This is a genomic window from Arthrobacter crusticola, from assembly GCF_004357995.1.
GTDB lineage: Bacteria > Actinomycetota > Actinomycetes > Actinomycetales > Micrococcaceae > Arthrobacter_D > Arthrobacter_D crusticola.
The window spans coordinates 1-55,793 of record NZ_SMTK01000005.1 but is presented as its reverse complement, the minus strand read 5'-3'; the positions used below and the strand labels follow the sequence as shown (position 1 = coordinate 55,793).

Annotated in this window: 57 protein-coding genes and 1 pseudogene; 24 read left to right on the top strand and 34 right to left on the bottom strand. The window is 63.5% G+C overall.

The features are described from left to right. Window positions 1-783: 783 nt before the first annotated feature. From E2F48_RS14240 to E2F48_RS14230, 3 genes are all read left to right on the top strand, one after another. A complete protein-coding gene (locus E2F48_RS14240; RefSeq protein WP_221411693.1) occupies window positions 784-1,230 on the top strand; it encodes a hypothetical protein in 447 nt (148 codons plus the stop codon). Between the two features lie 126 nt (window positions 1,231-1,356). Next, the gene (locus E2F48_RS14235) at window positions 1,357-3,171 is read left to right on the top strand and encodes a glycoside hydrolase family 15 protein (protein WP_133404634.1); all 1,815 of its coding nucleotides are present in this window, start codon (window positions 1,357-1,359) and stop codon (window positions 3,169-3,171) included. Between the two features lie 44 nt (window positions 3,172-3,215). After that, entirely contained in the window at window positions 3,216-3,992 is a 777-nt protein-coding gene (locus E2F48_RS14230) for an SDR family NAD(P)-dependent oxidoreductase (RefSeq protein ID WP_133404633.1), read from the top strand. Window positions 3,993-4,423: 431 nt separating this feature from the next. Here E2F48_RS14230 and E2F48_RS14225 read toward each other — a convergent pair whose 3' ends face one another. The 8 genes from E2F48_RS14225 to E2F48_RS14190 form a co-directional block, all read right to left on the bottom strand. Further along, entirely contained in the window at window positions 4,424-5,032 is a 609-nt protein-coding gene (locus E2F48_RS14225) for a flavodoxin family protein (protein WP_133404632.1), read from the bottom strand. Window positions 5,033-5,186: 154 nt separating this feature from the next. Continuing rightward, on the bottom strand, window positions 5,187-5,957 hold the full coding sequence (locus E2F48_RS14220) for a hypothetical protein (protein ID WP_133404631.1): 771 nt from the start codon (window positions 5,955-5,957) through the stop codon (window positions 5,187-5,189). 652 nt (window positions 5,958-6,609) lie between these two features. Continuing rightward, window positions 6,610-6,786 carry a hypothetical protein gene (locus E2F48_RS17390; RefSeq protein WP_165968784.1) on the bottom strand — a complete coding sequence of 59 codons (177 nt, stop codon included), beginning with the start codon at window positions 6,784-6,786 and terminating at the stop codon, window positions 6,610-6,612. A 33-nt stretch (window positions 6,787-6,819) separates the two neighbouring features. Then, on the bottom strand, window positions 6,820-7,185 hold the full coding sequence (locus tag E2F48_RS14210) for a hypothetical protein (RefSeq protein ID WP_133404630.1): 366 nt from the start codon (window positions 7,183-7,185) through the stop codon (window positions 6,820-6,822). Between the two features lie 249 nt (window positions 7,186-7,434). Beyond that, complete coding sequence (locus E2F48_RS14205; protein ID WP_165968783.1) at window positions 7,435-8,310, bottom strand: GAF domain-containing protein; 876 nt, start codon at window positions 8,308-8,310, stop codon at window positions 7,435-7,437. Window positions 8,311-9,728: 1,418 nt separating this feature from the next. Continuing rightward, window positions 9,729-10,028 carry a hypothetical protein gene (locus tag E2F48_RS14200; RefSeq protein ID WP_133404628.1) on the bottom strand — a complete coding sequence of 100 codons (300 nt, stop codon included), beginning with the start codon at window positions 10,026-10,028 and terminating at the stop codon, window positions 9,729-9,731. Window positions 10,029-10,245: 217 nt separating this feature from the next. After that, window positions 10,246-10,980 (bottom strand): hypothetical protein, encoded by a 735-nt coding sequence (locus E2F48_RS14195; protein WP_425455786.1) that lies wholly within the window; start codon window positions 10,978-10,980, stop codon window positions 10,246-10,248. 354 nt (window positions 10,981-11,334) lie between these two features. Beyond that, window positions 11,335-12,663: a hypothetical protein gene (locus E2F48_RS14190; protein WP_133404626.1), complete on the bottom strand. Its 1,329-nt coding sequence runs from the start codon at window positions 12,661-12,663 to the stop codon at window positions 11,335-11,337. 253 nt (window positions 12,664-12,916) lie between these two features. Between E2F48_RS14190 and E2F48_RS14185 the strand changes: the two genes are divergently transcribed. Then, window positions 12,917-13,264, top strand: a complete 348-nt coding sequence (locus tag E2F48_RS14185; RefSeq protein WP_133404625.1) for a YciI family protein — start codon at window positions 12,917-12,919, stop codon at window positions 13,262-13,264. Between the two features lie 16 nt (window positions 13,265-13,280). Continuing rightward, window positions 13,281-14,549 carry an RNA polymerase sigma factor gene (locus E2F48_RS14180; protein ID WP_133404624.1) on the top strand — a complete coding sequence of 423 codons (1,269 nt, stop codon included), beginning with the start codon at window positions 13,281-13,283 and terminating at the stop codon, window positions 14,547-14,549. A gap of 326 nt (window positions 14,550-14,875) precedes the next feature. Here E2F48_RS14180 and E2F48_RS14175 read toward each other — a convergent pair whose 3' ends face one another. The 7 genes from E2F48_RS14175 to E2F48_RS14155 all read right to left on the bottom strand — a co-directional run bounded on the left by E2F48_RS14175 (window position 14,876) and on the right by E2F48_RS14155 (window position 18,746). Next, the gene (locus tag E2F48_RS14175; RefSeq protein WP_133404623.1) at window positions 14,876-15,847 is read right to left on the bottom strand and encodes an NAD(P)-dependent alcohol dehydrogenase; all 972 of its coding nucleotides are present in this window, start codon (window positions 15,845-15,847) and stop codon (window positions 14,876-14,878) included. Continuing rightward, window positions 15,844-16,080: a helix-turn-helix transcriptional regulator gene (locus tag E2F48_RS14170; protein ID WP_133404622.1), complete on the bottom strand. Its 237-nt coding sequence runs from the start codon at window positions 16,078-16,080 to the stop codon at window positions 15,844-15,846. The genes E2F48_RS14175 and E2F48_RS14170 overlap by 4 nt, the downstream gene beginning before the upstream one ends. Next, the gene (locus E2F48_RS14165; protein ID WP_165968782.1) at window positions 16,074-16,538 is read right to left on the bottom strand and encodes a hypothetical protein; all 465 of its coding nucleotides are present in this window, start codon (window positions 16,536-16,538) and stop codon (window positions 16,074-16,076) included. Before E2F48_RS14165 ends, E2F48_RS14170 begins: the two co-directional genes overlap by 7 nt. Window positions 16,539-16,650: 112 nt before the next feature. Continuing rightward, a complete protein-coding gene (locus E2F48_RS17385; RefSeq protein WP_165968781.1) occupies window positions 16,651-16,788 on the bottom strand; it encodes a hypothetical protein in 138 nt (45 codons plus the stop codon). 245 nt (window positions 16,789-17,033) lie between these two features. Continuing rightward, complete coding sequence (locus tag E2F48_RS17380; RefSeq protein WP_165968780.1) at window positions 17,034-17,201, bottom strand: hypothetical protein; 168 nt, start codon at window positions 17,199-17,201, stop codon at window positions 17,034-17,036. Window positions 17,202-17,737: 536 nt separating this feature from the next. Then, on the bottom strand, window positions 17,738-18,052 hold the full coding sequence (locus tag E2F48_RS14160) for a DMT family transporter (protein WP_133404621.1): 315 nt from the start codon (window positions 18,050-18,052) through the stop codon (window positions 17,738-17,740). A 55-nt stretch (window positions 18,053-18,107) separates the two neighbouring features. Further along, window positions 18,108-18,746: an HD domain-containing protein gene (locus E2F48_RS14155; protein ID WP_133404620.1), complete on the bottom strand. Its 639-nt coding sequence runs from the start codon at window positions 18,744-18,746 to the stop codon at window positions 18,108-18,110. A gap of 312 nt (window positions 18,747-19,058) precedes the next feature. On the opposite strand from E2F48_RS14155, the gene E2F48_RS14150 reads away from it, so the two are divergent. From E2F48_RS14150 to E2F48_RS14110, 9 genes are all read left to right on the top strand, one after another. Continuing rightward, window positions 19,059-19,985, top strand: a complete 927-nt coding sequence (locus E2F48_RS14150; protein WP_133404619.1) for an ABC transporter ATP-binding protein — start codon at window positions 19,059-19,061, stop codon at window positions 19,983-19,985. A gap of 2 nt (window positions 19,986-19,987) precedes the next feature. Beyond that, window positions 19,988-20,809 (top strand): hypothetical protein, encoded by an 822-nt coding sequence (locus tag E2F48_RS14145; RefSeq protein WP_133404618.1) that lies wholly within the window; start codon window positions 19,988-19,990, stop codon window positions 20,807-20,809. Between the two features lie 814 nt (window positions 20,810-21,623). After that, the gene (locus E2F48_RS14140) at window positions 21,624-22,832 is read left to right on the top strand and encodes a YbfB/YjiJ family MFS transporter (RefSeq protein ID WP_165968779.1); all 1,209 of its coding nucleotides are present in this window, start codon (window positions 21,624-21,626) and stop codon (window positions 22,830-22,832) included. Continuing rightward, window positions 22,813-23,892 carry a GlxA family transcriptional regulator gene (locus E2F48_RS14135; protein ID WP_133404616.1) on the top strand — a complete coding sequence of 360 codons (1,080 nt, stop codon included), beginning with the start codon at window positions 22,813-22,815 and terminating at the stop codon, window positions 23,890-23,892. Before E2F48_RS14140 ends, E2F48_RS14135 begins: the two co-directional genes overlap by 20 nt. Before the next feature lie 363 nt (window positions 23,893-24,255). Further along, the gene (locus E2F48_RS14130; protein WP_133404615.1) at window positions 24,256-25,422 is read left to right on the top strand and encodes a serine hydrolase domain-containing protein; all 1,167 of its coding nucleotides are present in this window, start codon (window positions 24,256-24,258) and stop codon (window positions 25,420-25,422) included. A 165-nt stretch (window positions 25,423-25,587) separates the two neighbouring features. After that, window positions 25,588-25,971, top strand: a complete 384-nt coding sequence (locus E2F48_RS14125) for a hypothetical protein (RefSeq protein ID WP_133404614.1) — start codon at window positions 25,588-25,590, stop codon at window positions 25,969-25,971. A 314-nt stretch (window positions 25,972-26,285) separates the two neighbouring features. Continuing rightward, window positions 26,286-27,878, top strand: coding sequence for a serine hydrolase domain-containing protein (locus tag E2F48_RS14120; RefSeq protein WP_133404613.1), 1,593 nt, complete (start codon window positions 26,286-26,288; stop codon window positions 27,876-27,878). Window positions 27,879-28,812: 934 nt separating this feature from the next. Next, window positions 28,813-29,274: a Fur family transcriptional regulator gene (locus E2F48_RS14115; protein ID WP_281274810.1), complete on the top strand. Its 462-nt coding sequence runs from the start codon at window positions 28,813-28,815 to the stop codon at window positions 29,272-29,274. Between the two features lie 130 nt (window positions 29,275-29,404). Beyond that, on the top strand, window positions 29,405-29,644 hold the full coding sequence (locus E2F48_RS14110) for a hypothetical protein (protein ID WP_133404612.1): 240 nt from the start codon (window positions 29,405-29,407) through the stop codon (window positions 29,642-29,644). Window positions 29,645-30,916: 1,272 nt separating this feature from the next. Here the strand turns inward: E2F48_RS14110 and E2F48_RS17740 are convergent. Then, entirely contained in the window at window positions 30,917-31,045 is a 129-nt protein-coding gene (locus tag E2F48_RS17740) for a hypothetical protein (protein WP_281274809.1), read from the bottom strand. Between the two features lie 825 nt (window positions 31,046-31,870). Next, window positions 31,871-32,584, bottom strand: coding sequence for a hypothetical protein (locus E2F48_RS14105; protein WP_165968778.1), 714 nt, complete (start codon window positions 32,582-32,584; stop codon window positions 31,871-31,873). 270 nt (window positions 32,585-32,854) lie between these two features. Between E2F48_RS14105 and E2F48_RS14100 the strand changes: the two genes are divergently transcribed. Further along, window positions 32,855-33,445 carry an NADPH-dependent FMN reductase gene (locus E2F48_RS14100; RefSeq protein WP_133404610.1) on the top strand — a complete coding sequence of 197 codons (591 nt, stop codon included), beginning with the start codon at window positions 32,855-32,857 and terminating at the stop codon, window positions 33,443-33,445. A 257-nt stretch (window positions 33,446-33,702) separates the two neighbouring features. On the opposite strand, the gene E2F48_RS14095 is transcribed toward E2F48_RS14100, so the two are convergent. Next, window positions 33,703-34,185, bottom strand: a complete 483-nt coding sequence (locus tag E2F48_RS14095) for a DUF2975 domain-containing protein (RefSeq protein WP_133404609.1) — start codon at window positions 34,183-34,185, stop codon at window positions 33,703-33,705. Window positions 34,186-34,413: 228 nt separating this feature from the next. After that, complete coding sequence (locus E2F48_RS14090; protein ID WP_246019138.1) at window positions 34,414-35,250, bottom strand: serine hydrolase domain-containing protein; 837 nt, start codon at window positions 35,248-35,250, stop codon at window positions 34,414-34,416. Between the two features lie 65 nt (window positions 35,251-35,315). Here E2F48_RS14090 and E2F48_RS14085 point away from each other — a divergent pair, with 65 nt between their 5' ends. The 4 genes from E2F48_RS14085 (at window position 35,316) to E2F48_RS14070 (ending at window position 40,422) form a co-directional block, all read left to right on the top strand. After that, on the top strand, window positions 35,316-36,689 hold the full coding sequence (locus E2F48_RS14085) for a hypothetical protein (protein ID WP_185149826.1): 1,374 nt from the start codon (window positions 35,316-35,318) through the stop codon (window positions 36,687-36,689). Between the two features lie 79 nt (window positions 36,690-36,768). Next, window positions 36,769-38,424, top strand: a complete 1,656-nt coding sequence (locus E2F48_RS14080) for an FAD-dependent oxidoreductase (protein WP_133404607.1) — start codon at window positions 36,769-36,771, stop codon at window positions 38,422-38,424. Then, the gene (locus tag E2F48_RS14075) at window positions 38,424-39,809 is read left to right on the top strand and encodes a sensor histidine kinase (RefSeq protein ID WP_133404606.1); all 1,386 of its coding nucleotides are present in this window, start codon (window positions 38,424-38,426) and stop codon (window positions 39,807-39,809) included. The genes E2F48_RS14080 and E2F48_RS14075 overlap by 1 nt, the downstream gene beginning before the upstream one ends. A 238-nt stretch (window positions 39,810-40,047) precedes the next feature. Then, the gene (locus E2F48_RS14070) at window positions 40,048-40,422 is read left to right on the top strand and encodes an antibiotic biosynthesis monooxygenase family protein (protein ID WP_221411692.1); all 375 of its coding nucleotides are present in this window, start codon (window positions 40,048-40,050) and stop codon (window positions 40,420-40,422) included. An 81-nt stretch (window positions 40,423-40,503) separates the two neighbouring features. On the opposite strand, the gene E2F48_RS14065 is transcribed toward E2F48_RS14070, so the two are convergent. After that, window positions 40,504-40,743: a hypothetical protein gene (locus E2F48_RS14065; RefSeq protein WP_133404605.1), complete on the bottom strand. Its 240-nt coding sequence runs from the start codon at window positions 40,741-40,743 to the stop codon at window positions 40,504-40,506. Window positions 40,744-41,096: 353 nt separating this feature from the next. Here E2F48_RS14065 and E2F48_RS14060 point away from each other — a divergent pair, with 353 nt between their 5' ends. Then, on the top strand, window positions 41,097-41,462 hold the full coding sequence (locus E2F48_RS14060; RefSeq protein WP_133404604.1) for a hypothetical protein: 366 nt from the start codon (window positions 41,097-41,099) through the stop codon (window positions 41,460-41,462). Window positions 41,463-41,559: 97 nt separating this feature from the next. Beyond that, entirely contained in the window at window positions 41,560-41,814 is a 255-nt protein-coding gene (locus tag E2F48_RS14055; RefSeq protein WP_133404603.1) for a hypothetical protein, read from the top strand. 256 nt (window positions 41,815-42,070) lie between these two features. Here E2F48_RS14055 and E2F48_RS14050 read toward each other — a convergent pair whose 3' ends face one another. From E2F48_RS14050 to E2F48_RS14040, 3 genes are read right to left on the bottom strand one after another with little or no spacing between them, the layout of a single operon-like run. Next, on the bottom strand, window positions 42,071-42,466 hold the full coding sequence (locus tag E2F48_RS14050) for a RidA family protein (protein ID WP_133404602.1): 396 nt from the start codon (window positions 42,464-42,466) through the stop codon (window positions 42,071-42,073). 32 nt (window positions 42,467-42,498) lie between these two features. Beyond that, window positions 42,499-43,203: an NAD(P)H-dependent oxidoreductase gene (locus tag E2F48_RS14045; RefSeq protein WP_133404601.1), complete on the bottom strand. Its 705-nt coding sequence runs from the start codon at window positions 43,201-43,203 to the stop codon at window positions 42,499-42,501. Window positions 43,204-43,234: 31 nt separating this feature from the next. Beyond that, entirely contained in the window at window positions 43,235-43,549 is a 315-nt protein-coding gene (locus E2F48_RS14040; RefSeq protein WP_133404600.1) for an ArsR/SmtB family transcription factor, read from the bottom strand. Window positions 43,550-44,462: 913 nt separating this feature from the next. On the opposite strand from E2F48_RS14040, the gene E2F48_RS14035 reads away from it, so the two are divergent. Then, a complete protein-coding gene (locus E2F48_RS14035) occupies window positions 44,463-45,113 on the top strand; it encodes a GNAT family N-acetyltransferase (RefSeq protein ID WP_165968777.1) in 651 nt (216 codons plus the stop codon). A gap of 659 nt (window positions 45,114-45,772) precedes the next feature. Here the strand turns inward: E2F48_RS14035 and E2F48_RS14030 are convergent. The 5 genes and pseudogenes from E2F48_RS14030 to E2F48_RS14010 form a co-directional block, all read right to left on the bottom strand. Further along, window positions 45,773-46,162 carry a nuclear transport factor 2 family protein gene (locus tag E2F48_RS14030; RefSeq protein ID WP_133404598.1) on the bottom strand — a complete coding sequence of 130 codons (390 nt, stop codon included), beginning with the start codon at window positions 46,160-46,162 and terminating at the stop codon, window positions 45,773-45,775. Continuing rightward, window positions 46,102-46,236 (bottom strand): annotated as a pseudogene (locus E2F48_RS17805) (nuclear transport factor 2 family protein); the annotation flags it as partial. The pseudogene E2F48_RS17805 and the gene E2F48_RS14030, both read right to left, overlap by 61 nt. Window positions 46,237-46,301: 65 nt before the next feature. Beyond that, on the bottom strand, window positions 46,302-46,700 hold the full coding sequence (locus E2F48_RS14020; RefSeq protein ID WP_133404596.1) for a nuclear transport factor 2 family protein: 399 nt from the start codon (window positions 46,698-46,700) through the stop codon (window positions 46,302-46,304). A 388-nt stretch (window positions 46,701-47,088) separates the two neighbouring features. Beyond that, window positions 47,089-47,259, bottom strand: coding sequence for an SDR family oxidoreductase (locus tag E2F48_RS14015; RefSeq protein WP_133404904.1), 171 nt, complete (start codon window positions 47,257-47,259; stop codon window positions 47,089-47,091). Window positions 47,260-47,355: 96 nt separating this feature from the next. Beyond that, complete coding sequence (locus E2F48_RS14010; protein ID WP_133404595.1) at window positions 47,356-48,273, bottom strand: SDR family NAD(P)-dependent oxidoreductase; 918 nt, start codon at window positions 48,271-48,273, stop codon at window positions 47,356-47,358. A gap of 98 nt (window positions 48,274-48,371) precedes the next feature. Between E2F48_RS14010 and E2F48_RS14005 the strand changes: the two genes are divergently transcribed. Then, window positions 48,372-49,037, top strand: coding sequence for a TetR/AcrR family transcriptional regulator (locus tag E2F48_RS14005; protein ID WP_133404594.1), 666 nt, complete (start codon window positions 48,372-48,374; stop codon window positions 49,035-49,037). A 506-nt stretch (window positions 49,038-49,543) separates the two neighbouring features. Here E2F48_RS14005 and E2F48_RS14000 read toward each other — a convergent pair. The 6 genes from E2F48_RS14000 to E2F48_RS13975 form a co-directional block, all read right to left on the bottom strand. Beyond that, window positions 49,544-50,443: a macrolide 2'-phosphotransferase gene (locus E2F48_RS14000; RefSeq protein ID WP_133404593.1), complete on the bottom strand. Its 900-nt coding sequence runs from the start codon at window positions 50,441-50,443 to the stop codon at window positions 49,544-49,546. 108 nt (window positions 50,444-50,551) lie between these two features. Beyond that, window positions 50,552-50,860, bottom strand: coding sequence for a DsbA family oxidoreductase (locus E2F48_RS17800; protein ID WP_165968776.1), 309 nt, complete (start codon window positions 50,858-50,860; stop codon window positions 50,552-50,554). An 82-nt stretch (window positions 50,861-50,942) separates the two neighbouring features. Next, complete coding sequence (locus tag E2F48_RS17730) at window positions 50,943-51,209, bottom strand: DsbA family oxidoreductase (RefSeq protein ID WP_133404591.1); 267 nt, start codon at window positions 51,207-51,209, stop codon at window positions 50,943-50,945. A gap of 55 nt (window positions 51,210-51,264) precedes the next feature. After that, the gene (locus E2F48_RS13985; RefSeq protein WP_133404590.1) at window positions 51,265-51,957 is read right to left on the bottom strand and encodes an NADPH-dependent F420 reductase; all 693 of its coding nucleotides are present in this window, start codon (window positions 51,955-51,957) and stop codon (window positions 51,265-51,267) included. Window positions 51,958-52,245: 288 nt separating this feature from the next. Next, on the bottom strand, window positions 52,246-53,451 hold the full coding sequence (locus E2F48_RS13980) for an MFS transporter (protein ID WP_221411691.1): 1,206 nt from the start codon (window positions 53,449-53,451) through the stop codon (window positions 52,246-52,248). Window positions 53,452-53,565: 114 nt separating this feature from the next. Continuing rightward, window positions 53,566-54,249: an SDR family NAD(P)-dependent oxidoreductase gene (locus tag E2F48_RS13975; RefSeq protein ID WP_133404589.1), complete on the bottom strand. Its 684-nt coding sequence runs from the start codon at window positions 54,247-54,249 to the stop codon at window positions 53,566-53,568. A 106-nt stretch (window positions 54,250-54,355) separates the two neighbouring features. Between E2F48_RS13975 and E2F48_RS13970 the strand changes: the two genes are divergently transcribed. Further along, window positions 54,356-55,285, top strand: a complete 930-nt coding sequence (locus E2F48_RS13970; RefSeq protein ID WP_425455785.1) for a helix-turn-helix transcriptional regulator — start codon at window positions 54,356-54,358, stop codon at window positions 55,283-55,285. The last annotated feature ends 508 nt before the right edge of the window (window positions 55,286-55,793 follow it).

The following is a 55,793-nucleotide window of genomic DNA, read 5'->3' as shown; positions in this document are numbered from 1 at the left end:
ACCTGTCAAGGGGGAGAGCGGTAGAGGCTTCTGGTGGGGAGAGGTAGGCGTGTGGACAGTGTCCACACTCTGGGTCTCGGATTAAGCCGTACCGGTGCCGGACTGGGCCGGATTGGGGATGTTTTCGGGGGAGTGGCGGATTTCCAGGGGCTGGAGTCCGGTTCGAGTCCCACTTCGGGCACATGTTTCCCCTAGTCAGGGGCTCTTTTGCCCTCTGACTGTGGACAGCCGGCCCAATTCTGCGGTCCGGGTGCCGGTTTCGGTGGCTGGGGTGAAGTTGTCTGAGGGCGGGATGCCTCCTTTCTGTCGCGAGGCCCGGTGTGGGCGTTCTTACTCCTTCATGGGGGAGTCGCGGAGTTGGTACATGACCGTGGTGAGGGTTTTTGCGCTGGTCATCCTCTTCGAGCAGCTCAGGTAAATTGGCTGCTTGGAGTTAGCGACTCGTGAGCACCATTACCACCGCGCGACCAAGACTGTATCGGCCACCCGGCCCGCCATGCCGGACCCGCCCATCTCGGCTGCTCTGCCGGAGACCGTCAGCGGCGGCCGGGGATGGCTCTCGGCCGACTCCCACCGGGGTGCATCCTTCGCGGGTAGAGGAGACGAATTCTTCCGGCAGGGCGTAGATTGCGCACATGACCAGACCGGTGCGCTAGATCAAGAAGAAGTTGATTTGTGGTTGCTCCGGGGACAACGCGGGCCGAGACAATCCGCCGGGAAATGGTTGCGGACACCACGGTGGGGGATCATACTCACAGCATGCCGAAGAAGAAGACTTCTCTAATGGAATCAATCCTCCGCGGCATGGTGGCCGGAGTCGCAGGAACCGCGGTGATGACGGCCTTTCAGAAGTATGTGGAGATACCCCTGTCCGGACGGGAAGCCAGCTACGCTCCGGCGGACTTCGCCGAACGCGTCCTGCCCATTCACCCGGAGACGCAGCAGGGGCGCGAGCGGCTGAACACGGTGACGCACTTCGCGCTGGGCACCATGTGGGGCTCTGCCTACGGAATCACAGCCCATGCCGGCCTGCGCGGAGCCAAAGCGGTGGCCGTCGTGTTCCCCGTCGTCTACAGCACCGATGTGCTGCTTAACACGGCATTGGGGCTGTATCAGCCCGGAACGTGGAGTGCGAAGGACTGGACCGTGGATTTGACCAACAAGTTCGTTCAGGCGGCGGCGACCGGAGTGCTCTACGACACCGTTCTCGCCCCACCCCAGACAAGGTAGGAAACCGGCCGGCAGGAAGCCGCCGCCCGGGCCACAACGCCGTTCCCGCGACCGGTGATTCCGGGTCCGGTGGAGTCAGCCTCCGACAGGCAGGGGGAACTCCACCTGGCGCGGGGGAGGAGAGCGATGGACCCTGAATCTGTCGGCGGGGAGGGACGGACAGCTGTGGTCATCGCGGACTACGGACTGCTCAGCGACTGTCAGGGAGCGGCTCTGGTCTCACGGCAGGGATCAATCGATTGGTGGTGTCCGGCACGGTTCGATGCCCCCAGCATTTTTGGGCGGCTGCTCGATCCGCACGCGGGCCACTGGGTCATCCGCCCTGCGGAGCAGTACACGGTGACCCGCCGCTACCTGCCCGGAACCATGGTCGTGGAAACAGAGTTCCATTGCCCACGCGGGTCCATGCGCCTGACCGATTGCCTGTCCCTGGGCCCGGGGGAGCGCGGCCATGGGATCGGGGAGAACTCTCCGCACGTGCTGCTGCGCCGCGTTGAGGCAACCCGAGGGCAGATCCGGGTGTTGGTGGAGGTGGCCCCGCGGCCCGAGTACGGGCTGGTCACTCCGCACTTCACGCGAACTTCCACGGGGTGGGAGATCACCGGCGGCGCGGACCGGCTGACACTGACAGCACCCCCGGTCCTTGCGGGCGCGGATAGCAGGGTGAGTGGATCGTTCCTGCTCCAAGAGGGGGAACGCATGGACTTTTCCCTGCAGCACAGCGCTTCCACCGACCGGGGTGCCCCGGTGGCGGAAGACGTCGCCGGAGTGGAGGACACCACTGCCGCCTGGGAGTCGTGGAGCGAGATGCATCGAGGCTACCGTGGGGCCTATGAGGACCAGGTCCACCGCAGCGCGCTCGTACTCCAGGCCCTCACCTACGCCCCCACCGGTGCAGTGGTGGCCGCCCCGACCACTTCCCTTCCCGAAGAGCCCGGCGGAGGCGCGAACTGGGATTACCGGTTTGGTTGGCTGCGCGATGGCAGCCTGACGCTCAAGGCCCTCTGGGCCGCCGCTTGTCCAGACGAGGCCCAACGGTTCTTCGACTGGATGACCGCCTCCGCCGGATCCCTCGACCAAGGGCACCTGCCCGTCATGTTCGGGGTCGGCGGGGAACATGACCTGACCGAACACACCCTCGATCATCTCGCCGGCTACGTGCAGTCCCGCCCCGTGCGGATCGGCAACGACGCCTGGACCCAGAAACAGCTCGATGTCCTCGGGGAAATCTTTGAATGCGCCTGGGTTCTGCGGGACGTGCTGGGGGAGTTGCCCGAAGCTACCCGGAATTTCCTCGTGGCAGTTGCCGACCTTGCCGCAGCAACCTGGCAGGAAACGGACGCAGGGATCTGGGAAGGCCGGGAGGGCACCCGGCACTACCTGACGTCCAAACTGATGTGCTGGGTCGCCCTTGACCGGGCGGTGAAACTAGCCGCAAAACTCGCTGTCCCTGACCGGGCTTCCGTGTGGGAAGCCGAACGCGACGAAGCCCGGGCCGCCATCCTGGACCAAGGATGGGACAGCACCGCTGAAGCGTTCACCGGCGCCTTCGGCTCCGAGAATCTGGACGCCGGCGCCCTCCTGATGCCTCTCATGGAATTCCTTCCGGCAAAGGACCCGCGGATCCTCGCCACCCTGGACGCCATCGAACGGGATCTGTCCAGCGGATCCCTGGTCCAACGATGGACAGGAGCCGGAGATGAGGGAGCCTTCATTATCTGCTCCTACTGGCTGGCCACCGCCCGGGCCATGGCCGGGCAGACCGATCGGGCGAGGAAAATCTTCGAGACCGTAACCGGGCAGGCCAACGACCTCGGGCTTCTCTCCGAAGAAATCAGCATCAAGGATCGAACACTGATCGGCAACTTCCCGCAGGGCCTTTCACACATCGGCCTGATCAACGCGGCATGGGCCATTACCCAAGCCGAAGACCGGGGCTAAGGAACCACCAACCGGACCCACTACAAGTAAATGGAGGACACCAGATGGGACAGCTGCAGGACAAGGTCGCGTTCATCACCGGATCGGATTCGGGTATCGGGCAGGCCACAGCCATCGAGTTCGCCCGCGAGGGCGCCGACATCGTCATTCACTACTTCCACGATCAGCACGGAGCAACCTCGACAAAGGAACAGGTCGAAGCGCTCGGGCGCAGAGCCGTCGTCGTGCACGGAGACCACGGGTCCGAGGATCAGGTCATCGACATGTTTAGGACGGCGATTGCCACCTTCGGCCACATCGACATCCTGATGAATAATGCCAGCGCCGACGCCTCCGGAACGTACGTCGCCGACCTCGAAATTGCCGATTTCGAACGTACCCTCCGCAGCAACCTCATCGGGCAGCTGATCTGCTGCAAACACTTCATCAATCATCGAAAGGACCAAGGCGGCGGGGGCAAAATCCTCAACACGACCTCCGTCCACGAAGAGCAGCCCCGCGCCGGAGCGGCCGACTACGACTGCTCCAAAGGTGCCCTGCGGAATCTGACGCGCACGCTCGTGCTCGAGGTTTCCGAACTCGGGATCACCGTCAACAACATCGCCCCAGGGATGGTCCTGACCCCCTTCAACCAGAAAGCCATCGACGACCCCAAATTCCTCGAGCAGCAGGTCCAAACCATTCCGCTGAAGCGCGCGGCCCAACCGAGGGAAATTGGCCGGCTGGCGGTTTTTTTGGCCTCCCCCGACGCGGACTACGTTACCGGCACAACCTATGTGATGGACGGCGGACTGATGCAGATGGCAGGACAGGGAGCCTGACCGAACCACCCGCCCAACTAGGGGCGCCCACCCGCCGGTGGCGTTGCAGCCCACCGGCCGGTGCCCTCCGAAGCCAGTACTAGACGTGGTCAGTTCGTCACCTTTGAATGGCGCATGGGGCATTCTGGAGGGATGTTCGAAGGATCAATCGAAGATTACGTTGATGTTGGTAGGACCACGTCGTTCATGCGCCGCGGAGGTCAGGGTCCTCCATTTCTGTTTCCTCGCGGGCATCCGAGGACGTCCCGCTGGATCGTCGACAATTCTGGGTGAATCACTAGGGATGTCGCAGACTCGGACGGCGTGGTGTTAGAGGACTGCATCCAAGCAGCGGCCTTGGCCGGTATTAACGAATAGCGCATCTCCACACTGCGGCAACTCTCTTGAAGGGGCATGCTGCTGCACACTGGGGTCATGCGCCAGGTGTTGGTCTACCCGGCGGGGTAGGGGTGGTCGCGGAGCAGACGGGCGAGGTGGGCGGCATTGCGGGCGACACCGGCCGTGGTGGCTGCCACCTTCTCCGGGACGCCGTCGAGGTCCTGGTAATCGACCGTCTGCATCGCCTCTCCGACCCAGTAGGTGCCGCCCTGGGCGGGGATGCTGAAGCCGACGTCGTTCAGGGCCTGCAGCATGTCGGCGATGGTCTTGTGGGCGCCGTCCTCATTGCCCACGACTGCCACAATCCCTACCTTCTGGTACATGGTGGGCCGGCCGACGTCGTCGGTTTCGGACAGTTCGGCGTCGAGGCGCTCCACCACCCGCTGGGCGATGCTGCACGGGTGGCCCATCCAGATGGGGGTGGAGAGCACCAGGATGTCCGCGGCGAGGATCTGGGCCCGGATGGCGGGCCAGTCGTCGCCGGCGCCCATATCCGTCTGCACCCCGGGCAGTACGTTGTGATCCACGATGCGCACGGTGGATCCCGTGACGCCCTGGAGGGCCAGTTGATCAAGGACGTGGCGGGCCATCCGATCGCTGCTTGAGGGTGCAGGCGAGGGCGAGAGGGAGCAGATCAGGGCGACGGCGGAAAGCTCGGTCATGGCGGTCCTTTCCGGGTTATGGAACAAAAGTGGGGAAACGGGCCGGCCACCGCAGGGGCGGGGAAGCCCCGGCGGTGGCCGGTGGTGCCGGTCCGGATCAGGATAGACCTGACCCGTGCCGGATCGTACTGGTGATGCTCAGATGCGGTGCTGCTTATGCCTGATCGGCGCTGCGGCGGCGGACCAGGTAGGTTCCGCCTGCTGCTGCGGCCAGGACGAGGCCACCGCCGAGGGCGAGGGCACCAACATTGGATCCGGTCTCCTGGGTGGCTCCCGTGTCAGCGCCACCGTTGGGCATGGCGCCCATCTGCGAAGCGACAAGGGTTCCACACAGTGCCGGTGAGGTCGCTGCCAGCGGCAGGTCCGGGGTCAGGTCGCTCTTGGCTTCCTGGGCCGCCGGGCTCAGGGTTGCGGGGTCGAGACCGTGGACGACGACGACGGCGGTGCCGGCTTCGAGGGCGGCCTTGGTGTCGGCGTTGACTTCAAAGGTGCGCTGGATGGTGTAGCTGCCACCCTGGCCGCCGAGCTTGACGTTCAGGCCCTCTTCGGGGCCGGTGCCGCCGCTGGTGGACAGCGTGGTGACGATTCCGCCGTAGGAGGGGGCGCCTTCAGTGGTGTTGACCACGCCGTCACCGTTGGTGTCCGCAGCAGGGGTCGGGCAGACGCCCTCGGCGCCGCCGTGGATGTGCTGGACGTGGGGGTAGGGGCCGTCCATGAAGGTCTCGGCGAGGCCGGAGACTTGGAGGTTGACCGTCGCCTGGTCGCCCTTGACGTCGACGGTGATGGTGCCTGCGCCGGTGCTGCCGTTGAGCTGGCCGAGGGTGGAGGAGTAGGAGCCGTCCGCGGCCAGGGCGGGGGCGGCGGAGAGGGCCAGCATGCCGAGGGCGAGGGAGGGTACTGCGAGGAGCCGCATGTTCTTGTTCATGGAGATCAATTTCCTTCACTGTGCGGTGAGCGCACACGTCGATTGTGTGCCTATCGGTTGTTCGTCACGCTGTACTGCCCGGATTGGTTGGCGGATGAAACCACCTGCAAAAAAGCCAGCAGGCTTACGTTTCTCCCGCTTGCACACTGTGACAGGAAAAGTCCCGGTTGGGAAGGGGCGGGAGGTGCAGATGTGACTTGACGGTCCGGGGTTGCGGTGGGTCAGCGGCGGCAAGGACGCGACCACCTCGGCCAGGCCTGGTTCCGTACCGGGGCCGGGGTGGTTGCCGTGGGTGATGATGATGTCCCCGGATGCCGCAGCGGCGGTCTCTGCGGTCGCCGACGCCGCCCGGTAGGTGGCGCCGCCGTCGCCGTTGATGCTGCACCCGGGAATCGGGTCCAGGGCCAGACAAATTCTGGGGGTCACATTGTCGAGGTAGGCCGTTCCCGGTCGAAAGAAGCGCGGCCAGCACGGCGTCGTTGGCCATGATCTCGCCGTACACGCTGCTGGGGCCTTCCGTTCCGGAGATCCGAAAGCAGAGGCGCCGCTGACACTCAGGGGGCGGTGGTCTGTTCCGTGGTTGGCGAGTTCGAACGAGGGGTCCGCCGCCAAGTCCCACGCAAGGTCGAGGTTGGCGCTGACTCGGCGCCCGCTAAGGAACAGGGTCGCCGGAACCCCCGGGCCGGCGCAGCCTGTCGATCAGTGCGCTGTCGATGCCGCTGTCTTCGGGACCTCCGCTGAAGTCCGGTGTGAGGCCAATCGCGGCTGAGCCTTCGGGCAGGGTGGTGAGGACCGGATGGGCGCGGATGGGTGCGCTTCCCTGCGGCACCTGCGAACCTGGCGAAGGCGGAAGCAGGCTGCCTTACACGCTTGGAACCTGCCCCCAGCGGCCGGGAGAAAACCACGGTGGTACACCCCTAGCCTGGTGGGCCTCGGGGTCCCCGGTGCGCAAGGCCAGTTCCTCGGTGACGGCCCCATAGCGTTCCAGGGCTCCGGCCGGGGGGAAGTCAGCATCGAGCAGACGATACATCCGGTTCGCCATCGTGCGCAGCCGGCGCAGCGGAACGCCGGAAAAGTCGTCGATCAGTAGGGCGTCCTCCAGCCAGGATGCCTCCCGATCCGAAAGGTCCCGGTCGTTTTCCGGGTCGGCGGCCCAGACATCGGGCAGCACCGGGTTCCCCAATCCGTCGGCCATGCCGGTCGTCATTGCGGGTAGCGCTGTCGTCATGGTCATTCTCCGTTTCAGTCTCGACGGCCTCTTTGGGCCCCCGGCGTCACTTTTGACCCTAGCGAAGCACTGCCGGAAAAGGAACTAAGCAAGCTGATTTTTCGATAGAGGAGTGTTTTCCGAGCGGCACCGGCCGGCCGGGGGTCAGCGTGGAGCACACGGTCGGCGCGTCGGCCGTGCCGGGCCTGTGCAGGTTCACCCCCAGAATGGGCTGAACATCAGTGGTGGACCGGTTGCAGCGCCAAGGGGTCAGTGTCCGGGGTTGAGCCACATTTCAATCTGGACCTGCGCCGCCAGACGTTTGAGATCCCGTTCATCGTCCACGGTGAAGGCCCGTGGCCGGTCATCGATCACGCACAGGGACCCAATGCGCCAGCCGTCCGCGGTGGAGATGGGATGCCCGGCGTAGAACCGAGCCCTGGGTCCACCGGCGACCAGGGGGTGGTCCCGGAAGGCGGGGTCCACGGCGGCGTTGGAAATGACCAGGGTCCGGTCCTTCTGGATGGTGACCGCGCACAGGGACAACTCCCGCGGCAGGTCCTGGCCGATCGGTCCGGTCACGGATTTGATGATCTGCCGGTCTTCGGTGATAAAGGAAATCGAGGCGGAGCTGACCCCGAAATGTTCCCGGGCATAGGCGGTGATCCGGTCGAAGCGTTCCTCCGTGCGGGTCTCCAGCAGCCCGGATCCATACAGCGCCTGGCAGCGGCGGAATTCGGTCTCCGCCTGCCGCTCCTGATCCCTGTCCGTCCCAGCGGCGGAACCGTCCGACCCGCAGGCGGGGGAACCGGTCACCGGCGGGCGGTCGAACCGGTAGCCCTCCGGCGTGGTGACCAGGGGCCGGAGGTACTCGGCGAAGCCCGACTCGGCGGCAACCTCCCCGGTGCTGTAATGCGCCCCGTCCACCGGCAGATCCCGGTCCTCGAGCAGTTCGTTGATGGCATCGGACGCCAGGTCCCGCTGCGTTGCCGAAATCATCAGGAGCCCGGCAAGGTATCCCTCGAGTTCGACTTCATCAAGCCGGCCACCGGAGCCCAGGTAGTACAGCCACACCTCGGCAGGGCTCAGCCCGGCCGCGCCCACCGCCTGCGCAGCGGTCCACTGCTGGATGATTTCCTCAAGCACGCCAGATCCCTCCGTCCTCATTTCGACACCACCACCGGGGCCCGGCTCCGCCGTGCCTCACCCCCACCCTAGAGCAGCGGCGCTGCCTGTCGGATCACACTCCAGCCTCATGGGCAACAGGCACACGTGCAAGAGAATCCGCCACGCCATTGGGACTGGACACCGCGGGGGAGGGGGATGCAAGGCTGTTTGTCTGTGGTGCGCGAAAGGGACGCTTTGAGTCGAAAGCCCCACAGACAGCCGCGCAGGGCTCGAGTCGCGGGCTGGCCGGGAGGCGCCCAGTACGCCCGATTGGTATCGCTTCGCCGACCCGGCCACCTGCGGGGAACCGCTCGCCCGTGCCGCCACGCGGTCACCGGCCCCAAGCGGCTTTTGGCCGCCGGGAGCCTTCCCTGCGCCGGCCGACCCGGCTGCCCGTCGATTTCCGTTCGTCAAGAGGCGCCAAGGCATGGGGTTCGTTGTTGCCCGCGGCGCGGCGCCGTTGGATCATTCTCGGGTCATCGCGGTTCGAAAAGCCGCAGGGCCCGCATTCCGCGCGGCTGGCAGTCACCATGCACAGTGGGGGGCTGCGCGGGATGCGCTCCTCCAGTCCGGGGGCGGCGAACCCGCCCTGCTTCCGCAGCCTGCCGGAGCCTAATCGGGACGGCCTTGGACGAAGAAATCGCTGTCCTGCGACGTTGGCTCACGGCGGCTCCGCCGGCATCAAGGACCGACAGCAAGATTGCGGAAAGGCTCACCAAATGCCTCGGACGTGAGCTCGGGAACGGCTAAATGAGATGTGCAAAACCGGGATTCCCTCAATTCATCATCTGCGAGGCGCTGACCTGACCTATGGCAGCATCGCCTGATCAACGTTCACCGGTGCGGTCATGACGCCGTTGCGGAAGCCCGGGCAACGTCAGAGGAGCCTGCACTGTTGGCTGCTGGCTTCAGCGCACTGTTGTACTCGGCAACCATGTCCCATGAGGTGCCACCGGTGGTCAGAACCTCTTCCTGGCCGCGCGCCGGCGCGAACCTCGTGCACCCAGACACTTGGAAAAAAACCCGCCGCCGGTCCGCCGTCGGCCGCCTTCGACGAGGACCCAGGGGGTCCCTGACCATCATCGGGGTCTTCACGGCGGCCCTGGTTTGGTGGATCGGTGTCGGGGGATTCGTCAACGCCGGCGGCGGCGCAGGAGTGTTCCTCACCATTCCGCTTCTGCTGACCCTCGGAACCCTCTGGGCAGCCCGTAACAGGCCCCCAAAGATCACCCGCCGACATTCCTAGCCGGTCCGTGTCTGTGGACGAATTCCTTAGCGGGCGGCTCTTTAAGGTTCAACGCGGCAGCGGAACGATTATTGTGGGCACGAAGCCCGCGAATTGGCCTGGGACCGGGGCGATTATCGACTCGTTAGGTGCCTAGCGGTGATGCCCATTGTCAGTACACGCTCCTGTCGATGACGGGCTTGTCATGGACCACAGTGGGCGCGGAGCGGCTTAGTCCGACCTGCATACCGGTGCGCCATTGATGTGGGCATAGGCACATCCTGCCTTCGATGGAGCCCCGCGAACCGTGCTCCATCGGTACCTCTGGCATCAGGAGCACACCGCGCATCGGTTCCGGCAGGTCATCCGAATACTGGAAGGCCGGCCCCGGAGTGCAGCCGATGCCGGTGAAGTGAACGCCGAACAGTCCCGGACCCTCCGGCCACGGCTGATTCGCCACGGTGTTGATCAACTCCACAATCTTTGAGGGTTCGGATCGAAGGGTTGGGAGGGTTCTAGCGTAGCGCTAACGGCTGCACTTTACGCCTCCTACACGGCGCCAGCACGACATCACCTCCGTGCCCGTTAGCTGTATCTTCGCCGCGGAACAGTCGGATTCAGCCGGATGGGGTGCCCTGGAAGCCTGAGGAGTCGGCACCCCGCGGGGGATCGCCTATCGCATCAGCTGGTCACTTGTCGGACTTGAACGCGATTGAGTCGAAGACGGCACGTGCCTCTCTCGTCAACTCCGGATTGATCGATTCGTGGAAATAGGTCACCCCCATCACAGCGAGTTTGCCGTTCACGTCGACCACCTTATAGGTTTCGCGCTCAGCGACGCTCGAGTACCAGCGGGTGCAGTAGTTCGACGATTCTGAGCGGGGGCAGATCTTGTCGTCGTCGCAGGCCGTAATGTCCACGGCGTCCTCGACGGAGTGGTCGAACTCGAAGCCGGAGTAATCGCCCACCCTGACCTCGACGGGAGGAGTGCTGGCCGTTGACGTCTGCGCCGCCATCGCGTCGACGAAGGCCTGAGCTGAAGGATCAACCTCGACGAGCGCGTCCCGCCACGCGCATGCGTCCGTCGGCACATGGTCCGTCGGCCAAAAAATCAGGTAGACGGCCCCTTCACCCGGGTGACCGGGGTCGTCCTTGCCCAGGCCATCGCCGTCGGAGGTCCAGCCGTCTGGGACGGTGATCTCGAAAGGCTCCGTTAAGCTGGTGACGAAGTATGTGCCGGCGTCGATGTCGCCGCTGTCCGGCAGTGGTGGCACCGTGCCAGCCTCCGTAGCCGGAACACGGGCGGACGGGAGAGGGGCGTCGTCGGGCTCATTCTGACACCCACCGAGACATCCAATCAGTGCGATAGTCACCAAGGGCAAGAGATGGCGCGACCGCTGAGCGGCCTTTTCGTGGGGTGTCATGGAGCTCATCGATCCACCAAGCCGCTACAGGGTACTGTGAGGCCCCGCAGCCGGGCGGCCCCGCGGGCGGCCCGAAAAGGGATGCCGTCGCCTCAAGTCTCCTCCGGTGCAGAGCCCGTCACAATGAAGAGTTGTACGGAGATCAGTTTCGACTCATGCACTCCTCCGAAATGACAGGCGCCGGCGGAACCACCAGGGTGCTACTGGCGGACTTCAATTGTGGGAGGGTTATCGATGACCCACTCGGCCATGCCGAGGAAGTGCTCCACAAGCCGATCTTTGAGCGGGTCACCTAACGATCAACGGAGGCTGCCATGCCTATCCGATTTGGGGCCTCGGTGGCCGGATCGTCGGTTACCTGCTGGTTCGAACGGTCAGAAGCTCGCGGGCGTCGGCCGGCAGTGTACGCGCGTCGCTTCCGTCGCGGTGCAGCAGTCCGCAGCCGTCGAGCTCGACCGTGATTATCGACCCGAGTTCATGACCGCCCCGACTCGGCCGGAGCGTCAGGAACTTCGTCGCCGACTCATCACAGGAGCGGGACACTGGCCCGGACGCGGCAACATCGGCCACCAAACGGGCGGTCGCCGTGTCGAGCGTTCCACCAGCAACGAATCGGCCCGAGTGAAGCGTTCCTTTTGCCGGAGCGGCCACCGACCCGTCCGGCTCCGACCCACCCGGCTCCGCCAGGTCTGCCGGCGCGGGCTCGACCGCATAACGGCACCAACGCAGTCCGTCCATCTCGGCCAACACGGTATCGGCTATTGGCGTGGGGGGAGCCGGTGACGCTCCGACGGCGCCCGAAGAGGAACCGGCCGATGGAATCGACAGCGGTATCCCCGCATTGAAGGGGGCGGTCCATGCCGCCGCGCATCCGCTGTCCAGGGCGGCGCGCGGAACAATCAGTGTTTGCTTCAATGTCGTGGTGTCTCGGACGGACAGCCCGGCGAGGGCGGTGTGCACGCCGGGCTTCGTCTTTGCGCACCTGTCGCGGGGGTAGTGCGCGTGGATCGCCCGGCCGGCCGCATCGACGAGCCAAAGCGGGGGCACGAGTTCAATATCCGCCGTACACGGGCCGGGCCCGATTCCGTCGTCAAGCTCGCCCAGGGCTGCCAACAGTGGTGTCAGATCACCGGTGAGAGTGACAGCGGTGACGGCGCTCCACTGTCCTTCGGCATCCTCAACGCTGGCCATCTGATCGCAGCGGACAGCGGTGGTCGGGATGAAACCGGTAGGCACCCGGCCAGGGTCCGGCGCATCCAGATGCTGTGGACCCGGTGGGTGGGTCGGGTCGGGATGAACGGCCCAGCCGCCCAGATTCGGCGCGAGACAGTCGTAGCTATCGACAATCTCGGCAGCATCCACGGGTTGAGCGTTGCCGCCGGGGGCGCCGCCGCACCCGCTCGGCAGCACTGACACAAATACGACAGCGAGCAGCACCTGGGTCAAAACCAAGACCCCGTTCGTCGGATGCAATGCACGCATGGCTTCACCCTGCCGGGGATAACCGGCCGCGTCGATAGTCGGGACACGTTCGTTATCGGAACGAAAGCCTGAACACACCGAAGTAAACACGTTCTGCACAATTGCCGCCGGTTCGCCCCGCCCGTACGCGGATCCCTCACCGCAACATTTTCCGAGGTCGCCGGCGAGGATGGTCACCCCGTTTGCCGGGGAAATGCTCACCAGTGCAGTCGCGACCCACCTCACCGCATCTGACCGGAGGAAAGCGCCTCAACGTGGCTGATGCGATTCGCGCCGGGTATGGGCGCGTTCCGATTCGGGAGCAGAATCTGGGAGAAGATCGCCAAGCGGTGGGACTTGGTGCGTTCCTAACGTGATCTCAGAAATTCTCGAGATTCCTGTCGATGTGGCCGGACCCCGCGTGTCGTATAAGTAGAGGGGTCGAGAACCGGTCCCCGAACCGAGAGGAACAGCTATGTCCCAGTACATGATCCTGATCTACGAAACCGAGACCTCATACGCCGAGGCGCCGTCCGGGCTGATGGAGGAGATCATGCGTGAGCACGAGGCCTTCGCCAGCGGCGTGCCTGCGCTGGGCGCCAGCATGGTTTCCGCAGCGTGGCTGCACCCGACCACAACGGCCACCAGCGTCCGCGGCGGGTCCGAGGTGACCGATGGCCCGTTCGTCGAGACCAAGGAGGCGTTGGGCGGCTACTACCTTATCGACGCCCCGGATCTCGACACGGCACTGGCCGTCGCCAAGACCGTTCCGGCCCGCTTCGGCGGCGTCGAGGTCCGGCCCGTCATCGACTTCGGCAGCTGAGTTCAGGCCGGACGGGATGACCGGTCAGGACACGTCCACCGTTTCGGCCGCCGTCGCCGACGCGCACCGCCGCGAGTGGGCCTTCGTGCTCGCAGCGACGGTGCGCGTCACCCGCGACCTCGACCTCGCCGAGGAGTGCGTGCAGGACGCCTTCGCCTCCGCGCTCACGGACTGGCGCCGCACCGGTGTGCCCTCCCGCCCCGGGGCCTGGCTGACCACGGCGGCTCGACGCCGGGCGCTTAACGTGCTGCGCCACCGGCAGGTCGAATCCAGGTATCTGCCCCTGCTGGTCGAAGACGAGGCCGAACCCGGTCCCGACGACACCGTCGACGGCGGTGAGGCGGCATCGATCCCCGATGACCGGTTGCGTCTGGTGGTGACATGCTGCCATCCGGCGCTGGACCGTGCCACCCAGGTCGCCCTGACATTGCGGCTGCTGTGCGGTCTGTCCACTGCCGAGGTGGGGCGGGCCTTCCTGGTCAGCGAGGCGGCGATGGCCGCCCGCATCACGCGGGCGAAGAAGAAGATCGCCGTTGCCCGTATCCCGTACCGGGTGCCTTCGACAGCTGACCTGCCGGGCAGGGTCGACGCCGTGCTCCTGGTGGTACACAGCCTCTTCACCACCGGTCATACCGCCCCTGCCGGGGACGAACTGGTGCGCCGCGACCTCGTGGAACGATCATTCGAGCTGTGCCGCATGCTGCGTCAGCTGCTGCCGCATGATCCCTCCGTGGCAGGCCTGCTGGCCCTGCTGCTGCTCACCGATGCGCGCCGCGACACCCGCACCACACCCGAGGGACGACTGCTGCTGCTGGAGGAGCAGGACCGGATGCGCTGGGACCGCGCCGCCATAGCCGAGGGCGTGATCCTTGTCCGGGAGGCGTTGGGTGCCCGGCCGCCGTCGCGGTACGCGCTGCAGGCAGCGATCGCGGCCGTGCACGCGGAGTCGCCCAGCTGGCAGGAAACCGACTGGCGGGAGGTACTCGCCTTGTACGACGTGCTGGTGGAGCTGTGGCCCTCTCCGGTAGTGGCGCTCAACCGGGCTGTGGCCGTCGGATTCGCTCTCGGTCCTGCTGCCGGCCTGGCCGCCCTCCATGCCCTCTCCGGGGAACCGCAACTCGCCGGGTACGGCTACCTGCCGGCTGCGCGGGCGGATCTGCTCCGGCGGCTCGGGCGGAAGCGTGAGGCGCACTTGGCCTATACCGAGGCGCTGCTGCTGACCGACAATACCGTCGAGCGAGCCTTCCTCGAGAACCGGCTGCACATGGTGTCGGAAGACGGGTGACACCGGATGCCTGCCCCTATGACTTTGGAGGCTGCAGGCCTGGAATGAGTAAAAGCAGCCCACCGGACGATAAAGATCAGGCTTCCTCTACGTTCTTAATGGTGGAGATTGTGCATAGGTGCTCATTCCGCCTCGCAGGCGGCCAAGTGCAGGCTCCATCGCTGATGATGGTCGTCTGACCGACAGGGACTAAACGAATTCCTATTGGGGTTCCTCGCGTCCTGGAAAGAGCTCCCGCCCAAGTAGCTCCACCCTTGTCTGGAAGGACGGCCCAGCGTTGCCTCGTTTCTCGATCGCCAGGGGTTGGCGGTTCACGGCGCAGATGGTCAGATTGTGATGGCGACCTTGCCGCGTACCGTCCCGGCGTGAAGGTAGCGGATGGCGTCCGGAGCCTCCTCGAGTGGGAAGGTGCGGTCGAGCGGCGCGCGCAGCTGGCCCGCCTCGACGAACTCGGTGAGTGTGATGAGATCGGCGCGGCTTGTGACGGCCGTGAGGCCCCGGAGTTTCTGACCGGTGACGAGCGACAGAACCGGTGCGCCGAGCATCGCCCGCTCAAAGCCGCCAAGCAGTCCACGACCACCTTCTCCGCCGACGATGACGAGCGTCCCACCGGGGGCGAGGGCCCGCCGCAGCTTCCGCAGCGGGCGGTTGCCGCCGGTGTCAAGGATGAGGTCGAAACGGCGTGTGCCGTCAACCGGGTCCTGCTGGGTGTAATCCATCACCTCGTCAGCGCCGAGGCCGCGAACGAAGTCGAGCTTGCCCGTGCTCGCAACTCCAGTGACGTGGGCGCCGAACGCCTTCGCCAACTGCACCGCGAACGATCCGACGCCACCCGAAGCGCCGAGCACGAGCACGCGCGCTCCTCCTGCCACGCCACCCCTGCGGAGACCTTGGAGCGCCGTGCAGCCGGAGATCGGGATGACCGCCGCCTCGGCGAAGCTCAGCCCTTCAGGCTTGTGCGCCAGTCCCTTCTCCGATGACGCCAGCGCGAAGTCGGCGAAGCTGCCGGAGGCGACGCCGAAGACCTCATCGCCCGGGACGAACCGGGTAACCCCGGGGCCGACCGCTTCCACGATGCCCGCTATATCCGCCCCGCGGGTGCGCTGGCGCGGTCTGCGGACGCCGAAGGCCGGCCGTACGCCGAGGGGTTGGCCCGCCATGATGTGCCACACGCCGGGGTCGACGCCCGCCGCCCGGACACGGATGAGAACCTGTTGGTGTCCGGGCTCCGGCCGCTCGACCTCCTCGAGGCGCAGCACGTCCGCGTCCCCGTACTTATCCTGCACAATCGCCCTCATCTGGATGCTCCTTCATGGGTGTCCGGGTACTGGAAGACGGCATCGAGTCCGACGCCGAAGACTCGCGCGATCTGGAACGCGAGCTCGAGTGTGGGGGAGTAGCGGCCCTGCTCGATGGCGATCACGGTCTGGCGGGTGACGCCGATCCGGTCTGCGAGCTCGGCCTGGGTCATCTCCCCGTGCGTGGCGCGCAGGGCGCGGATCCTGTTGCTTACGCGGGTGGGCTTCACCATTCCGGCAGCCCCCGCCGGTAACCGAGGACCTTGCTGACCGATCCGAGGACCGCGGACAGCACGAACCCCAGGTAGATGACGTTCGCGATCCAGAAGGAGTCCGCCTTGAGCATCGCGAGCACCAGCGCCGAGACAGCGCCGAGGACGACGAACGACTGGCCGACCTGGTCGCCGAATCGCGCGATCTGCCGGTCCCGCTGGTCGACGCGCCGGGCATCGCGCCGGAACATTCCGGCGATGATGCCGACGAGGATGTTTATCACGATGCCGGCAAGAATCCCGCTGCCGATGGTCCAGAGCATGATCGGCGCGTAGGGACGTTCCGTCAGTGCGCCGGCGTCGCTGCTGAGCAGCAGGCCGAGGTAGACCGCGTACCCGAGCACCGCGATCACTCCGAGAATCCAGGCGTTCTTTTCCTGCGCTGACACGTCCACCCCCATGTAAAAGATTATTGACATGCCAAAGCTACGTCTGCCACAAAGCTGTGTCAAGAATCTTTTACATGACCAATTGTGCCATTCCAGGTCGCTGCTCGTGGAGAAGGCTGCCGGGCGCGGACAAACGAGAACGTCAGTCGACGGTCAAAACCCGGACTGCCCGCTCGAACAGCTCTGCCGCGATGGCTTCGAGCGCAGCTCGGTGATCGGCGTCGCTGTCCTTCGGCGACGGAACAAGGCGGATTGCATCGTCCGTCTTGACGTTCTCCATTCCGCCCCAGCTCTCACCATCGGAATCAAGGACTGATCCAGAACCGTTGGACCATACCCACTGAGAGCGCGGTGCACTCGAAGAGCAGGAGAGTCCATCGGAGATGCAGTTTCACCGTCGCTGCCGGCCTGGCCCTTGCTGGCGGCACACGGGAACCGGTGCGGCAGTGAATGAATCTGACGCGGTCATTCCGGTTGTCCGCGACGAAAAACGCGATGGCGAATCGGGCCGGATCCCGAGGGCTCCTAGTTGCGTAGGATGCCTTCCTGCAAGGAAGGGGCGGCGGCGGGGCGGCGCCGGCTTTTTGTGAGGTTAGCGACAACCCGCTTGGCGAAGTCCTTCCAGAACTCTTCCTCTTTGGCCCACTCTGCAAGCCAGAGGCGTCGGGCAGGCTTGATCGCTGTGTCGTCCATGAGGCGAGCCTAAGGGTAGAGCTGGTGGATCAGTGGCTGCCGGCATACGTGTTGCTTTCGAGGTTGTTGCCGCTGCAAACAGGCCCGGGCCGAACAGTGCGGCGATAACAACGTACAGGCCGAGAAGCAGTCGGTGCAGCGTCGATTCCATTTCCGCGGTCAGGACCTCCACAGCCTGCCGGTAAATGCTCGGTACATCAGGAGGTCGGCGAGCAGTCAGTAGCCGTCGAGCTTGAACAGAGGGGTGGCATTCATCAGCACGGAGATGATGACAGCATCGCCGCCTGCTGCACCAGTTCCCGTGTGGTCCCCGACGGCAGTGTACGGCTGATGGTTAAGAGCAGGCCGGACCTGTGCCTCGGTGCCTCGGCGCGCATGGGTGCGTGGGATTCTTCGGCCGCATCACCGGCGAACAGATCCCGCGGAGGCGCGGCGCGCAGCGACAGCGGCGAGCCGTCTCATCTGCTCTGACCGCGCATATGACGCGCTGTTAGCGGAGAGGACAGATTGATGACCGTTCGCGAATGGACCTCTCGTCAGTCAGTCAGCTTCAGTCCAACTATGCATCCGACAATTCCGAGTAAAAGTATCACCTTCACAATTGATGCGGACTCTCCACCAAAAAACATCGCGTAGGCGGCGGTGAGTGTCGCACCGGTTCCCACCCACACGGCGTAGGAAGTTCCAACTGGCAGAGTCTTGAGAGCATATGTAAGCCCCGCCATGCTGAGGATAAACGAAGCACCGAAGATGATGCTGGGGAGGACCTTTGTGAATCCCTCCGTCTTAGCGAGTGTCGTGGCCCATACTGCCTCCAGGATACCCGATATGATTAATACGACCCAAGCCATCAGAAACGCGCCTTGTTGGCTCGATTGTCCCTTTGGATGATGATTTCCTCCCGACCTATTCGGGCCATGAGGAGCCCTTAATCACCTCGACGAAATTCATCCTCGAATAGCCTTTAAAAAAGTATTCGAGGACGTCCGCATTCACTGTACCGAACGTGGAATTCGGCCGGTCTTTGAAACCGTCCCGGAAGGCTTCGAGAATCGCCTTCTTGAAACCACTTCGCGGATGAGCAGCAATCACGGATGTAAGGTCGTCATGCGTCAAGTGTTCCAGGCCAAACCCGAGCACGTCCGCTTCTACACCGGCAGTGACGAGTGCAACCTCCGGCTCCATGCGGTAAGGAATTTCCGGGGTGGTGTGCAGTGCGATGCTGTTCCAAGCCTTCTGAACATCAGAGTCCGGCAACCCATAACTCCTTAGGAACCGAGCCGCAGCATCCGCACCGTCAAGCTCAAAACGCTGGTCGGTGCGCCGGTATCCGTCGACCAGGCCGAGGTCGTGAAACATGGCACTTACGTACAGGAGTTCCGGGTCCGGTTGCAGATCCAACCGCCGGCCCTGCAGGGTGCCGAAGAGAAACACTCGGCGCGAGTGCTGGAAGATCAGATCCGGTGCCATCGTGCGTACAAGTTCGGTCGCCTCCTTGGCCATTTTGCTGTCCGGGATGGAAATTCCTGCGATCACTTCGCTCATGCTGCCCTCCTGTTATCGACCAATTCAATACTGAGCCTAGAGCTGGATCTGCCAATCTTTTCTATAATGTCCATATTTGTGCACAACATGTCCGGATATGTGCACTGAGGCAGGCGACGCAGGTGGTCGCGTAGCGACGTCGGCGCTCAAGGCGGGAATTTGACGCGAACCTCTGCGTGGACATAGCGTACATTCCCGTTGCAACCCGGGTTTGCTGGAATATTCGTTATCGAGGTTCTTAAGCACAAAGTCCCGAATAGTGTCGAAAGGCAGATAGGCAGTGGTCGTTTTGATAAAATTTGAGAGGCCGGAATGATTGAAGTGCGGAATTTGAGCAAGGCCTATGGCCCCAAAAAAGTCGTAGATGAGGTCAGCTTCACGGCTGAACCCGGAACCGTCACCGGATTCCTAGGGCCGAACGGAGCCGGCAAGTCGACCACGATGAGGTTGATTCTGGGGTTGGACGAACCAACGGCCGGATGGGCGTCCGTGAACGGAAAACCCTTACGTAGGCATAAAGACCCTCTGCGCCAGGTCGGCGCGCTCTTGGACGCAAAAGCGGTTCAGCCGGGAATTAGCGCCGAGAACCACCTTCTCGCCTTGGCCGCCACACATGGGATCAACCATGGCCGGGTCCAGGAGATGATCAGCTTCGTCGGGCTCGAGTCTGTCGCCAGCAAACGGGTGGGCGGATTCTCGCTTGGCATGCACCAGCGGCTCGGCATCGCTGCTGCCCTCCTTGGTGACCCCAGCACCGTCGTGCTCGATGAACCAATCAATGGGCTAGACCCCGAAGGGGTGCTTTGGATTCGGCAACTCCTGCGGCAGTTAGCGGACGAAGGGCGGACGGTGTTCCTCTCTTCGCACCTGATGAGTGAGATGGCGCAGACAGCTGATCACCTGATTGTGATCGGCAGGGGCAAGATTCTCGCCAGCGATACGCTGGCGAGCATCCTAACCCTCAACCGCACGCAAAACCTCGTAATGGTCCGCAGCGATGAACTTGACCGTCTGTGCGACGTGGTTCTCGCGGAGGGGGCGAACGTTCGAATGACTTCTGAGGACGGGATGGAAGTGGATAAATTGCCTGCCCGGGAAATCGCACGCATTGCTGGCCTGCACAATATTGCGCTGGACGAGTTGAGACCGCTGCGGCCGACCCTCGAACAGGCTTATCTGAACCTGACGGCACACGAATCCGAGTACTCATCCTCCACCTACACGCACGAAAAAGGCTAACAATGCAACGCACTTCATCGACCGGTGCAAGGACCGGCCGGGGTCCCTCGATCTATCTGACAGCGGCAGGCATCCTGAGATCCGAATGGATCAAACTCAAAAGCCTGAGGGCCGCCCGTACCCTTTTCGCTCTGACCGTAGTCGCCATCATCGTCACCGGTGTCGGAGGAGCGATCGCCCTTATCGGGTCGCAGGGAGGCAATGAGCTGGCTCAGGCGCGGGAACCGGCAAGCGCCCTTCACAGCGCCGGCCTTCCGCTGGCGCAGCTGCTCGTTGGTGCTGTGGGGGTTCTCTTCATCGCGACCGAATATGTATCGGGCTCGATCAGGACGACGTTCACCGCGGTTCCCCGACGCGTTCCGGTCATCACGGCCAAGGCTGCTGTGGCCGGCACGGCGAGCTTCGCCGTTGGCGGGGCGTCTTCCCTCCTTACTCACGTCGCGGTTCAGGTGGTACTCGCTGCAAGTGGAACTGCTGTGAGCATGTTTCACCCTGCATCACTGATCAGTGCTGTCGCGACGGGACTTTATTTGGCCTTCATCGCTGTTATCGGTGTGTCCCTCGGAGTAATCCTCCGAAGCACGGCCGCCGGAATTGTCCTGCTGGTCGTCTTGTTATCGGTGCTTCCAGGCCTGGTGCCACTGCTTCCATTGCCCGGGTCTGAGCAATACCCCCTGTTCTTCCCCGCACAAGCCGGGGCTCAGATGATCGCCGTCGTTCAAGAAGGGTTGCTGACTCAGTGGCAGGGCGGTGTGGTTATGGCCTTATGGGCAGGGTTCTTCACCCTTGCCGCTGCGGCATGGATTCGAAAACGAGATATCTAGGAACCGGTGGGGCGAGCGGCCTGGCCTGACAATGTCGCTCGCGCTCATCGCCTACCGCTCATGGCTGTAGGTCCACTTCCACCATTTCCAATGTTGGGGGGAGCGAAGCCTCGACACGCTGCGGCCACTGCGCCCTTGCAGTGGGTCTCATACCTGTCATAGGGGTCTCCGGTGCTGCGCACTGAGACGAATCCGGTTTACCTGGTCCTTGAGCCTTCGGCAGGCATAGCTAACGATTATGTACTGGCAGGGCCAGCGTCTTTGCATTAGGTCAATGATCGACGGTCTATGTGGCCCGTATCAAGGCCTTCGTCATCTCGGCATCTTGGTGAAACCGGTTCGTCAAGTCAGCAGCTGAGCATCCGTCTACCGCTTACTGGGGTGCAACTGTCTTCCGGTCCACCGAGCAAAGGTCGGCGGATGATTCGGAGCAGGTGTTGGTCATCAGCGATATGCCGGCAGTCGCATCCATGGGAAGGGGATCTTCATCCAGCACAAGCCTCTCGGAACCTTCTGGGCCAGAAGTGGGCGGACCACGGACAAGACACACCCTGCGCCTGCGCTTTACCTGAGGCTTATCAACTCGACCGCGGGATAGCCAGTGCGAGGCAGGGCCGTTACCGATTCGTTTCTTGACCGCACCCCTAACAACCCGCGACCCGCGGTCGCCCGACCGTGAGAAAACCAGCTTTGGGGAGGCTTGGCCAGATCTGTGGATGGCGCGTCTGATATCGCGGTATGGAGCGTCAGCGGCAGCCGGTTGTACCGAATCGACAGCACTTCCAACCTACAGAAAGCTGATTCCATGAGTAGCGTGCCGCTCGAAGTCTCACAGTCACGAGGTACCCTGTCCACGCCGTCCCCGTGGCTCATCGCGCTCGGCCTGGCGGCTGGTCCGGTAGTCGCCCTTGGCTTCACCCGCTTTGCTTACGCACTTCTTCTTCCTGCAATGCGAGAGGACCTCGATTGGTCTTACACCACGGCCGGTGGTATCACGACTGCTAACGCTGTCGGCTACATTCTGGGCGCAGGTTCGGCTGCATGGTGGGCCAGAACATTCGGTGCCCGGCAAGTCTTCGTAGGGGGAATGCTCATCAGTGCCGTGTCGCTGCTTGCCTCTGGCGTGAGCGGAGATTTCACCTATCTGACGGTCGTCCGGTTCATCGGCGGTCTGTCGACGGCCGTTGTTTTCGTCGTCGGATCCGCACTGGCCTCCCGCATCCATGCCACGTCGGCGAAGCACTCGGCAAAGCTTGTTTCCATCTACATGGCTGGGGTCGGCATCGGAGTCATCCTCTCCGGCTTCGTCATCCCGGCCGTGCTCTCCCACTTCGGCAACCGCGGCTGGTCCGCGGGATGGCTCGTGATGGGGATCCTCGCCGTCATCGCTACGGTCGTTGCGGGCATCGCTGCGGGCAGGATCGAGAAGGCAGGGCCCGCCAGCGCGAACAGACCGTCGATGAAATTCCTGCTCCCGACGTTCGCGTGGTATCTCCTGTACGGAGCCGGCTACGTCTCCTACATGACCTTCGTTATCGCGCTGCTCAACGCCCAAGGCCTTACCCGGTGGTCCACTGCCCTGTTCTTCATCGTCCTGGGGACCGCTTCCGCCGCCGCCACCCTGTTCCTTTGGGGAAAGATCATCGGTAGGCTCTCATCCGCCCAGGGCCCCGCGGTGGTGTCGTTGGTCGTACTGATCGGTGTTCTTCCGGTGCTCCTGTGGGGCGGAATTGTTCCTGCGCTCGTCTCCGCAGTCATTTTCGGAGCAGGCTTTATGGCGGGCCCCACAGCCGCTACAGTGATCGCCAAGCGTTCCCTTCCTGCTTCCGCGTGGACGGGAGGGATTGCCGCCCTCACGGTGGCTTTTAGTGTTGGACAGGGAATTGGCCCTGTGGTGTCCGGTATCATGTCGGACACGTCGTTTGGAATCAGCGGAGGCCTCTGGCTTTCCGTGGTCCTCCTCGCCGTATCCGGGCTCATCGTGTCGTTTCAGAAGGAACGAGATGGATCCAAGACAGCCTAGCCCTGTCGGTGCGGCCACCGTTGTAGAGCAACACCACGTCGTGGTGTTGCTCTACAACGGTGTGCAGCTCCTTGACGTGACCGGCCCCATCGACGCTTTTTCCTCAGCCAATGCCTTCGGTGCCTCCTATGCCATTACCAATGTGTCCATCAGTGGCGAGGATGTAATCACCAGTTCGGGCGCGCGATTCGGCGTTGACTCCGCATTGAGTGAGCTTCCTGCGTCGATTGGCACGCTCCTGGTCCCGGGGAGTCCCAACTGGCGTTCATCCATTTCCAACACCGCTCTGCTCGACGCAATACGACTGCTTTCAGCGCGCAGTAAGCGAACGGTCTCGATCTGCGCCGGCGCGTTCCCTCTGGCCGCCACCGGATTGCTCCAGGGGCGCCGCGTCGCGACTCACTGGAAACTGGCCGCTCAGCTGGCCCGAGCGTTCCCTAAAGTGCATGTTGACTCGGCATCGATCTTCGTCCGCGACGGGAAGTTCGTCACGTCAGCTGGGGTGACTGCTGGCATTGACCTGACCCTGTCCCTCATCGAACAGGACGCCGGCTCGGAACTGGCGCGGGAAGTGGCAAAGGATCTTGTCGTGTTCATGGCAAGACCCGGCAACCAGTCACAGTTCAGCGTGCGTCTCGACGCGCTTCGCACCGAGCATTCGGTCGTGCAGACTGTGCTTGACCTGATCACCGAAAATCCACGAAGGAAGTATTCCCTCGCCGTTTTGGCCGCCGCCGTTGGTGTCAGCACCCGTCACCTCACCCGGATATTCAGGGAAGAAACGGGAAAGTCACCCCTCCATTTCGTCAATCGGATCCGCTTGGAGGCGGCGTGTACCCTTCTCCATTCGACCAATCTCCCTCTTTCAACGGTCGCCACCAAGTCCGGGGTCGGGTCAAGCGAATCGCTGCGACGCCTCTTCCTGCGTGAGCTTGGCATAACGCCGGGAACGTACCGAGCCAGATTCAAGACGACTGAGCAGCCGTATCAGGAAGATTCTGCGCACCCAGCGACCAGGGCGAAGGAAGAATACCTGGGCGGCCTAAACGCAACGCTGTAGGCGTGGCCCGTCCTGCAGCAACCCACCGCTGCTTGCGCACGATGGGATTCCCTCCGTATGCCCGGTCATTCGCTGGGTGTCCGCATCTCTTTTCACCATTGACCCACGCGCGTGAACGGCCCGTGGGTCCAGACGGATCCAGTGGTCAGGGTTCGAGTTCCGTCGGGGGCTTCGACTGCATCGTGCTGGAAGGAGGTCGGCTGGGCGTGGTTCCTTCTTAATCCCAACCACACGTTCCTATGAAGGTCTCATTCTGTGGGAGGCCAGTCCGTTATCGCGGTAGTTTCCCCGCTGTCAGGTCCGTTATGTCAGTGGTCCATTTCTTTATGGACCGATACGTCGAATCAACTGAGCGGAGATCTCATGTTCGTAAAGCCATTAGTCATCATCACGGCAAGTCTTGCGTTACTCGGTGCCGGCCTTCCCGGCGCCACCGCATCAACGGGCGGATCGCTCGAACAGCGTGCGCCTGAACGGGCCGCCTCAATCCCTGAGTCGGAGGTGCAGCCGTACCTCGACGCGATGACCGATGAAGGGATTCCGGGGGTGGTCGCACATGTTCGGTCAGGGGAGGACAGCATTTCGCTCTCCTCCGGTGCAGCGGACCTAGCTCAGGCTGAAGCGATGACACCCGGGCACAAGGTGAGGGTCGGCAGCTATACGAAAACCTTTACGGCCACCATGTTGCTTCAGTTGGTGGATGAGGGCAGCGTGTCCTTGGAGGACAGTGTTGAAAAGTGGCTGCCCGGGTTGGTTCCGGGCGGAGAGAACATTAAGCTGAGACAGCTTCTCAACCACACCAGTGGTCTGTTCGATTACACCTATGATCAGGCCGTTATGGCCCCGTACCTGAATCCCGACGGAACGTTCACGGTTTCCAACCACTACTCCAGCCCCACTGAGCTGGTCAACGCCGCCACCTCGCACGCGCCGAACTTCACCCCGGGTTCCGATTGGTCGTATTCGAACACCAACTACATCCTGGCCGGACTGGTGCTTGAGGCAGCCACCGGGCGCACCTATGCCCAGGAGCTACACGCACGCATCATCGGTCCGTTGAATCTGAAGGGGACACAGTTCCCTGAAAAGCGCACTTCAATACAGGAACCGACCGCTCACGGTTACCAACTGTATGGGGACGATTCTGGCCCTATGGACGTAACTCGTATGAGTCCGTCCTTCTCCTGGGCGGCCGGCGGGCTCACCTCAACAGTGGAAGACATGTCCCGATTTGGGGCTGCCTTGGTGGGGGGTGAACTGCTGTCCGAGGCGCGTTTGGCTGAGATGAAGACAGTTGTAAGCGCCCCCGAAGACGGTTTGGCGTATGGCCTCGGGCTAACCCGAATTGATGTGTGCGGGGTCACGTTATGGGGTCACGGCGGTGACGTTCCGGGCTATCACAGCAATTCGTTCGTCTCCGGGGACGGGAAGATTCAGATCTCGATGGTAGCCACCGCAGGCCTCGATACCTGGAACGCGGAGCAAGGAGCCAACTGGAGTTCGGCCATGCACGCCGCCATCTGTCCTTAGTCCGAAACTTCGTTCACCAAAGACTCGACAGCGTGCAACCGGTTCGGCTTTTCGCAAGCTGGAACACCTGAACGAACTGGAAGAATCGTTGCGAGCTCTCCCCGGAGGGCGGTTGCACCGCACACGGTCCGGCTGCCCGGAGGCCACCCCACATAGAAAGCAACAATGAATAAAGTACTGGGTGCTGCGTCCCTCGCAGCTCTGACGCTCGCCCTATCGGCATGTCAGAACTTCTTCGACAGCAGCACCGCCTTCGCCAGCATCCAAGACCTCCGACACGCAGTCCGCGATGCGGATGTGGGGTGTCCGGGGATCCACGCAATAGACACCGCAGGAGTCGGAGAGAAAGTTCTGCAATGTGAGGATGACCTCACGCTTCGGTGGTACACCGAGGACTCCGAACTCGCAAAAGCTGTGGTGGGCATGACGCTCAACCCGACTGGACAGTCCTTTCTCACGGGCAAGAACTGGCTTGTCCAGGGCGCCTCAGAAGAACTAGACGTACTGCAAGGCTCCCTCGGCGGGGAAATAACGGATTACGAGAAGTAGTGCTGCCCTGCCCGCCGGCCTCGTGCAAGGTCCTGTGAGGTAGTTCGCAGAGAAGCTCCGGCCGGCTGATCTTTCGTGGACCGGCCCGTCGACCGTCGATTCGCCATGCTCGGTTCAAGTCCAGCCCTAGACGACTTCGGTGGGCCGGCGATCGTTAGGCCCGTCATCGTGTCCTCATGAAGCGTCAGCCACTGCTCTCGCACCTACCGCTTCGCGTGTCCCGATCTGGGGGATAGGCGGCTTATTGCGCGGCTCATTCCTGGTGCAGCGCAAGTTCTACTGCACGACAAACAAATAATCACGCAAGGAAACTAATGAAACATGCGTTATCGGCCATAGGTACTGCTGTGCTGGCTCTTATGCTCCTGCTTAGCGGATCGCTAAGTGCCGCGTCGGCCACTAGTCCGAGTCAGCCCCTCGCGCCGGGGTCACCATCAGCTGCCAACATCAAAGACATCGAAGAGTACTTCACAGCACGAATGAAGGAACTCCGGATACCGGGCGCCGCCTTGGGAATCACCAAGGACGACAAGATCGTGCACATTGCGACGTACGGTCAGGCCGATGGCGACCGATCAGTGACGGGATCCACCCCGTTCAAGATCGGTTCCACGAGCAAGTCCTTCACCGCAGTGGGTGTAATGCAGTTGGTGGAGCAAGGCAAGCTCAATCTGGATGCCCCGGTGCAGAGCTACGTTCCCTGGTTCCAGGCGGCGGATGCCGGCGCTTCCGCTCGCATCACCGTCAGACATCTGCTCAACCAGACCAGTGGATTCAACACCGCCGCCGGCATGTCATACATGTACCACACGGATGTTGCCGAGGACGCTCTCGAGCGAGAGGTGCGGGCATCACGTGACTTCGAACTCGCCACCGAACCCGGCGAGAAGTGGGCCTACTCCAACCGCAACTACACCACGTTGGGCTACCTGATCCAGGTCGTCTCGGGTCAGAGTTACGAGGACTACATCGCAGACCATGTCCTCGCTCCGCTCGGTATGGAAAACACGTACATGTACTTTGATGAGGCGAAGGAGAACGACCTGGCTGCCGGCCATCAGTTCTGGTTCGGCATGCCGATCAAGGGTGGTGGGCTGGCTACCAACCGCGCGATTACGCCTACAGGCGCAATCTCATCCAGCGCCGAGGACATGTCCAAATACTTGATTGCCCACCTTAACGGTGGAAAGTACGGCGGCGGACAAGTGCTGTCCGCCGAAGGAGTGGCGCAGATGCACGAGGGCGCTGTAACCACCGGAAGCGGTTCTACCAAGTACGGCATGGGCTGGATCGAGAGCACCATTGGGGAAAACCCCGTGTCGACGCACAACGGGGACACCGGTGACTCCCACGCCACCATGATGGTCTCCCCGTCTACGGGGTACGGCGTCGTGGTGCTGATGAACGGCTCCAATGGTCAGGCCCGGTTGGATATCCCCGCAGCGGGAGTGATGAGCATGCTCATGGGAACCACTGCGCCGGATATGCCGAGTGAATTCGGCGAACTAGTTACCATCATCACCTTGGTCCTGGTTGCCGTCCTTGCAATGCAACTTGCAGCGCTCATCCGTTCAGTCGTTCTAATCCGCCGCTGGCGCAGATATCCTGCTCGACGCCCGGGTGGGAAACTCCGAACGCTGATTCGCATCGGCGTTCCAGCACTGATCAGTTTCGTGTGGGTGCTTGTGCTGGTGTTCGTGGCACCGGCGTTCCTGAGCATTCCGATTACGGCCATGTCCGGCTTGGACTTCGGATGGTTGATCATCGCGAGCGGCACGATCGCGCTCGGCTGGGGAGTCATTGTCCGGCCGCTGCTTGCCAACCGGTCGGTTCGTTTCACGCCAAGGAAGCCCGACCCGTTCGAGAATTCAGCAGATCTCCCGGTATTCCACAGGCAACCCATGTAGCGATCGGTTGTCCCGCCGGGGAAGTGGTTTGAACCGCTTCCCCGGTAGGGCACGGACCCTGCTGGAGCGGGCGATCTGATACCGCTACCGAGTTGGCGACGATGTGTTGCGAATGCCGGAGCGGTGTTGATCGCCGTGGGTTGTGGCTTTGGTGCATACTTGGGAGGCCGGCGGGGAAGTAAGAAACTCAAAGAAACCGACGCATACCGGAAAAATGGTTGAGCAAGCGCAGCAAAGCCACTGGATAGCGGGACCAGCCCGAAACAGCGGATTTCCGGGGCCTGGAGTCCGGTTCGAGTCCCACTTCGGGCACATGTTTCTCCTAGTCAGACGCCCTTTTGCTCTATGACCGTGGACAGTCGGCCCAATTCTGCGGTCCGGGTGCCGGTTCTGGTGGCTGTTTTGGAGTTTTCCTGAGGCTGGATGCCGTCTTTCGGTCGCGAAGCCCGGGGTGGGCGTTCTTACTACTTCATGGGGGAGCGGTGGTGCAGCTACATGACTGAGGTGAGAGTTTTTGGCCTCACCCGTGGGCGGAAACGGGTCTCGCCAAGTACCGGGATCGGTGCTGTCATGGAATCAGAAGCCCGGCTGGTTCTCTGAGGGGGTGACGGTGAGCGGGCCCGGTTCCGATCCGGTTTTGGCCCGGCAGGATCTGAGGAAGTCCCTGATCTTGGTCGGCGGGTTCTCTGCCACCCTGTGCTGGTGGATCGGCCTGACAGGTTTCGTGAACAGCGGGGGCAGCGCCGCATTCTTCAGCATTCCCGTTCTCTTGACCCTCGGAACGTTTCTGGCCGCGCGCACGCGCAGACGGTGTGCGGCCAGACACCTCCAGGAACCCCGCCGCCGGCCGGCCGTCCTCCGCCTCCCAGCCCGCCCGGGCCAGGCCCAGGTCTAGTTGTTTTGAATTCATCAAAACAACTGCTATAGTTGAAGCATGGCGTTTACAACTGACTCCTTAACCGGCGATCAGATGCTCCGGCAATCAATCCGGGCAGCCGGGTTGAAAGTTACAGCGCCGCGTGTGGCCGTCCTTGAAGTGTTGCAGCACAACCCGCACTCCAGCGCCGAACAGGTCTTCACCAAGGTGCAGGACATCCTCAGCGGTTCGTCCACTCAGGCTGTCTATGGGATTCTTGCAGCTTTCACCAGCGCAGGCCTCGCCCGGCGCTTCGATCCTGCCGGGCATCCTGCCCTCTTTGAAAGCCGGGTGGAGGACCACCATCATCTGGTGTGTGTTTGCTGCGGGGCGGTCCAGGACGTCGACTGTGTCATAGGGGAAGCGCCCTGCCTCACCCCCTCGGACTCCTCCGGGTTCGCCATTTTCGGCGCGGAAGTAACCTTCAACGGCCTCTGTCGTCCATGCCAAAACCAGGCAGAGACCGGACCAGCCGAATAGTTCCACCATCTCTGTGGCACCCGGAACCGCATCCGGGTGCCACCGCTACCCACAGCCCGCAGGCAACGAGTACTCAGCCCTGTCTGCAGCCCACCTTCCGGCGCAAGCCGCCCCCACTAAAGGATTCACCATGACGTTGCTCGACCACGTAAGAATCAATCCCTGTGACACTGCGGCACACCACACCAACAGGTACCGGCCCGCAGCACCCCTGGGCGGCAGGTATGTCACCCAGGCGGAGCCCGCACCGGAAACCGAGGGCACCTATGTGAGCACACCGTCCTGCCTGGCGCCGCCCCAGCGCGGGACATACGTGACGACCTCAGGCCCTTCCGGCTCCACCCCGGGCGGATACACGTTCTCGAACTAGCTGGACCTGATGCGCGGATGCGTTCCGCGTGCCTCCTCGGTCAGGCGGATCAAACCGCAACCGGTACTGCCGCGCAGCGCCCGATCCCCACGCCACAGGTGTGCGTTGACAGCACCTTGGGAGGAACAGGTGTCTGATCAACGATCCCTTTCAGCGTTTGGGGCGGGTCTCGCACGAAAGCACCGGTCGCACGGTGCTTTCGTGCGAGCCTGCGCATAGCCTGCTGACAGCGGTGTCCGATGTCCGCACGGCAAAGTCAATGGAAATGCCACGCCTATCCGTTTTCGGGCCCCGGTGGCTGGATCGTCAGTTACCTGCTGGTTTGAGCGGTCAGCAGTTCGCGCGCGTCGGCCGTTAGTGCACGCGCGTCACTTCCGTCGCGGTGCAGCAGGCCGCAGCCATCGAGCTCGACTGTGATGATCGACCCGAGTTCATGCCCGCCCCGGCTCGGCCGGAGCGTCAGGAACATCGTCGCCGACTCATCACAGGAGCGGGACACTGGCCCGGACGCGGCAACATCGGCTACCAACCGGGCGGGCGCCGTGTCGAGCGTTCCACCGGCAACGAATCGGCCTGTATGAAGCGTGCCTGTTGCCGGAGCGGCCACCGCCCCGTCCGGCTCCGACCCGTCCGGCTCCGACCCGGTGGACTCCACCGCGTCTGCCGGAGCGGGCTCGACCGCATAACGGCACCAACGCATTCCATCTATCTCGGTCAGCACCGTATCGGTTATCGGCGTGGGGGGAGCCGGTGTCGCTCCGACGGTGCCCGAAGAGGAACCAGCCGATGGAATCGGCAGCGGCATCCCCTCATCGAAGGGGGCAGTCCATGCCGCCGCACATCCGCTGTCCAGACTCAAAACGTTGACACTGAGGGAGTGCAGTTCCCGATCGTCGCAATTCCGAGCATCCAACGGATCCCGATGCCTCATCTCGCCATGTGGGGATATGAAATAAAGTGGATCGGTACAGCCGTTGCTGCCGTGAGCGCTGGGGGTACGTGGGCCGGATGCACGTTCTCGAAGCTCACAGGAGTCCCTGGTTGCGCGATTACAGGGAGTAGCATTCACCTGTTTCTCTCGCTTTCACTGTAGGGATCTCGACTGCTAACTTCCGCGGTCAAGGTCCCTACAGTTAATTCCGCGGCCGGTGACCTATCCGGCGCCGGTGATGTCCCACTCGCCGACTGACCAGGCGAAGCGCGCAGGAGGCGGAATCCACAGGCGCACTCGGTATTCCGGCAGGGCACTATCCCTGCCCACCGGGTGACACGTCAGTGGGTGAGCCAGGCATCGAAGTCCACGGCGTCGTACCGGGCGGTGCGGGGCGAGAGGGCGTACCAGGGCGGCCCGTAGAGCGCGGCCACTTCGCGAAACCTAAGCAGGAATTTCTTCTGTGTCATGGCAGAACCTCCTGAGTTGTGCGGAACAGGACCCGGACCGGAGTTCCGGCGAAGGTATCCTTTTTGGCCACCGTTCCTTTTGGCACGCAGTGGCGTGGGCAGGCTGCCTCGTTTGTCATTGGCCGGCGTGGCGCGGCACCCAACCAAGCCACCTGGAGAGCATTGCGCCGACGACCGAAAACCGCGACTACCAATCGGCGTGATGAAGAATCCCTGACCGGGCTCTTTTGAGGGTGGACACCGTCTCGATCACCCGGGAATTACAGCTGGGTGGGATCAAGGAGGGGCTGGTTAAGCGGGGGTGTGGACAGTGTCCACACCTGGGGGTTCGGATCGGGTCGTACTTCGGTTGGACTGGGCCGGATTCCGCATATTTGCTGAGGAGCCCAGTATTCGCAAGGGCCGGAGTTCGGTTCGAGTCCCACGTCGGGCACATGTTTCCCCCAGTCAGAGGCCCTTTTGCTCTCTGACTGTGGACAGCCGGCGCAATTCCACGGTCCGGGTGCCGGTTCTGGTGGCTGGATTGGGGTTCTGGGGGCGGGGTGCCTCCTTTCTCTCGTGAAGCCCGGGTTGGGCGTTCTTACTAGTTCATGGGGGCGCGGTGGTGTAGCTGCATGACTTTGGTGAGATTCTTTGGCCTGGTCGTCATCCTCGCCGCAGCTCAGGCGAAGCAGCCACCCAGGGTTGATGAATCACGAGCACCATCACCAGGAGCAGACTTGAAAGTCCGGGAGACGTTCGGGGCAGCGGCGGCGAAGCTCGGCGGCAGAGCGGAGATGGCGCCATCTGACCCTGCGACGGCGAGGACCAACGGTGTATCGGGTCTTATCCCCGCGCCGCAGGCAGGGGCGCTATCGTTCCGTCCGGGTGACGCAGGCCTGCCAATTCCAGGGTGCCTGCGGGGGTGAGCTTGTAGGCATAGCTCTCACCCTCGGCCAGTGCCCCGAGGCTCTCATCCGATGGGAGGTGCTGGGTGAGGGTCTGGCCCGCATGGGCATAGGACCACTCAAGGGGGCCGCAGACCGCGATGGTCCCGTCGCGGTACATGATGCCGACCTCCGTTATCGTCCCAGGGGTTCCCTCGGCGTTATCAACCCGGGCATAAACTGACTGGCCCGCCGGCAGCGGCGTTCCTGTCGCGGGGACCCGTGTCCCGTCGTCGGTAAGCGGCCGGGGAGGCTGGGGCCGGCCCCCGATCGCTTCACACGCCGATACCGGGCGGACCGGGGCGCCGTCTGCCTCCTGCCCGCTCCCCTGGGTGCAGGCGCCCAGGGAAACCTCTTTCGAGGGTTGCATTCCGGGGCCGTTCATGACTTCGCAGACTGGCTGTGAGACGGACTGGACCTGATCCGGGGGCGTCTCCAGCGGCAGCGAGGAGGTGGCCGCGGTGTAGAGGATGCAGTACCCGAACGCGGCAATACCGGCCACTGCCGCCAGCGTGCTGCGCGGATACGGTAGAGAACCTCCGCGGCTGACCGCCGGGGGCGTCGGCTGGCCGTTAACGCCCTCCCGGCCGGTGTTGCCGGCCGGTGCGTTCATGTAGGGCCCGGAGTTCTCAAATGCTGGTGATGCTCCCAGATCCGTGATCTGCAAGCGGCTGGATGTGTCGGCCGAATCTGGTCCATGAGCTCGTTGTTTCCCCATCGGCCAAGAATATGCAACTGCCGGCCCGCATCCGGGCATCGGCCCTGTGTCGCCCTTTGTTTGCGGTGCCCTTGCGGGAATGAAACCCTTCGACAGTCCGACACCGCCGACATCCGGGTGTGAGGTACGGCCGGGCGGAAAGCGATGGTCGTTTACAGTGGGCCAATGCCCATCGACGCGTTGCTGCTGCCGGTGATTTCCTCGAGCCTGGACGCCGATAGCCGAAGCAGGGCACTGGCCCTGCGCGCCGCGGAATCACTCCGGAGCGCCGGACACGAGGCGGTGTTTGTGGATCTGGCCGAGGCGAACCTGCCGGCGTTTGACAACCGTGCGGCCTTCGTTAGCGCCCGGTTTCAGGAGATCCATGAGCTGATCCGTACGGCCGATGGTGTGGTGCTGGCGTCCCCGGTCTATAACTGGGGGCTGGGCAGCAACCTGAAGAACCTGATCGAATCAACCGGGGCCACCGGGGACGGACAGCGCACCGCGGCGTGGTTCGACAAGGTCGTGACCTTCATCTGCGCCGGCGGTCTTCCGCACAGCTACATGGGTTACACCGCGCTGGCCAGTTCGATGATGTTGGACTTTAAATGCGTCATCAACCCCTACGCCGTGTACTCCACGGACAGGGACTGGGAGGCTCCGGACGCGCCCTCGGGGCAGTTGCTGGACCGGCTGAAGAAAACCCTGACCGTGCACACGGAACTGGCCACGCTTCTCAAAGACAGGATGTATTCCTCCGGGTGGGAGATATGAGCAGGAGATTCATCCGCCAGGATAGATTGAGCACGGGAAATGGTGGAGACGCCTTGAGGATTCCGCCGCCCAGGACCAGCGCGATGACCGGCAGGTGAGCAGGCGGCATGTTGCGTCTCGAGCTGAGAAGCAGCTCCGGCCCCGACCTTTTTGGGCGCGGCATCATTCTGCAGGAGTGATTCCGGCTCTGCCTACAGCTTCGCTCATCGGCGCGCTACGCCCGGTTACGTGCTTTTCAATCGCTCTGCGGATCGCCCTTAGACAGCGTGGCCGAGTTGCACCGGCGTGCACCCAACATTTCGCAGACGAGATCGCAGGACCCGCAGGACCACCGTCAGTGCTGTGCCTAGAACTACACCGCCCAGAATCGAGAAGCCAAGGGCGGGCGGGCCGGGGATCATGAACAGAGTGACCACGAGGATGGCAGTTGCCACTGCGAGGGCTCCTGCCATGAAGCCGACAAGCTTGAGCGCCGAGGGCCCGAAGATCCGGTGATCCCGGGTGTATCCGGTAAGAACCGCGGCAGCGGCCAGCACGGCTTCTACGCAGATACCGAATGCGAGTGCCGCGGCAACGAGAGGAGCCTGAAGCTGAGAAAACTCGGGGTAGGCCGCTGCTAGAGACTGTGACTTTATGACGGAGAAGATTTGTCCGGCGACCACTGCACCGAAAAGCAGGCCAAGAGCCGTCCGCGCCACCACGACTGTGAGGGCGCTAGGGTACTGCGTTGAAGTGTGCATACACGGAAGTATCGATAGTCAATCGATTGAAAGTCAATAGATGGATGGTGGCGGTCCTGCCCGGTCTGAGACCTTCGGACTATCGAGCCGGCGCCGTCTCCAGGTGTTGCGGTGGAGGATCCCTAGGCGTGACACCTGTGGAACCGATCATCCGCTCCGGAATTGGAAGGGATTTGGGTGGGTTGGGTTCGTGCCGCACGCCGTGGCCGGTGTTGCTGCTGCTGGCCGTCAGCGCGACTTGGTTCCTTCGCCGGTAAGGGCCTGGACTGCGAGTTCCGCGAGGCGGTGATCGCGTGACTCTTCGTGGGCGGTCATGGTGACGACTGCGTTGTGGGCCTCATCGACGATGACGTATTGGCCGTAGCGGCCATCGAGGCGCCAGCACGCGCCGGGGCCGGCCCAGGCGGCGAGCCCGTAGCGTTCGAAAGGAGCCGGGCTGTTCGTGTGGATCCATGATGAGTGCATCCGGTCTATCCAGGCCGGGTCGAGGAGCTGCCGGTTGTTCCATCGGCCGCGGTCGCGCAGCAACTGACCGATGCGGGCGAGTTCCTCGTTGCGCAGCTCCAGTCCGCTTCCGCCAATGATCCAGCCCTGCGGGCAGCGGTGCCGCTGCGGGTTGTGGATGCCGAGCGGGTCGAACAGGCGCGGCATCAGCCAGTCGTGCACATCGCCGACCGCCGCGCCGAGCATCCGCATCGCCACATACGTGCTCGCATCGCTGTACTGGAAGACGGCACCGGGGTCCTGTGCCGGCCGGCGCAGCATTTCCTGCGCAAGATCCGGCCACGGCGCGGGTTCACCGCCGAACCAGGCGAAGTCGATACCGCTGGACATGCTCCGCAGGTGACCCACCGCAACCCGATCCACCCCGGACCCGAGTTCCATCCGGGGGAGGAGGTCGGGCACCCGGGTATCCATGGTAAGAATGCCTTCGTCGACCGCCATCCCGATGGCGAGGGAACAGACTCCCTTTGACACCGAGTAGATGTTCTCTCGGTCATCGCTGCGCCAACGGCGCTGGGCGCTGTCCTCACCGACCCGAACATGGACGCCATCGGCGCTCAGGCCTCCGTGGAAGCCGGGGGAGTTCCGTTTTGCTATTGATAATCATTTGCGTTTAGCCTGAGGGCATGCCGAACTTCCCCCGCACCCTTTCCCTGTCCACCGCCATGGCCGCTGCACTGGTCCTCAGCTCGTGCGCCACCCCCGGATCCTCGACGTCCGACGGCGGCACCCCCACAGATCCTGCGTCCTCCGCCGCCGGGCAGGAGGATGAAAAGGCCGACCGTCAGGAGGTGGATGGACTGGCCCCGCGCGCGGTGCTGACCTACGACGGGGGCCTGATGACGGTCGGTACCGAGACCGGCGAGGTGGTCACAACCACCGAGGCAAAAGGCTTCCTGCGGCTGAACAACGCCGGGGACGGGCGGCACGTGCTGATCAGCGACGGTGACTTGTTCCGGATCTTCGACAGCGGCCTCATCGCTGAGGGGCACGGGGATCACGACCACTACTACGAGACGGCACCCGGCCTCACCGGCGCCAGCATAGAGGCACCCGAAGCCGCACACGTCGTCGCGCACGAGGGGAAGACCGCGCTCTTCGCCGACGGGACCGGAGGAATCACGGTGATGGATTCCACGGCCTTCAGCGACGGCAAGGTGGCCCCGGACGAGGTTGAGGAACATTCCTCTGACGCAGCCCACCACGGCGTCGCCGTTCCGCTCAGCAGCGGGGACCTGTTGCTGACCCAGGGCACCGCGGAGGCGAGCAACACTGTTCAGGTGGTTTCCCCCGAAGGCGACGTCATGGCCGAAACCACCGACTGCCCGGGCGTCCACGGCGAAGCCACCGCCCAGCCCACCGGGCAGGGGGACGTGGTGACCCTGGGCTGTGAGAACGGTCCGGTGATCTACCGCGACGGCGCGTTCTCCAAGGTGCCCGTGGAGGAGCAGTACCAGCGTTCGGGTAATCAGTTCGGCCACCACGGGTCGCCGATCGTGCTGGCCGACTACAAGACCGACCCCGACGCCCAGCAGGAACGGCCCACCCGCATCGGGCTGATCGACACCCGCAACGCGTCCATGAGCACAGTGGACCTGGGTTCGCCCTACTGGTTCCGCTCCCTCGCCCGGGGGGCAGACGGTGAGGCGCTGGTTCTGACCTACGACGGCGCACTGAACATTCTGGACGAGGAAACCGGCACCATCATCCACCAGGTCAAGGTCACCGCGCCCTGGGAGGAACCGGCGGAGTGGCAGTCAGCCGCACCGGCAGTGAAGGTCGGCACCGACGGATTCGCCTACGTGACCGAGCCCGCCACCAAGAAGCTGCACGTGATCGACACCGCCGCCGGCACCCTCATGCACAGCCTCGACCTGCCCGAAACCCCCGTCGAACTCGCGGTCCTCACCGGGGAGGCGGAAGCACCGGACCACGACCACGAGAAGGACCACGCCGACGGCGAAGACCAGACGCGTTCGGCGGACCCATGGACTCACTGACCCGCTCTGGTTAGGCTTCATGCTAGGTCTCCCGAGCAGATGGGTCACGCCACATGGCTGTAACCAGGGAAATCCGGTCATGACTAAGCCGAACATTCTGACGGTCGACGATGACCCGCAGGTTTCCGCGGCGGTTGCCCGCGACCTTAGTAACAGATATGGGTCTGAATTCAGGATTCTCCGGGCTACCTCCGGCGCCCAAGCCATGGAAATCCTCGCGAAGCTGGCACTGCGGGATCAGGGAGTTGCGCTGATCGCGGCGGACCAGAGGATGCCTCAGATGACGGGGATCGAGTTGATGGAGCGCGCGCGGACGCATGCTCCAGGGGCGAAGCTCCTCCTTCTGACGGCTTACGCGGACACCGATGTCGCAATCAAGGCGATCAACGACATCGGCCTCGATCACTACCTGCTCAAACCTTGGGATCCGCCCGCTGAGCGGCTGTATCCGGTGGTGGATGACCTGCTCGATGACTGGCGTCGGGCCAATCCCGATCACACATCTGATGTGCGGGTGATTGGCGCCCGCTGGTCGGACCGCAGCCACGAGATCAAGACATTCCTCGCCCGCAATCATGTGCCCTACCGCTGGCATGACATCGAGAGGGACACTGAGGCCGCGCGTCTGCTGGATCTTGCGGGAGCAAGCACGGCGGATATGCCGGTGGTTGTCCTGCCCGATGGTTCAGTACTTTCTTCTCCAGCGACCCTTGCTCTGGCCTCCGCATTGGGTCTGCGCACAGTTGCTGAGCGGCCTCTCTACGATGTCTGCATCGTTGGAGGGGGACCGGCCGGTATGGCCGCGGCCGTTTACGCAGCGTCAGAGGGACTCAGCACCGTCGTCGTCGAGCGCGAGGCGCCGGGCGGACAGGCAGGCCAGAGCGCAGCTATTGAAAACTACCTCGGCTTCCCGAAGGGCCTGAGCGGCTCCGATTTGACGCAGCGCGCCATGGCACAGGTAGCACGCTTCGGCGCGGAAGTAGTACTCGCGAACGACGTTGTGGGCTTCGAATCGCGGGGGCAGGCGCGGGCAGTACTTCTGAGCTCGGGGGAGCTGGAGGCACGGGCACTTATTATCGCCACCGGCGTTTCCTACCGGAGGTTGGAGGCTGAAGGGATCGATACCTTCAGCGGCCGGGGAATTTACTACGGCGCCAACGCCAGCGAGGCCAACCAGTGCGCGGGTGAGGATGTCTACATCGTCGGAGCGGCCAACTCGGCTGGCCAGGCCGCCATCAACTTCTCGCGTTTTGCAAAGCGGGTGATACTCCTCGTGCGGTCAGGCACGCTCGAGACCACCATGTCCCGGTACCTCGTGCAGCGGATCCTCGCTTCACCGGTGATAGAGGTCCGCTACCGGAGCGAGGTTGTGGCCGCGCGCGGAGATGGGCACCTTGAGTTCCTGGAACTCGCCGACCGGGGCAAGGGACTGACGGAGGAGGTGGCGGCCAGCTGGCTCTTCATCTTCATCGGTGCTTCTCCTCGAACCGACTGGCTGGGTGAGGAGGTCGTTCGTGACAAGTTCGGTTTCATCGTCACCGGTCACGACCTGATGAATCCCGGCAATCCCGTACCTTGGCCGCTGAGCCGCGGACCATTCGCGCTGGAGACGAGCGTGCCCGGTGTCTTTGCCGCCGGTGATGTCCGGCTTGACTCGATGAAGCGTGTGGCATCAGCGGTGGGCGAGGGCGCCATGGCTGTTTATCTCGTGCACCGCTACCTGGGAACAGTCTGATGGACGCGGGCGAGCTCCGGGGAATCAGTCTCTTCAAGGGTCTCAGCGACCAACAACTTTCCGACCTCGTCGAAACGGGCACCGAGGTCTTCATCGAACCCGGCGTCACCCTGTGGGACGAGGGCGAACCAGCGGACTTTTGGTGGGTACTCGTCGACGGCGCCGTGCAGCTGCTTCGTCACATCGGACGTGAAGACACCGTCGTCGGGAAGATGGATGTGCCTGGACGATGGGCCGGCGGCTTCCGTGCCTGGGACGAAAGCAGTGTTTACCTGGCCACCGGACGGGGAAGGGAGGAAGGACGGCTGCTCCGGGTCCCGGCCACGGCCCTGCGAGGGTTGTACGCCGAGTGGTTCCCCTTTGGCGTGCACTTCATCGAAGGCTTGTACGGGACGGTGCGCCGGGTCGAATCAACCATTCGACAGCGAGAGGCGCTGGCGACGCTCGGCACGCTTTCGGCCGGCCTGGCCCACGAAATCAACAACCCGGCCGCGGCGGCAAGCCGCGCGGTGGACGCGCTGGAAGACGCCTCGCAGATGCTGCTCGCATCAGTGGGCCGCCTTTCCCGCACCGGCATCACACCTGCCCAGTTCGCCGGGCTGGAGGCCCTGCGCGCAGACCTTACGATGACGGCGTCAGTTCCGGATGCACTCGCGCTTGCCGATCTGGAGGATCTCCTGACCGACTGGCTGTCCGCGCGGAATGTGGAACGGGATTGGATTATCGGCCCGACGCTCGCCGCTGCCGGCGCGGACCTGGAATGGTGCACCCGTGCTGAGTCGTTGTTCGAGGGGCCCGCCCTGAATCCGGTGCTGGAGTGGGTCGCCGCTGCCCTGTCCATGGAGAAGCTGCTCTCCGAAGTTAGGGAGTCAACACGGCGGGTCTCCGAGCTCGTCGCAGCAGTGAAGTCCTATTCACAGATGGACAGGGGCTCGCGCCAGAATACCGATGTCGTTGAAGGCCTCGAAAGCACGCTTGTCATGCTTGGGCACAAGCTCCGCGGTGGGGTGGAGATCGTGCGCGAGTACAGCGATGACCTTCCCACTATCGACGCCTACCCGGGCGAGCTGAACCAGGTGTGGACCAATCTGATCGACAACGCAGTGGACGCGATGGACGGCGTCGGCACCCTGAGGGTAGCTACCCTCAGCGACGGAGCCGAAGTTACCGTAGAAATCGGGGACACCGGTCCGGGTCTTCCACCACCGGTGGCGAAGCGGGCTTTCGAGGCGTTCTACACAACGAAGGACGTCGGTAAAGGGACCGGGCTTGGTCTGGACATCGCTCGAAGAATCGTCGTCGAGCGGCACGGCGGGACGATCGATCTCGAATCGGTTCCCGGCAGGACGGTATTCCGCGTCTGCCTCCCACTCGTTCAGGCCTGACGCTCGACCCCGCCGCGTGCTTATCGCTCTCAGTACTTGCGGTGGACCGCCCGCCCGCTGACGCCCACGCACAGTGCAATCGATCCCCAGGACGGGGCAGGCGCCGCGCCGAACGAGCATGGAACGAGGGAGCCGTCGCCAAGCATGGGCGACAAGGAACTGACGCCGACGCCATTAGATCTGCGGCGTAGTATGCGTCTATCCAAGCAATATCTGCCCGTTCAAGCCAGAGGAGACCATGATGTTGCAAATCAGCGAGATGGACGACCGGGTCACCTTGAACAGCCAACTTTCCAATGAAGTGGGGCCCGTCGTCCTCATCAACACCTTCCGGGTCGCGACAGAAGACGCCGACCAGCTGCTAGACGCCTGGGCTGCCGATGCCGCCTATCTGAAGACCAAACCGGGCTTCATCTCCACCCAGCTGCACCGAGGCATCGCCGGAAGCGGAGTGTTCCTCAACTACGCCATCTGGGAGTCGGTTGAGGCCTTCCGCAACGCCTTCGGCGATCCGCACTTCCAAGCCAAATTTGCCCAGTACCCCGACTCAACAGTTGCCTCGCCCCACCTCTTCCAAAAGGTGGCGGTGTCGGGAATCTGTGTAGACCGGTAGTCTCCAGAAACGAGGGAGAGGGCACAGTCGATCGGTGCCATCACTGAGGTCTGACAACCTCAGCTAGGTGGACTCTCCAGGCTAGGGGTTGGGCCGGCTTTTTCGCTTGCGCCGAGCGATAAGTTCGTCACGGTAGGCATCAACCTTGTGGGCTTTCCTGTTGCCGATATAGCCACCGATCACGGGGCCCAGCCCCGCTCCCAGCCCGATGAATGAGTATTCCCACCCAAAAACAAGACCGAGGACGACCGCTAGGACTACCGCTAAGCCAACAAAGAACAGAACAGATTTCCCTGTGATTGTTTTCTTGCTTGTTGACATTGCGGACCTCTTTTGTTCCATAGGGCGAGCTAACCGCTTCGTTCAGAAGGGCGAGCTAACCGCGCGTTTGAGAGGGCGCTCCCGTCATCGCGGCGGCCCATTTTCCACCCGCGTGCGAAGCACACCCTAGAGGTTTCTTTAACGCGACAGCGCATCCTAAATTCGCCACATGGGCTATTCTCCTGCTACAAACCCGGACCACCGGGGCCAGCGGGGGTTGGCGGTAGCGTCTTTTACGGGGTGGTGAGTGTGTCGCCGGATTCTGCAGGGACGGCCGTGGTCGGAGCCTGGTTCAGCTTCATGGGAATGGTAATTTCATCCTCGCTTCCCCGTGGGCGCGGCTCGCGGAGTCCATGCCGGGCGTGATGCAGCGCAGCTCACCGGATCTAGAATTCGCCAAAACCCGCTTGGTGGCGTCCGCCCTCATCGGCCTGGGCCTGTCGATTGCGTTACTGGGACTGTTTGGGGGATCCGGTATGGCGGCGCTGCGCGGAGCCATCAAGTACTGGTGGACCGGCTTGCTGATGATCGGGGCGGCGGTCGGGCTCCTCCGTGTGAAGGAATCGCTGGCGAAACCGCTGACGCGGCGCGGGTCTGCGCTGCTCTACCGCTCGCTGGAACCGGAGCAGCGCTGCCGGCTCCTGTCCCGGGTGATCTTCGGTATCGCCCTGATGCTCGCCTGGTTCGGACTCGTGATAGTTCTGGATGGCGTCACGTGAGGAGACTGAGGCGGCGGGCCCGTGAAGTGGTTACTGCGCGGGACCGTCACGTGGGATGGAGGCGTCGCAACGAATAGCGCCCGTTCGGGGGGATGCATTGGAACAGCAGATTTTCAGCTTCATCTTTGGCTTGTTCTGCTTAGGGGTGGGAGTCGTCAGCGCCCTCCTCACCCCTCGAATCAACAGGGCACGGAAGGCGCTTACGAAGTCGATCTCGCCTGATAATCCTCGACGCGGTCTGAACGCCTACGGCAAGATCACCTACACCGCCTTCACCATCATCAGCCTGGTCATGGGTGTGGTATTCATTGCTGTCAGCTTGTTCGAACTGGCCACCGGGGTTCGCAGATGAACACCACCCCACCCGCTGCAACGGGTGCCACCATCTTTCGTCACGCCTACCAAGGAGAACCAGCACATGCCCGACTATCTACCAGGACTTTTCGTGATTGATGCTGGCGGGGGCACCGAGGGCGGCGGAGCCGACGTGGCCGGTGGCTCCGGTGAGCAGGACGTGCATGATGTCCCTGTCGATTAGCAGCGCCGCAGCTGCGGTGTAGGGAGGGAGGGACGGCAGCGGGGCTGTCCCTCCCTCAGGTGCGCGGGCCTCAGGGGCGCTCGATCACGGCGGTGGCCTGTACCTCGATGCGCAGACCGGAGAGGACGAAGTCGATTCCTCCGAGAATGGCGGTCGGAGCGAAGTTCTCGTTCATCAGTTCGTGGCAGATGTCGATGAATTCGAACGCATCGCGGGCATCTGCCAGGTACACCGTCAGATTGACGATGTTGGCCAGGTTCGTGCCGGCGGCCTCGAGAGCCAGCTCGACGTTGCGGAGGGCCTGACGGGCCTGGGCACCGAACTCGGGCGAAACGATGTTGTAGTCCTTATCGACGCCGGTCTGCCCGGCGACGAACGCGAAATCGCCGGCCGTGACGCACTGCAGGTAGGCGTACTTGCGGGAGTCGCCGAGCCCAGGGACATCGATATTGCTTTTAGTGATCATGACTGTGCTCCAGTTCTTCGGTTGTCAACGTCTCAGCGGACAGCGGCCGGTTCGACCAGGAGCGTCTCGGTGACGTAGGCCCGAGCCTTGACGAGTGCCTGCTCACGCTCCTCGTCGCTGAGGCGCACAGGCTCGTGAGTGACAAAGGGCTGCACGACGTCGTACCCGACGAACTCAAACATCCCGCGGTGGACGTGGTAGAAGAAGTCATTGAGCTCGCCGTAGCCGCCGGGCGCGGAGGATGCGCCGGGCGCGAAGGATGCCTCGGCGCCTCCCGTCGTGAGAAGCATCATGGCTTTCTTGGTCGTCATGCCGCCCTCGTCAAAGATGCCGTGCTCGCCGCCGAAGATGGCGCTGAGCAGGAACACCTGGTCGATCCAGCCCTTGAGGATTGCGGGCATGGAGAACCACCACACCGGAAATGACAGCACGAGCAGGTCGGCGTCCTGCAGCTTGGCCAGGTGCGCCCCGACCGGTTCGGGGAGAGTCCCTTCAGCAAAGGCCCGCATCTGCTCGGCCTGGGGCTTGAAGTAGCCCGGGCCGTTCATGAACTGTTCGCGGCTCAGAACAGGGTTCCAACCAAGGTCGTACAGATCAATGAAGTCGACCTCGACGCCCTCCGACTTCAGCTGCTGGGCAACCGCAGAAGCCTGGGCGGACGAGAACGAGGCGGGCTCGGGGTGGGCGTGGACGATCAACGCACGCCGGATGGGGTTGCTTGAATCAGGGAAGGTCATGCCACGATCATATCGACGTTTTGCAATATGTCTATATGAGTCTGTGCTGCAGCTGCTCCACAAGCTCGTCGACCTGCGTGCCAACGCGCCGGTAGTGCGTCCACTTACCGATTCGAGTCGATTCCACGAGGCCGGCCCGCTCCAAGGAATTCATGTGAATCGAAATGGTGGACTGTGCAAGACCCGTCTTGGCCGCCAGGTGCGTCACGCACACGCCGTACTCTTCGCGGTCCGCAACGGGCGCGTACTCCGCGAAGGACTCCTCGGGTGAGCGCAACCACTCCATAATTTGGAGGCGCGTAGGGTTGCCGAGAAGTTTGAGGACCTCGACGAGCGATGAAGACATACTCCATAATCTCACCAGGTCGGAGATCGAGCGCTAGGTTCAGCGTTTCGCATCTCCTTGCCGGTGAAGCCGCCGGTGTCAGACATCAATGTCCGCCTGGTTTTGTCCAAACTCGCATGGGACTCGTGCTCGGATTCAGGCACCGGCGTGTCCTTGATGGGTGACAACCCATTGCAAGCTGGCGAAAGTTCCGGCCACGAGCTCAAGGTAGCTCAGCTCCGGATCTTCTTCCGGCAATGCTCTGTAATCAAGCGCGGGCAGCAGTTGCGCCTTCCGGCGCTATTTCACCCTCGTAAACGAAGGAAGACACTATGACTACCCAGCCCTATCAGACCCTCACCGGTGGCTCACCACAGTAAAGGATCCTTACCGCGACGCTTTCTCGGGCGGCCTCAACGCGAAAAAGTCATCCTGTGCGACAGAACTGCATGGCAGTACCGCAACGGCGTCACCCCCATCCGGGCCGCAACGGATTCTGATTGTTGCGGTGTGAGCTCTACAACCATTTCCCTCCAACATCCACCCGAGCCACACTCAGTGGTCACTTCCCCTACGGTGCTTGGAGAGGGAACAGGGGGAAAGCCGGGTCGGATGGAACGGTGCCCTCATCAATCTGGCCCCAGAACAATCCGCCGGCCCAGACTACTGAGAGCTGCTGTCATGGAAAGGGCCGCCAGATAGCTCGCCGCCGCCCGCGGCCATGACCCGTCTGCAATCAGTAGCAGGACGATCGGCTGAACATGGGCGACCGCGAAGACCAGGCGGGAGCGAAGTGGTGACTGCGCATACTTCTCCCGCGTGCCGCGTATCTGGAATGCAACCAGACCGCCAAAATGAAGCCAGGGCACCATTCATCCGGGGCACCCTCAGCAACTATCAGCAAAACCAACCGTCATGCAGAAAGAACGATGGAATGACCATATACACGAGCTCCCGATCAGGGTCCACTCCTGTCCATTTCGAAACACCTCGTCTTCGCGTCCGCCCGTTTGTCGCGGCGGACGCTGGGGCCTTCACCGCCTATCGAGTCCATCCCGACGTCGAGCGGTACCAAAGCTGGAGCAACTACACCATCGAACAGGGCCGAGCCCTCATCGACTCAATGCACGACGCCCGGCCGGGCGTACCGGGGCAGTGGTACCAGTTCGCCCTCGAGGAGCGCGAGGGCGGCGCCCTCATTGGCGACCTCGCATTGAAGGTGGATGACGCCGAACCGAGCATGGCCGAATTGGGGTTTACCCTCGCGCCCGAGTATTGGGGGAACGGCTATGGCCTGGAGGCAGTTCAGGGATTGCTCGGCTACGCCTTTGGGACACTGCACCTCCGCCGCCTCACCGCGGTCACCGACGCCCTTAACTATTCCGCGGCCCTGCTTCTTGACCGGGTGGGAATGCGGAGGGAGGCGTATTTCCACGAGAACATCTTCTTCGAAGGAGCATGGGGAAGCGAGTGTGCTTTCGCGATACTGGACCGGGAATGGGCAGCCGGGTGCGGGGTCCAACTGGATCCGCTGATGACCCGATCAGGGCTTGTGACCGGGAAGAAGCCCCGGCCCCAAGGTTGACTTCATTCGAGATCAGTCGCAGGTTACCGCAGCTTGCGCCAATCTCGAGCGAAACATCGGGATAGTGCGATGGGAGCTGCAGCGGGCGGATGCGCCCGCACTCCTGGCCTTCGCCCGGCACCGGGCCGAGGGCAAAAGGGCAAGAGACGCTAATCGCCAAGCCCCATACTCGGCGAACCAGGTCTGCTCGAGGCGAAACGGCTTTCCGAGTGTCGGTCCGTTCATCAGTGCCTCCTCATCCCAACAACTCAACACGCTGCTGGCCCTCCGGGCTACCAAGGTTCAAACAGCCGTCGACCAGCCTCACACCTCATCTAAGCCGTTACCCCCCCGTCCCGTAAATGCATAACTCACCTGCGTCGGCCCTCCCATATGGAGTGGCGGCCAGGGTGGCAAAGCCAGCCCTGGGATAGGGCGTAGGACCCCACGAGAGCAACAGCTCTGACCCTGTCTTCCTGCTTCGCCCAGGCGGCAACGTCGCTGAGGATCTGCTGGACAGCCCGCCGGCGGCCTTTCAGTCTTGGCGTCATGACAGGGATGCTGCGCGCCGCGACAGCACCGTGAAGGGATCCTCCACGGACGCTTCCTCGGGCGGGTCCGATCCGGCAGTGTGGCGACGCTGCTGGACTTGGGTGAGTACGCCTTGGTGGGACCGGGAGTCACTGCCGGGTCGGATCGCCCGGCCGGTCCTGCGGGGTGGGCTCGAGCAGGAGCCGGGTCAGCCGCAGATCGGTGATGACCCAGCGTCCGCCCACCCGGGCGTACTTCTCTTGGTAGTGCCCGTATCCCTGAAGAACTGACAGCGGAGCGCCCGGAGGGAAGGACAGGCGGTCGGCAACGGCCCATATACCGGAGGCCGAGTCCTCGGTCAGAACGGTGATTTCCGGGGCATGGACCTGGTGGACCGTGCGCAGGGGCCCCATGAGGTCCTTGAGCCCGCTGACAAATTCCTTGCTGTTCGAGAAGCGTTGCGCATCGTCTGCTCCGCCGGGCCGCCGGCAATCTCGATATGGGCGTCCGGAGCGAACAGTTCCTCGAGATCGGTCCACGCTTTCTCGTCGACGAGCCGGCAGTACCTGGCTTTGAGCTGGTGGATCTCCTCGATGGTGAGCAGCCGGGCCACGGGATCATCGTCGGACACGGTACGGGCCTCCCTTCATCCTGTGGACGGGTTGCCCGCAGATCGGCTCATTCCTTGAAGGCCTGGTCTACGGCGAACGTGTCCTCGTAGAGGTGCAGCCGTGTGATCTTGCCGTCGGAGACGGTCAGGCGCATCGCGACGTCGGTGTCGAAGCGTTTTCCGGTCGGTGCTGCCATATGGGAGAAGTGGGCCAGGAGCACCACGTCGTCTCCGTCTACGAGGATGGTGTCGAAGTCCACGATGCTTTTTCCGGGCTCGAGGCCGGCCCAGAGCGTCCGGAAGTACTCGGGCACATCGGACTTCTGTGATCTCGTCCCGGTCCATGGAAGCTTCTCGTTGAGTGGTACGCGCCAGTCGATCGACTCGGTGAACAGGTCGCCGAGGCCCTCCGCGTCGCCGGCTCCGAGCCGCTGCACGAACTGTTCCGCCACGTCCTTGGTCGCCATGGTGATTCCTCTCTCAATCCGGATCGGTGAGCCCACGCCCAGCGTACGGGCCATCATCGAGCGAACGCATGAGTTGGTCCAAGGTTCCGGGGAAGTTACGGCAGTGCGGGCCCGTGCGTGAGAACGCTTCGTGTGCGCGGAATCCTGCGACGCCCGATTGGCCCGGCTCAAGTTCAGTCTCTGCGTCTGGGAGCAGGCCGCCCGATGGACGTGAACCGGATGTCTGTTGGAGGTCGATGGCTGGGTCCGTGGGGGCCTGAGCACAGCGAAGCCCTTCCCGACGGTTGATGGGCGGCGGGAAGGGGCTGCTGAGAGTGAACCGCACTGTGGGTGGGGGGTGCTGTGGTGGGCCGCACTGTGGGTGGGGGGTGCTGTGGTGGGAGCCGGCTCAGTGGAAGTTGGCTCCACCATTGACCAGGATGGACTGGCCGTTGATGTAGATGCCGTCGTCGGACATCAGGAACGCGATGACCGAGGCGATGTCCTCGGGCTCGCCCCGGCGGGGGGAGCGGTCGGTTTCCAGGATGCCCTGGCGCCATTCCTCCGTGGTGGCCTTCAGTGCGCCCCGTGAGGACCACGCCGGGGGAGACGAGGAGCGATAAAGCTATGTCGATGCATCCGATTTTGTTGCCACAGCAATAGTTCAGGTGGAGTGTCAGTTGGGCGAATGTGCAGGCAGGGGAAATGTCACTCCAGTGAGTTCCTCGGAGACGGTCCAGAGGCGCTGCTGGGTGAGCTGGTCATGGGACTCGGTGCTGGAGGTGACCAGCTTCGGATATCCGCGCACCTCACCGCGGCCGCTGGGACCGTAGTACTGGCCGCCGATGACGGTGGGATCGGTGGCGGCACGGAGGGTAGGCAGGGCGCCCATCGCAGCCTTCTGGGTGATCAGCGGTGCGAGCCAGGTCAGAGGCACCCGAAGCACTGCAGGTGAGTTACGCATCAGTTCGGTATTGGATACACCGGGGTGCGCGGCCACCGCGACCGTGGTGCCATGCGGCGCGAGCCGACGCTGCAGTTCGTAGGTGAACATCAAGTTGGCGAGCTTGGCCTGGCCGTAAGCCCCAATGCGGTTGTAGGAATGCTCCCACTGCAAGTCGTCGAAGTGGATAGCGGCCCGGATGCGGTGCCCGACGCTGCTGACCGTCACGATGCGGGAGCCGGGGACGGGAAGAAGCTGCTTCATCAGCAGGCCGGTGAGTGCGAAGTGGCCGAGGTGATTGGTGCCGAACTGTAGCTCGAAGCCATCGGCCGTGGTCTGCTTCGGGGTGTACATCACGCCGGCATTGTTGATGAGAAGGTCGATACGCGGGTGGTTGGCCCGCAGGTCGGCCGCAGCGGACCGGATAGATTCCAGAGAGGTCAGGTCGAGCGCCTGGACGGTGACGTCGCCGGCGATGCGGGCAGCCGCCTGCCTGCCCTTTGCGGTATCGCGCACCGCCAAGACCACCGCTGCGCCGCGCTCCGCGAGCATTCGGGCGGTTTCGAAGCCCAGCCCAGTGTTGGCTCCGGTCACGACAGCCACGCGGCCGCGCTGATCGGGAATATGTTGCTCGGTCCATGTGGCGCTCATGATGCTCCTAAGAAACTGTCGGTCTGTTATGGGCAATAACGTAAGGGACCGGCGGTCTGATGTCAAGGGACCGACGGTCTTTAAGTTAGGCTGACAGCATGACGTTCCAGCGGGCCCGAAACGAAGAGCAACGGGAGATGCGCCGCCGGGCGATCTTGGACACCGCGGCGGCGATGCTCGACGAGATGCCCGTGGCCGAGATGAGCCTCAATGAGCTCAGCCGGCGGGTAGGCCTGGCCAAGTCCAACGTCCTGCGGTACTTCGAGTCGCGCGAGGCAGTGCTGCTTGAACTGCTTGATGACTTCCTGGAAGGCTGGCTTGTCGACCTGACGGAAGAGCTGGCTGCGGGGCTCGACGCGCAAGCGGCACCGGAAGTACGAGCGGGCCAGCTGGCCGACATCCTCAGTCGCTCCTTGGCGGATCGGGTAGTGCTGTGCGACCTCTTCGGTGCGCAGGGAGGTGTCCTGGAGCACAACGTGTCGGTCGAGGTGGTCAAGCGGCATAAGCGGTCCTCCCTCGCGAAGCTCGCGACCATGTCCGAGCTCCTGCGCGCACACGTACCCGAGCTCGGTGACGGCGCACAACTGTTCTGCCTGATGTCTCTCGTCACGGCGGGCGCCCTGTCGTCCTACGTCCCTCCGCCGCCGAGCCTTCTCGCCGCCTATGCGGAGGATCCTTCACTCGGCGTGCTTCACCTGAACCTGCGGGATGCCCTGCAGGATGCCTTCATCGCGACGCTCGTAGGTGTGCTGCCGCGCCCCTGAACCTCCCGATACAGCGTGGGAAAAATAGTGGGTGACGCTGCCTTGATCACGGCAATAGTCGGTGCACCGTTGCTTGAGTGTGGCGGCGCATGCTGCAGCGTTTTACGCAGGAGCGCTCAGGGTGGCCAGGAGTCAAGCACGCTCGGGGCGGTCCCATATGGAAAAGGGCGACCCCTCGGCTGACTGTCTGGCCGCATACGGCCACGTCAGGTTCGACGATTGGAACATCTTCGACCGCCCCATCGCGCCCCGTCTTCAATTTCCCGGAACGTTCCTAAAGCGAAACGTTCACCTGGATGCCCGTCCGGTACGCCGGGGAGGTTTGGTCGTACTGGCGACTCACAGATTGTCAGGCGGTGGTGGTTAATGGCAGCACAACGACGCTCATCTGAGCCCGCCGTGCTCGGCAGTATACGGACGGGCCCCTGTCGGGAGCTAGAGAACCAGCTGGGCGGGGCCGACTCACGGGCCCACGAATCCCCCAGGAACAGCGACGGTGCCGGAGGTCAGGCTTCCGGGTGGAGCATGGCGGCGGCTGTGGCCCGGTCGGCCTCAGCGCCGGTGGTCAGCGCATAAAGCGCATACCCGATCGGGGAGGCCTCCCACAGGTGCCGGGCCTGGGCGGCCAGGCCCGGGTATACGTGCCCACCGGCCTGCTCGTACGCGGCGAGGGTGGCCTGCAACATTTCCTCCCCACCGGCGCCGTACTGGGCGGCTAGGTCACGGGCAGGGTCGTCCACGCGGGCCGTCGTCCAGTCCAGGACGCCGGTGATCGTGCCATGTTCGTCGAACAGGATGTGGGCGGGGTAAATCTCCCCGTGGGTCATCACGGTCGCCTTTGGCCAGCAGGTGTCGTCCTCGAGCCAGCTCTGCCACGCCTCGGACAAAGCCGGGGCGACGGTGAACGCCACGCTCACCCGGGCGAGGTCGTCCAGCCATGCCTGGCGGACTTGCTTGGGCGATCGAACCTCGACGCCCGCTGCCTCCGCCTGCGCCGCACCCGGAGAGTGCAGGCGTGCCAGCAGGGATCCCAGACGGGCGGCGTAGTCCGGGCTGACCGGATCCATGTGCCAAAGGGGCTCTCCGGTCTCGGACAGGGTCAGGCCCGGGGCACCGGGCAGAGCCGGGTAAGCTATCAACTCCGGGGCGCGGACCTGCCAATCCGGAACCGCCACCCCGTAGGCCGCGAGGACCGGGGCCACGAAGTCGAGAATGCGGGCCTCGGCGGCCATGCCCTCGGACACGTCCGTGCGGCGCGGAATCCGCAGCACCCAGTGGCGCCCGGTCTCGTCATAGGCCATGACGACGCGGTAGTCCAGCCCCGCCTCGTTCACGGTCGCGCCCTCGGCGGACACGTGCAGGTCGTGGGAAGCGGCTAGGGCGATGACCTCATCAAGCGTGCTCATGGGACTACACTCTCACCTGCACGCACACAGCCTCCAACGGGTTCCCAGGGCTCCGCCCCGCCCACCGACCTGTCCGCGAAGTTGAATCCGCTCTGGAGAAGCACGAAGTCACCGAAGTTGCGCGCAAGAGGAGCACCTGAAGCGAAGTCCTGGTCGTCCGTTCTTCTTCCTTGGTAGTCCATTCAGGATTAAGTAATTACGCACCGCCTCGAGGTGCTCTTCCGCCTGCAGGGCACGCACGGCGTCGTCACGATCGAGTCCAATCCCCTCGGCGATCTGCCCAAGCTGTTCAAGATCGGAGGCGTTGCGGCCGTGAGTGAAGTATGCGGCGAAGACTGCTTCCTCCGCTTCCAGCTGCTTTCCGTGTGCCTTGCTGTAGTGGATGAGCTGGTGGACGCGTGAGGTATTCGTGAGCAAGGCGGTGTTGAAGTTCCAATCGGGGCCAAGACCCCGCCCCGCTCGGTGACTTCCTCCAGCAGGGTCGCAGCCTGGACTGGGGTCATGAGCCTGTTGGCGACGTTGAAGTCCAGAACGGATCGGGTCTGACCGGGGGCAGCTCGGGTGCGAGTTCGAAGCTGTGAAACTCCACTTCAATCGAACGGTTTTCCGTGGGCACGGCGCTGGTGAAGGCCTGCCCCGCTTCTTCCAGGCGCCTTTTGCCCATGTAGCACCAGGGGCACATGATGTCGGCCCACACGTCAATCTTCATGCTGTGCGCGCTGCCCTGTTGAGGGGAGGTGCTGGGCGTGATGCCTGCTGAGCTCATGATTGCTTGTTCTCCTGATCGTCGGGGAGGGAGTATGTGGGATGGGCTGCCCGGATCAGCCGCCGAGGCGGCGCGCGAGCTGCAGGTTGCGGATAAGCTCCTCCCTGCTCTGGCCGTCGACGTGGTGTCGCCACATCGGAGTGCCCGGGGCACTGCGCCACGATTCCTTCAACGGACTGTTCTCGACGGCATCGAAGCCAAGGTCGTTGTAGAAGCGCGTAACGAAATCGACGGCCTCGGGGTAGTCACTGGAGACAACCAGGGCTTTCCGATCCGCAGCACCGGCGGGTCTGGCCAGACGGATCAGAGCAGGCTGGGTGTCGCTGGGGACGCGCATCTGGGCCCGTGCGTGGAACTGGACGTGGGTGAACGCCTTGACGATTTTCGAGGCTGGAAGCTGCTCCTGGCGCAGCTCGTGGATGGTCTTCAGGCCGGAGTCGACTTCGAGGAAGTGGCCGTCGCGCCAGGTCATGTAGTTGTTGTTATCGATGACGATCTTCCCGGCGAGCTCTTCGGCCGGCAGGAGGTCGTCCGGGGAGTAGGGGAAGCCCAGGAAGGCGACATCCGCTGCGGCTGCCGCGTCGGTCGCATATGCGGCGGAAGCAAGTGGGCCGAGCTCGCGAACCAGTCCTGTCAGGGTTTCGGGGTTACGTGAGTTGGCGATGACGACGGTGTAACCTGCCGCCACTGAAGCACGAGCGAGTGTGCTGCCGGCCTGACCAGCACCGAGTATGCCGATGGTTGTCATGAAAGTTCTCCTTAGGGCAGGCGTGGCGCGGGCGCGCGGGCCTGATGAAGGTGGGTTGTGAGTTGTGCTGCTGCGGCAGACGCACCCGGTACGGCCTGGGCGGCACCTTGCCATGAGTTCTGTCGGTCAGCGCTCTGATGCGCCCGGCAGGACCACCGCCGGCTGTCATTCCCGAATTCCGGGCGTGGTTGTCGCCGCAAGGACAACCGCGTCTGCGCACTCAGGGGGGGTACGGGTCTGTGACCGTCCGGTGGCGGCTCGTGTGTCGAGCCGCCACCGGACGAGGGTTTAGTTGCTTACAAGAGTGGGGATGTCGTGCGCCCGCCGGCGAAGGCTGGTTAGGACCAGTCCGCCGAGGATGGCGAGGACACCACCAATGATGAGGGTTGCGCTGGCCGATACGTTATCGACCAGCACACCCCCGACGATTGCGCCGACCGCGATCGCGATATTGCAGACGGTGACGATGAGGCCGCCGATCTGTTCCAGTCGCGCAGGTTCGGTGCGGGCTCCCCAGCTCAGGACGGTCGTCGGGACGCCGCCAAAGCCGAAGCCCCATAGGGCAACGGCGATGAACAGACCGGCGGTCGATCCGCTGGTCAGAAGCATGGTCAGCATGCCGGCGGCCACGAGGAGGGGGAACAGGAAAATCGCGGCGCGGAGGGACCGGTCGACGATTGGCCCGCTCAAGGCGGTGCCAAGGACATTGGCGATGCCGAAAACGAGGAGCATGACAGCCAGGCCACCGGCGTCGATATTTGAAACGCTTTCTGCCGCCGGACGGATATAGGTAAAGCCGCTGAAATGGCCGCCGAAGATCAGAAGGACGGCACTGAGACCGGCGATGACGATGCCCGACCGCAGTGTGGCTCCAAGAGCGCGCAGGCCGCTGACGGCCGTTGGTCTGACGTGCGGCAGGGTGGTCGTCTGCGCGATGAGCGCGACGAGCCCGACGCCGGCGCCAAGGAAGAACACTCCGCGCCACCCCCAGACTTCTCCCAGCCATGCGCCAAGAGGAACAGCGACGACGGTCGCGACGGACACGCCTGCATTGATGATGGTCAGGGCGCGGCCGAGGTGGTCGCCGGGGACCAGCTTGGCCGCCATCGCGGTGGCCATGGCCCAGAAACCGCCCAGTGCAACGCCGAGGAGGACCCGCGCCAGAAGCAGCACGGGAAGACTGGGTGCCAGGGCCACGATGACGTTGGACAGGATGGCCAGAGCGGTGAGGCCAATCATGACGAAGCGGCGGTCCATCCGTGGGAGCACCACGGCGATGAGCAGCGCGGCGAACGCGCCGGCGATGGCGGTCACGGTGACGCTCTGACCCGCGGCACCGATTGATACCTTCAGGTCGTCGGCGATACGCGGGAGCAGGCTCGCCGGAAGGAATTCGGACATGACGATGGCGAAAATTCCGATGCCGAGCGAGATGACGCCTCCCCAGGAGGCAGGTCTGTGGTGTGTGGATTCTTGTGTGGTTGTGCTGGTCAAGATCTAATCTCTCTGGTCCGGAAGGTGTGTGCGGTTGAGAACAGTCGGAACCGATGACAGGACAAAATACTGAGGTGAGCGCGGGGTGCTCACCTCAGTACCGCGGGCCGGCTACTACCAGGGAATGTTGCCGTTCTCGTCCTGCAGTGTGCCGGTGGGGCCGTCCGCACCGAGGGTTGCGAGGCGGACCACGATGCGGGCGGACTTGTCCGCTGGCCGGCCCACTCCGAAGGCTGCTGTCATGTCGGTGGCGGTCGTGCCGGGTTCGACCGCGTTGAACTTGATGCCTGGCTGGGACTTGGCGTACTGCACGGTGAGCATGGTCGCCGCAGCTTTGGACGCCGAGTAGAGCGCCAGAGGCAGATTGAATTCGGGCCGCTCGGGGTTGGTCACGGCCCAGAACGATCCGGCGCTGCTCGAGACGGTGACAACATTTGGATTGTCCGACTTCCGGAGCAGAGGGAGCGCGGCCTCCGTGACACGGACCATGCCGACGGCATTCGTGTCAAAGGCGTGAAGGGCGGTGGGTCCGTCCAGATCCGTGGGCAGAACCCCGGCATTGTGGATCAGGACGTCAAGTTGGCCTTCGCGCGCCTCAATCGTCGCGAGAGCGTCCCGGACCGAAGAATCATCGGTGACGTCAAGCTGGACAAAGCGCGCACCGAGGACCTCGGCCGCCTCCTGGCCCCGCTCCGTATCGCGTGCGCCGATGTAGACGACGTGCCCGAGGTCCACAAGCTGCCGAGCGGTCTCGAAGCCGATGCCTTTGTTGGCCCCTGTGATCAAGGAGATTGTCATGATGTCCTATCGAAATAGATTGCGTGAATGGGTCGTTGACGACGGTATGCGGACACACTCATCCCAACCAGAGCCCTCCCGAGACCGGGGTGTGGCAGGACCCCCCTTGATCCCATCCCGCAGCGAAGCCGAACCGGGAGCTCGAACAACTTCAGGATCAGGGGCCGGGACCGACGGCCCCGCCAACGCGCTCGGGGCCTACCTGCGAGCCCGGAGGGAAATGATCAGCCCCGCCCAGGCAGGCATCCCCGCCGTAGGTGTCCGTCGTGTCCCCGGCCTCCGGCGCGAGGAGGTTGCCATGCTCGCCGGTATCAGTGCCGATTACTATCTGCGCCTCGAACGCGGCCGCGACCGCCACCCGTCGCTGCAGGTACTGGAAGCAATAGCCCGGGTCCTGCAATTGGATGACGACCACTTCACGCACCTGCTGTCCCTGGTAGCCGAAGTTCCGCGCCAGCGTCAGCGCCGCCCGCGCAGGGAGATCGTCCCGCCCGGGGCGTTGAAGCTCCTTGAGTCGCTGAATCAGCCGGCTTTCATCGAGGGGCGCTACTTCGACATCCTCGCATCCAACACGCTCGCCAGAGCGCTCTCGCCACGACTGGATACCGGGAGGAATCAGCTCCTGGACATGTTCCTGGACCCGGCGGAGCAGGCACTGCAGCCGCAGTGGAAGGACGTCGCGGAGTGCCTCATCGCCAATCTCCGTCAGTCTGTGGGAACCGACATCGACAACCCCAGGTTCGTCGAGCTTGTCGGTGAGCTTTCCCTGGCAAGCCCCCTCTTCGCACAGCTCTGGGCCCGATATGAGGTGCGCGGACAAAAGGGGACCATGCTCCGCTTCAACCACCCACAGGTCGGCGAACTGCTTCTCAATCGCGAAAGGCTGAGCATCGGCGGTGCCGACGGTCTCATGCTTGTCGTGTACCACCCGGATGCCGCTTCCCAGGACGCAGACAAGCTCTCTCTGCTCGCTTCCGCAGGACTACCAGTCACCTCCGGGCCGCAGCCTTCCCACGCGACTCCTTCGACCAACTGACCACCCTTCTGCCGGAGGCGCGCGAGTATGACGGGATTTCCACGATCATGGCGCCAAAGGGTCGCTCGGCTGTCTGGGGGCGCACAGCCCGGTATCCAACCCTAACGGGAGCCCGCAACGCCCGGCGGCCACCGGGCAGGCACCGGATGAGCGCGGGTGCGGTTCGCGTCGATTGGGCTCCTGTTGGGGCAGCATCCGGTGCGGGCAGAAATCGAGACCCGCTTCAAGGTGCGCCGCAGAACCGGTGGAAAGAAGGATCGTCACGCCTCCTTCGATGGCGGCGATGACCGCTGTCGCCGTGAGTTGCGGATCCGAATGATGATCATGATCCGCAGGGTGCCAGTAGGCGCCGGAGCTCAATCGACGGCCGCGATAAGCCCCGGGCTGGGGGGACTCGCGCGCCCAGACGATGCAGGGTACGCCGATTCAGGAAGGACACTGGCGGGGAGAAGTTTGGGGGGGGGGGGGGGGGGGGGGGGAAATTTATCTACTTTTGGGTAAATTTTTT

What these genes read in the sequence shown, in the direction of transcription:
- E2F48_RS14135 (WP_133404616.1), top strand. Translation starts at nt 22,813, where the DNA reads ATGGATCCAAGACAGCCTAGCCCTGTCGGTGCGGCCACCGTTGTAGAG.
- E2F48_RS14130 (WP_133404615.1), top strand. Translation starts at nt 24,256, where the DNA reads ATGTTCGTAAAGCCATTAGTCATCATCACGGCAAGTCTTGCGTTACTC.
- E2F48_RS17740 (WP_281274809.1), bottom strand. Translation starts at nt 31,045, where the DNA reads ATGACACAGAAGAAATTCCTGCTTAGGTTTCGCGAAGTGGCCGCGCTC.
- E2F48_RS14105 (WP_165968778.1), bottom strand. Translation starts at nt 32,584, where the DNA reads ATGAACGCACCGGCCGGCAACACCGGCCGGGAGGGCGTTAACGGCCAG.
- E2F48_RS14115 (WP_281274810.1), top strand. Translation starts at nt 28,813, where the DNA reads ATGGCGTTTACAACTGACTCCTTAACCGGCGATCAGATGCTCCGGCAA.
- E2F48_RS14155 (WP_133404620.1), bottom strand. Translation starts at nt 18,746, where the DNA reads ATGAGCGAAGTGATCGCAGGAATTTCCATCCCGGACAGCAAAATGGCC.
- E2F48_RS14060 (WP_133404604.1), top strand. Translation starts at nt 41,097, where the DNA reads ATGCCGGGCGTGATGCAGCGCAGCTCACCGGATCTAGAATTCGCCAAA.
- E2F48_RS14180 (WP_133404624.1), top strand. Translation starts at nt 13,281, where the DNA reads ATGACCGGTCAGGACACGTCCACCGTTTCGGCCGCCGTCGCCGACGCG.
- E2F48_RS14210 (WP_133404630.1), bottom strand. Translation starts at nt 7,185, where the DNA reads ATGACGACAGCGCTACCCGCAATGACGACCGGCATGGCCGACGGATTG.
- E2F48_RS13985 (WP_133404590.1), bottom strand. Translation starts at nt 51,957, where the DNA reads ATGACAACCATCGGCATACTCGGTGCTGGTCAGGCCGGCAGCACACTC.
- E2F48_RS14080 (WP_133404607.1), top strand. Translation starts at nt 36,769, where the DNA reads ATGACTAAGCCGAACATTCTGACGGTCGACGATGACCCGCAGGTTTCC.
- E2F48_RS14095 (WP_133404609.1), bottom strand. Translation starts at nt 34,185, where the DNA reads ATGCACACTTCAACGCAGTACCCTAGCGCCCTCACAGTCGTGGTGGCG.
- E2F48_RS14235 (WP_133404634.1), top strand. Translation starts at nt 1,357, where the DNA reads ATGGACCCTGAATCTGTCGGCGGGGAGGGACGGACAGCTGTGGTCATC.
- E2F48_RS14170 (WP_133404622.1), bottom strand. Translation starts at nt 16,080, where the DNA reads ATGGTGAAGCCCACCCGCGTAAGCAACAGGATCCGCGCCCTGCGCGCC.
- E2F48_RS14145 (WP_133404618.1), top strand. Translation starts at nt 19,988, where the DNA reads ATGCAACGCACTTCATCGACCGGTGCAAGGACCGGCCGGGGTCCCTCG.
- E2F48_RS14150 (WP_133404619.1), top strand. Translation starts at nt 19,059, where the DNA reads ATGATTGAAGTGCGGAATTTGAGCAAGGCCTATGGCCCCAAAAAAGTC.
- E2F48_RS14125 (WP_133404614.1), top strand. Translation starts at nt 25,588, where the DNA reads ATGAATAAAGTACTGGGTGCTGCGTCCCTCGCAGCTCTGACGCTCGCC.
- E2F48_RS14165 (WP_165968782.1), bottom strand. Translation starts at nt 16,538, where the DNA reads ATGTCAATAATCTTTTACATGGGGGTGGACGTGTCAGCGCAGGAAAAG.
- E2F48_RS14010 (WP_133404595.1), bottom strand. Translation starts at nt 48,273, where the DNA reads ATGAGCGCCACATGGACCGAGCAACATATTCCCGATCAGCGCGGCCGC.
- E2F48_RS14085 (WP_185149826.1), top strand. Translation starts at nt 35,316, where the DNA reads ATGCCGAACTTCCCCCGCACCCTTTCCCTGTCCACCGCCATGGCCGCT.
- E2F48_RS14185 (WP_133404625.1), top strand. Translation starts at nt 12,917, where the DNA reads ATGTCCCAGTACATGATCCTGATCTACGAAACCGAGACCTCATACGCC.
- E2F48_RS17385 (WP_165968781.1), bottom strand. Translation starts at nt 16,788, where the DNA reads ATGGAGAACGTCAAGACGGACGATGCAATCCGCCTTGTTCCGTCGCCG.
- E2F48_RS14120 (WP_133404613.1), top strand. Translation starts at nt 26,286, where the DNA reads ATGAAACATGCGTTATCGGCCATAGGTACTGCTGTGCTGGCTCTTATG.
- E2F48_RS14020 (WP_133404596.1), bottom strand. Translation starts at nt 46,700, where the DNA reads ATGGCGACCAAGGACGTGGCGGAACAGTTCGTGCAGCGGCTCGGAGCC.
- E2F48_RS14225 (WP_133404632.1), bottom strand. Translation starts at nt 5,032, where the DNA reads ATGACCGAGCTTTCCGCCGTCGCCCTGATCTGCTCCCTCTCGCCCTCG.
- E2F48_RS17730 (WP_133404591.1), bottom strand. Translation starts at nt 51,209, where the DNA reads ATGAGCTCAGCAGGCATCACGCCCAGCACCTCCCCTCAACAGGGCAGC.
- E2F48_RS14070 (WP_221411692.1), top strand. Translation starts at nt 40,048, where the DNA reads ATGATGTTGCAAATCAGCGAGATGGACGACCGGGTCACCTTGAACAGC.
- E2F48_RS14050 (WP_133404602.1), bottom strand. Translation starts at nt 42,466, where the DNA reads ATGATCACTAAAAGCAATATCGATGTCCCTGGGCTCGGCGACTCCCGC.
- E2F48_RS14005 (WP_133404594.1), top strand. Translation starts at nt 48,372, where the DNA reads ATGACGTTCCAGCGGGCCCGAAACGAAGAGCAACGGGAGATGCGCCGC.
- E2F48_RS14040 (WP_133404600.1), bottom strand. Translation starts at nt 43,549, where the DNA reads ATGTCTTCATCGCTCGTCGAGGTCCTCAAACTTCTCGGCAACCCTACG.
- E2F48_RS14110 (WP_133404612.1), top strand. Translation starts at nt 29,405, where the DNA reads ATGACGTTGCTCGACCACGTAAGAATCAATCCCTGTGACACTGCGGCA.
- E2F48_RS14065 (WP_133404605.1), bottom strand. Translation starts at nt 40,743, where the DNA reads ATGTCAACAAGCAAGAAAACAATCACAGGGAAATCTGTTCTGTTCTTT.
- E2F48_RS14220 (WP_133404631.1), bottom strand. Translation starts at nt 5,957, where the DNA reads ATGAACAAGAACATGCGGCTCCTCGCAGTACCCTCCCTCGCCCTCGGC.
- E2F48_RS17380 (WP_165968780.1), bottom strand. Translation starts at nt 17,201, where the DNA reads ATGGACGACACAGCGATCAAGCCTGCCCGACGCCTCTGGCTTGCAGAG.
- E2F48_RS14175 (WP_133404623.1), bottom strand. Translation starts at nt 15,847, where the DNA reads ATGAGGGCGATTGTGCAGGATAAGTACGGGGACGCGGACGTGCTGCGC.
- E2F48_RS14100 (WP_133404610.1), top strand. Translation starts at nt 32,855, where the DNA reads ATGCCCATCGACGCGTTGCTGCTGCCGGTGATTTCCTCGAGCCTGGAC.
- E2F48_RS14195 (WP_425455786.1), bottom strand. Translation starts at nt 10,980, where the DNA reads ATGACACCCCACGAAAAGGCCGCTCAGCGGTCGCGCCATCTCTTGCCC.
- E2F48_RS14160 (WP_133404621.1), bottom strand. Translation starts at nt 18,052, where the DNA reads ATGGCTTGGGTCGTATTAATCATATCGGGTATCCTGGAGGCAGTATGG.
- E2F48_RS14035 (WP_165968777.1), top strand. Translation starts at nt 44,463, where the DNA reads ATGACCATATACACGAGCTCCCGATCAGGGTCCACTCCTGTCCATTTC.
- E2F48_RS13975 (WP_133404589.1), bottom strand. Translation starts at nt 54,249, where the DNA reads ATGACAATCTCCTTGATCACAGGGGCCAACAAAGGCATCGGCTTCGAG.
- E2F48_RS14045 (WP_133404601.1), bottom strand. Translation starts at nt 43,203, where the DNA reads ATGACCTTCCCTGATTCAAGCAACCCCATCCGGCGTGCGTTGATCGTC.
- E2F48_RS14075 (WP_133404606.1), top strand. Translation starts at nt 38,424, where the DNA reads ATGGACGCGGGCGAGCTCCGGGGAATCAGTCTCTTCAAGGGTCTCAGC.
- E2F48_RS14000 (WP_133404593.1), bottom strand. Translation starts at nt 50,443, where the DNA reads ATGAGCACGCTTGATGAGGTCATCGCCCTAGCCGCTTCCCACGACCTG.
- E2F48_RS14230 (WP_133404633.1), top strand. Translation starts at nt 3,216, where the DNA reads ATGGGACAGCTGCAGGACAAGGTCGCGTTCATCACCGGATCGGATTCG.
- E2F48_RS14240 (WP_221411693.1), top strand. Translation starts at nt 784, where the DNA reads ATGGAATCAATCCTCCGCGGCATGGTGGCCGGAGTCGCAGGAACCGCG.